This window comes from Affinundibacterium seohonense (assembly GCF_014284305.1).
In the GTDB taxonomy this organism is placed as follows: Bacteria; Pseudomonadota; Gammaproteobacteria; order Burkholderiales; family Burkholderiaceae_D; genus Undibacterium; species Undibacterium seohonense.
This window is the reverse complement of the sequence record NZ_JACOFW010000029.1, coordinates 1-50,046: the sequence shown is the minus strand read 5'-3', so window position 1 is coordinate 50,046 and position 50,046 is coordinate 1. Positions and strand designations below refer to the sequence as shown.

Annotated in this window: 38 protein-coding genes and 1 tRNA gene; 19 read left to right on the top strand and 20 right to left on the bottom strand. The window is 44.9% G+C overall.

The genetic code is table 11. The features are described 5' to 3' along the window. Positions 1–203: 203 nt before the first annotated feature. From amaB to ubiU, 8 genes are all read right to left on the bottom strand, one after another. Positions 204–1,721 (bottom strand): L-piperidine-6-carboxylate dehydrogenase, encoded by a 1,518-nt coding sequence (gene amaB, locus H8K52_RS18275; protein ID WP_186924349.1) that lies wholly within the window; start codon positions 1,719–1,721, stop codon positions 204–206. A gap of 140 nt (positions 1,722–1,861) precedes the next feature. Continuing rightward, positions 1,862–2,770: a 5'-nucleotidase gene (locus tag H8K52_RS18270; RefSeq protein ID WP_186924348.1), complete on the bottom strand. Its 909-nt coding sequence runs from the start codon at positions 2,768–2,770 to the stop codon at positions 1,862–1,864. Positions 2,771–2,782: 12 nt separating this feature from the next. Then, positions 2,783–4,039, bottom strand: coding sequence for a cysteine desulfurase-like protein (locus H8K52_RS18265; RefSeq protein ID WP_186924347.1), 1,257 nt, complete (start codon positions 4,037–4,039; stop codon positions 2,783–2,785). A 168-nt stretch (positions 4,040–4,207) separates the two neighbouring features. Beyond that, entirely contained in the window at positions 4,208–5,353 is a 1,146-nt protein-coding gene (locus tag H8K52_RS18260; RefSeq protein ID WP_186924346.1) for an NnrS family protein, read from the bottom strand. Between the two features lie 267 nt (positions 5,354–5,620). Next, positions 5,621–6,376, bottom strand: coding sequence for a substrate-binding periplasmic protein (locus H8K52_RS18255; RefSeq protein ID WP_186924345.1), 756 nt, complete (start codon positions 6,374–6,376; stop codon positions 5,621–5,623). 195 nt (positions 6,377–6,571) lie between these two features. After that, positions 6,572–7,018, bottom strand: coding sequence for a ubiquinone anaerobic biosynthesis accessory factor UbiT (gene ubiT, locus H8K52_RS18250; protein WP_246464670.1), 447 nt, complete (start codon positions 7,016–7,018; stop codon positions 6,572–6,574). An 8-nt stretch (positions 7,019–7,026) separates the two neighbouring features. Beyond that, positions 7,027–7,932: a ubiquinone anaerobic biosynthesis protein UbiV gene (ubiV, locus tag H8K52_RS18245; RefSeq protein ID WP_186924343.1), complete on the bottom strand. Its 906-nt coding sequence runs from the start codon at positions 7,930–7,932 to the stop codon at positions 7,027–7,029. Between the two features lie 557 nt (positions 7,933–8,489). After that, a complete protein-coding gene (gene ubiU / locus H8K52_RS18240; RefSeq protein WP_186924342.1) occupies positions 8,490–9,494 on the bottom strand; it encodes a ubiquinone anaerobic biosynthesis protein UbiU in 1,005 nt (334 codons plus the stop codon). Positions 9,495–9,714: 220 nt separating this feature from the next. On the opposite strand from ubiU, the gene H8K52_RS18235 reads away from it, so the two are divergent. The 3 genes from H8K52_RS18235 to H8K52_RS18225 all read left to right on the top strand — a co-directional run bounded on the left by H8K52_RS18235 (position 9,715) and on the right by H8K52_RS18225 (position 12,944). After that, the gene (locus H8K52_RS18235) at positions 9,715–11,163 is read left to right on the top strand and encodes a hypothetical protein (RefSeq protein WP_186924341.1); all 1,449 of its coding nucleotides are present in this window, start codon (positions 9,715–9,717) and stop codon (positions 11,161–11,163) included. A 154-nt stretch (positions 11,164–11,317) separates the two neighbouring features. Beyond that, positions 11,318–12,292 carry an MBL fold metallo-hydrolase gene (locus H8K52_RS18230; protein ID WP_186924340.1) on the top strand — a complete coding sequence of 325 codons (975 nt, stop codon included), beginning with the start codon at positions 11,318–11,320 and terminating at the stop codon, positions 12,290–12,292. Positions 12,293–12,440: 148 nt separating this feature from the next. Continuing rightward, positions 12,441–12,944, top strand: coding sequence for a GNAT family N-acetyltransferase (locus tag H8K52_RS18225; protein WP_186924339.1), 504 nt, complete (start codon positions 12,441–12,443; stop codon positions 12,942–12,944). A 19-nt stretch (positions 12,945–12,963) separates the two neighbouring features. Here H8K52_RS18225 and H8K52_RS18220 read toward each other — a convergent pair whose 3' ends face one another. Both H8K52_RS18220 and H8K52_RS18215 read right to left on the bottom strand, forming a co-directional pair. Further along, positions 12,964–13,596, bottom strand: coding sequence for a sensor histidine kinase (locus H8K52_RS18220; protein ID WP_186924338.1), 633 nt, complete (start codon positions 13,594–13,596; stop codon positions 12,964–12,966). Then, positions 13,593–15,239 carry a tetratricopeptide repeat protein gene (locus H8K52_RS18215; RefSeq protein WP_186924337.1) on the bottom strand — a complete coding sequence of 549 codons (1,647 nt, stop codon included), beginning with the start codon at positions 15,237–15,239 and terminating at the stop codon, positions 13,593–13,595. Before H8K52_RS18215 ends, H8K52_RS18220 begins: the two co-directional genes overlap by 4 nt. Before the next feature lie 698 nt (positions 15,240–15,937). Here H8K52_RS18215 and H8K52_RS18210 point away from each other — a divergent pair. From H8K52_RS18210 to H8K52_RS18200, 3 genes are all read left to right on the top strand, one after another. Further along, a complete protein-coding gene (locus H8K52_RS18210) occupies positions 15,938–16,636 on the top strand; it encodes a hypothetical protein (RefSeq protein ID WP_186924336.1) in 699 nt (232 codons plus the stop codon). A gap of 186 nt (positions 16,637–16,822) precedes the next feature. Continuing rightward, positions 16,823–17,068: a helix-turn-helix transcriptional regulator gene (locus tag H8K52_RS18205; RefSeq protein ID WP_186924335.1), complete on the top strand. Its 246-nt coding sequence runs from the start codon at positions 16,823–16,825 to the stop codon at positions 17,066–17,068. Positions 17,069–17,459: 391 nt separating this feature from the next. Next, positions 17,460–18,524, top strand: a complete 1,065-nt coding sequence (locus tag H8K52_RS18200; protein ID WP_186924334.1) for a YagK/YfjJ domain-containing protein — start codon at positions 17,460–17,462, stop codon at positions 18,522–18,524. A gap of 85 nt (positions 18,525–18,609) precedes the next feature. Here the strand turns inward: H8K52_RS18200 and H8K52_RS18195 are convergent, their stop codons facing one another. From H8K52_RS18195 to H8K52_RS18180, 4 genes are all read right to left on the bottom strand, one after another. Next, a complete protein-coding gene (locus tag H8K52_RS18195) occupies positions 18,610–19,542 on the bottom strand; it encodes a recombination directionality factor (RefSeq protein WP_186924333.1) in 933 nt (310 codons plus the stop codon). 87 nt (positions 19,543–19,629) lie between these two features. Then, complete coding sequence (locus tag H8K52_RS18190) at positions 19,630–20,628, bottom strand: YqaJ viral recombinase family nuclease (protein WP_186924332.1); 999 nt, start codon at positions 20,626–20,628, stop codon at positions 19,630–19,632. 77 nt (positions 20,629–20,705) lie between these two features. Next, a complete protein-coding gene (locus tag H8K52_RS18185) occupies positions 20,706–21,674 on the bottom strand; it encodes a DUF932 domain-containing protein (RefSeq protein WP_186924331.1) in 969 nt (322 codons plus the stop codon). A gap of 39 nt (positions 21,675–21,713) precedes the next feature. Next, a complete protein-coding gene (locus H8K52_RS18180) occupies positions 21,714–22,055 on the bottom strand; it encodes a hypothetical protein (protein ID WP_186924330.1) in 342 nt (113 codons plus the stop codon). Positions 22,056–22,618: 563 nt separating this feature from the next. On the opposite strand from H8K52_RS18180, the gene H8K52_RS18175 reads away from it, so the two are divergent. From H8K52_RS18175 to H8K52_RS18145, 7 genes are all read left to right on the top strand, one after another. Beyond that, positions 22,619–24,964, top strand: a complete 2,346-nt coding sequence (locus H8K52_RS18175) for a type I restriction-modification system subunit M (RefSeq protein ID WP_186924329.1) — start codon at positions 22,619–22,621, stop codon at positions 24,962–24,964. An 82-nt stretch (positions 24,965–25,046) separates the two neighbouring features. After that, positions 25,047–26,351: a restriction endonuclease subunit S gene (locus H8K52_RS18170; RefSeq protein ID WP_186924328.1), complete on the top strand. Its 1,305-nt coding sequence runs from the start codon at positions 25,047–25,049 to the stop codon at positions 26,349–26,351. Further along, complete coding sequence (locus tag H8K52_RS18165) at positions 26,348–27,196, top strand: FRG domain-containing protein (RefSeq protein WP_222613837.1); 849 nt, start codon at positions 26,348–26,350, stop codon at positions 27,194–27,196. The genes H8K52_RS18170 and H8K52_RS18165 overlap by 4 nt, the downstream gene beginning before the upstream one ends. 19 nt (positions 27,197–27,215) lie before the next feature. Continuing rightward, complete coding sequence (locus H8K52_RS18160; RefSeq protein WP_186924327.1) at positions 27,216–30,470, top strand: type I restriction endonuclease subunit R; 3,255 nt, start codon at positions 27,216–27,218, stop codon at positions 30,468–30,470. A gap of 38 nt (positions 30,471–30,508) precedes the next feature. Next, positions 30,509–30,673, top strand: a complete 165-nt coding sequence (locus H8K52_RS18155; RefSeq protein WP_186924326.1) for a M48 metallopeptidase family protein — start codon at positions 30,509–30,511, stop codon at positions 30,671–30,673. Between the two features lie 88 nt (positions 30,674–30,761). Beyond that, a complete protein-coding gene (locus H8K52_RS18150) occupies positions 30,762–31,742 on the top strand; it encodes a HamA C-terminal domain-containing protein (protein WP_186924325.1) in 981 nt (326 codons plus the stop codon). After that, positions 31,739–34,348: a DEAD/DEAH box helicase gene (locus H8K52_RS18145; protein WP_186924324.1), complete on the top strand. Its 2,610-nt coding sequence runs from the start codon at positions 31,739–31,741 to the stop codon at positions 34,346–34,348. Before H8K52_RS18150 ends, H8K52_RS18145 begins: the two co-directional genes overlap by 4 nt. 42 nt (positions 34,349–34,390) lie before the next feature. On the opposite strand, the gene H8K52_RS18140 is transcribed toward H8K52_RS18145, so the two are convergent. Continuing rightward, positions 34,391–34,729, bottom strand: a complete 339-nt coding sequence (locus H8K52_RS18140; protein WP_186924323.1) for a DCL family protein — start codon at positions 34,727–34,729, stop codon at positions 34,391–34,393. A gap of 175 nt (positions 34,730–34,904) precedes the next feature. Here H8K52_RS18140 and H8K52_RS18135 point away from each other — a divergent pair, with 175 nt between their 5' ends. Both H8K52_RS18135 and drt2 read left to right on the top strand, forming a co-directional pair. Further along, positions 34,905–35,933, top strand: coding sequence for a hypothetical protein (locus H8K52_RS18135; RefSeq protein ID WP_186924322.1), 1,029 nt, complete (start codon positions 34,905–34,907; stop codon positions 35,931–35,933). A gap of 424 nt (positions 35,934–36,357) precedes the next feature. Further along, on the top strand, positions 36,358–37,638 hold the full coding sequence (drt2, locus tag H8K52_RS18130) for an antiviral reverse transcriptase Drt2 (protein WP_186924321.1): 1,281 nt from the start codon (positions 36,358–36,360) through the stop codon (positions 37,636–37,638). Between the two features lie 495 nt (positions 37,639–38,133). Here drt2 and H8K52_RS18125 read toward each other — a convergent pair whose 3' ends face one another. From H8K52_RS18125 to H8K52_RS18110, 4 genes are all read right to left on the bottom strand, one after another. Further along, complete coding sequence (locus tag H8K52_RS18125) at positions 38,134–39,363, bottom strand: tyrosine-type recombinase/integrase (protein ID WP_186924320.1); 1,230 nt, start codon at positions 39,361–39,363, stop codon at positions 38,134–38,136. Positions 39,364–39,528: 165 nt separating this feature from the next. Then, positions 39,529–39,613: transfer RNA gene (locus H8K52_RS18120), tRNA-Leu, on the bottom strand. 135 nt (positions 39,614–39,748) lie between these two features. Then, on the bottom strand, positions 39,749–41,500 hold the full coding sequence (locus H8K52_RS18115; RefSeq protein WP_186924319.1) for an ArnT family glycosyltransferase: 1,752 nt from the start codon (positions 41,498–41,500) through the stop codon (positions 39,749–39,751). A gap of 93 nt (positions 41,501–41,593) precedes the next feature. Continuing rightward, entirely contained in the window at positions 41,594–41,863 is a 270-nt protein-coding gene (locus H8K52_RS18110; protein WP_186889917.1) for a type B 50S ribosomal protein L31, read from the bottom strand. Between the two features lie 194 nt (positions 41,864–42,057). Between H8K52_RS18110 and H8K52_RS18105 the strand changes: the two genes are divergently transcribed. Continuing rightward, a complete protein-coding gene (locus H8K52_RS18105; protein ID WP_246464668.1) occupies positions 42,058–42,690 on the top strand; it encodes a trimeric intracellular cation channel family protein in 633 nt (210 codons plus the stop codon). A gap of 33 nt (positions 42,691–42,723) precedes the next feature. Here the strand turns inward: H8K52_RS18105 and H8K52_RS18100 are convergent, their stop codons facing one another. Next, positions 42,724–43,359 carry a TetR family transcriptional regulator gene (locus H8K52_RS18100; protein ID WP_186924318.1) on the bottom strand — a complete coding sequence of 212 codons (636 nt, stop codon included), beginning with the start codon at positions 43,357–43,359 and terminating at the stop codon, positions 42,724–42,726. A gap of 158 nt (positions 43,360–43,517) precedes the next feature. Between H8K52_RS18100 and H8K52_RS18095 the strand changes: the two genes are divergently transcribed. From H8K52_RS18095 to H8K52_RS18085, 3 genes are read left to right on the top strand one after another with little or no spacing between them, the layout of a single operon-like run. Beyond that, a complete protein-coding gene (locus H8K52_RS18095; protein WP_222613836.1) occupies positions 43,518–44,825 on the top strand; it encodes an efflux RND transporter periplasmic adaptor subunit in 1,308 nt (435 codons plus the stop codon). Positions 44,826–44,872: 47 nt separating this feature from the next. Then, entirely contained in the window at positions 44,873–48,088 is a 3,216-nt protein-coding gene (locus H8K52_RS18090; protein WP_186924317.1) for an efflux RND transporter permease subunit, read from the top strand. Beyond that, a complete protein-coding gene (locus H8K52_RS18085; RefSeq protein ID WP_186924316.1) occupies positions 48,085–49,515 on the top strand; it encodes an efflux transporter outer membrane subunit in 1,431 nt (476 codons plus the stop codon). The genes H8K52_RS18090 and H8K52_RS18085 overlap by 4 nt, the downstream gene beginning before the upstream one ends. Positions 49,516–50,046: the final 531 nt, after the last annotated feature.

The window sequence follows — 50,046 nt, the reverse complement described above, 5'->3', positions numbered from 1 at the left end:
CTTCATTATTTCTTGAAAATTGGTTATTCTAAACATGTTGCAGGTTTGGTTTTTTAGTCGGCAAACCGAGGTTAACACTCGTAAACCAATCCCTGCAACACCCTACAGCTTAGTCAAGCAAATTATTCCGGACACTAGTGTGCCTGCGCAGGAATGACAACTTGCAGCGCCTCGGTAGTTTAATTTCTTAAATCGACTTAGTACTAAATATCAAAACTAATTCCCTGTGCTAAAGGCAAAGAATGGCTGTAATTGACCGTATTGGTAGAACGGCGCATATACGCTTTCCACGCATCCGAGCCTGATTCACGACCACCGCCTGTATCTTTTTCACCGCCAAATGCACCGCCGATTTCTGCGCCGGATGGGCCGATGTTGACGTTGGCAATGCCGCAATCGCTGCCGACGTCAGACATAAACAATTCGGCTTCGCGCATGTCGGTGGTGAAAATGCTGGAGGACAAGCCTTGTGGTACTTCATTGTTCCAGTTAATTGCTTGTTGTAAATCGGTATAGCGCACGATGTACATAATCGGTGCAAAGACTTCGTGGTGCATGTGTGCAGTCTGCGTTGGCATTTCTACGATCGATGGACGCACGTAGTAACCAGCCTCAGAGCCAGCGACCATCACACGTTCACCACCAAATACTTCGCCTTGATCCGCTTTTGCTGCGTTCAGCGCAGTTTGCATAGCTTCGTATGCGGCTTGATCAACTAGTGGACCAATCAAGGTGGATTTCTCTAGTGGATTGCCAATCGGCAGACCAGCGTAAATCTTTTTTAAACGTGGCACGATGGTGTCGTAAATACTGTCATGAACAAATAAGCGGCGCAAAGTGGTGCAACGCTGACCAGCAGTGCCGACGGCGGAGAAGGTAATCGCGCGTACCGCCATTTCCAAATCAGCACTTGGTGCGACGATCATAGCGTTATTGCCGCCTAGTTCTAAGATGGTGCGTGTCAAACGTTTGGCACATACTTCAGCCACTTGGCGTCCCATACGCGTACTTCCAGTGGCAGATACTAAGGCGACGCGTTTGTCTTCCACCATTTGCGCTCCGGTGTCGCGGGCGCCGATAATCAATTCGGCTAAACCTTCTGGTGCATCATTGCCAGTGGCATTAAAACGTGCGACCGCTTTCATAAACAAAGCGTGGGTTGCGACTGCGGTTAATGGTGTTTTTTCTGATGGTTTCCAGGTCACGCTATTACCGCACACGAAGGCGAGTGCGGCATTCCAAGCCCATACCGCGACAGGGAAGTTAAAAGCGGAAATGACGCCCACTACACCGATAGGATGCCAGACTTCCATCATGCGATGTCCCGGACGCTCAGAGGCGATCGTCAAGCCGTACAACTGGCGGGATAAGCCAACCGCGAAGTCGCAGATATCAATCATTTCTTGGACTTCGCCCAAACCTTCTTGCAAAATTTTGCCAGCTTCTAAAGTCACGATTTGACCCAAAGCCGCTTTGTGTGTGCGCAGCTCTTCACCGAATAAACGAATAACTTCACCACGGCGTGGTGCCGGTACTTTGCGCCAATCCAAAAAAGCGGCGTGGGCGCGATCAATTTTTTTGGTAACTTGTTCTGTATTGTCTGCACGTAGGTTTGCAAGGGGCAAGCCATTGATTGGTGAAATACTAGGAATGTCATTTCCTTGATAGTCAGCCAAATTAATCCCGAGTTCGGTTAGTAAATGGTGGATGTTGGATGTCATAGCGGTCAATTATTATTGGTAGTGAGATGAATGCAAAGTGTAGCTTGATTGTAGTGTAGCCAATTCAGATAGAGTGAACAAAGGACATAAAGTTATGACTTGGTGAAGAAAAGGAATAAAACTTCACGCTTCGCGATTTGTCACAAGACTTCTTGTTTGTAAGGCACTCGACCAGTCGGCACAACGCTAGACGCATGCATACAATGTCCATGTTGATCATCAAAGAACATATGCGGTTTAAATGCCGCCAGCACAGCAGATTTATTCACTCCACCCATAAAGAAGGTTTCATCAATCGCGATATTCCAAGCGCGTAAAGTACGTATCACACGTTCGTGCGCGGGCGAAGAGCGTGCCGTGACTAAGGCGGTACGTAATGGCAGAGCGCGACCGTCTGGCGCTTTGAAATTATTTTGAATATACGATAGCGCCACTAGCAAGCGGGCGAATGGGCCTTCAGGTAAAGGCTTTTTCGCATTCTCACGCTCGTGCTGCTCAAAGGCTTCTATGCCTTGTGATTGGTAGATTTTTTCCGCTTCATCGGAAAAAATCACGGCATCACCGTCAAATGCAATGCGGATTTGCTCTAAGTCCGCGACATTTTCAGCCAATTGATACAGCAGTGCCGATGCGATGCCTGCATTGATCGCAGCTTGCACGTCGTCCTCATGCAAAGACAAAAACAGGCTGACATTAAATGCTTGTAAGTACGAAGACAACGATGCACCGCCCGCCAAAACCGCACGGCTAATATCTAAGCCGTAATGGGCAATTGAGTTGAATATACGCAAAGACGTTTCAGACGAATTGCGCGACATGATGACGACTTCGACTAGTCTTTGCCCGGGCGTTAGCTGATTGAGTTTTAATAAAGCTTTGACTAAGGCGAAACCAGAGCCGGGTTTGAGAATTTCATTTTCATGTGCTAATTGATGCTGGCGATAAGCGTCCAATCCTTGTTGCTGGAAAATCGCTTCCTCTGCTTCTAAGTTAAACAAGGCACGCGATGAAATCCCAATAACCAATAATTTGTCGAGTGAGTAAGGCATGTTTGTAGGGTCTTAAGCTGAGGGGAGAATGGTGTTTAGGCGCGAAATCAGTAGGTCAATTTCTTCTACCGTATTGTAGTGGGCAATCGAGACTCGCACGACACCTCCGTATTGTTGCAGATCCAAAGCCTCGATCAAATGACGCGCATAAAAATCACCAAAACGTATGCCGATGTTGAATTGATCGATGTGTTTGACGATCGTTTCCGATTGCGTATTCTCTACGACAAAACTAATCGTTGGTACACGGGTGGCGTCGCCTTCATGAACTTCGCGCATTCCTATGATGCGCACACCGGATTTCGAATTCAAGAAATCCAGCAGTCTTTGCGCGAGATAGTTCTCGTGCGCTTCAAATTTATCAAACGCGTATTGCATTAATTGACGACGGCTACCGCTGCCACCGAAGCGTTCACCCATATCAACTAAATAATCGGCAATTCCCTGACAACCATACGATAATTCAAAATTCACATTTCCCGGTTGCAGCTTGTAGGGTAGATTATCTTCGGCGATAAAAAAATGATTCAAATTCGCGAGCCCAAGCAAGAGTTCGAATTTGCCCCACAACACAGCATAGTGCGGACCGAATACTTTATAAAAACTGAAGACCACAATATCAGCACCACTGGCTTGCACGTCAACCAAACGATGCGGCGCATAGGCCACTGCATCGACGCAGACCCGACCGCCAACAGCATGCACACGACGCGCGACTTCGGCAACCGGGTTGATGGTGCCGAGCACATTTGAGGCAAAGGTCATCGCCAACCATTTGGTGTTGATGCTTAATAATTTTTCTAAATCGTCCAAGTCGAGTTGCAATGTTTGTGGATTGACTTGCCAGATTTTGATGATGGCTCCAGCTTGTTGCAGGCGTTTCCACGCACCGATATTCGCTTCGTGATCGGTGTTGGTAAGGATGATTTCATCGCCTGCTTGTATTCCAGGAAGGATAGCTTGTATCAATTGAAACATCAGGCCTGTCGTCGAGCCGCCCATCACGACTTCGCGATCATCCGTTGCATTGATGAGTTCAGCGACAGCTTTTCTAGCCTCCAAGACTCTTGTGCTGGCAAGGCTAGAAGTCGAATAAGTAGCGCCCAGTTGCACGCTGCTTGTTAACAAATAGTCGTGAATTCGATCTGCGACCAATTTCAAGACTTGAGAACCACCAGCGTTATCAAGAAAAATACATTGATTTGGAATTTGAAGTGCGGGAAATGCAGCGCGTACGGCGCTGATTTCGTTTGAGGATAGAGCTTGCATGTGCGTGTCGATGCCAGAGTGGGAACGGGCATAAACATACCATGATTCCGATACCTAATGGAACCAAAGTCGGTATCGGTTGAGGGATAGAGCCAGAGGTGCGGTCATACGTAATCACCTGCGAATAGACATTCAGTTGATGCCGAAATCAATGGCGAAATCGATTGATTATCCAGCCTGTCCATCGGCTCTCGCGTTGATATAGATCGGCAACATCAATCCAACCCAAGTCAATAATAGTAGCAGCCAGATGGCGGCCGAAATGCTCATCATGTGCGGAATCGTCGTCACACTGGCAGCAACGCGCAGCAAGGCTGCAACATGCAATGCTAGATAAATCGTCCATAATAGATTATTCACTTGCAGAGGGCGGCCGCTATGCCCAAAACTCACGCGGCTAACAAAACCGACTAACATCGTTCCCATGAAACCTAGGGCTAAGGCATGCACCATCGTCGAGCCTATTTGTGCGCCAAAAGCACTAGCCGCTTGCAATGCAAAAACAATCGCAAGCCAGGCAAATGATAAGTGCAACATCGCCAATAAGCGATTTTGCAAACTGCGGAATAGACCCCAGCGCCATGAGGTATTGGCGAAACTAAAACTGAGCAAAGTGGCAATCAATGCTTCGATCAGATGCGCGCCAAAGATACCTGCAATCGCCAAGCCCCAACAAGCAGCGATCCAAGACCCCAGCAACCAGTAAGGGCGCCACATGGCATAGGGTTTGATCACATTGCTGCTAAAGAAGGGCAACATGCGATGACATACGGTCAAAAACACCGGCAACAAAAAGGCAAAAAAGGCAAGTTGACGTGCTGCAATCCAAGCAAGGTTGAGACCCGCGCTCCATAAAAACGCGGAGAATATAGCCAACACGCCACCCGTCATGGCCAGCAATAAAGCCTGCGGATGTCGTTTGTCTTTGACCTGGCTATGGATGATTAAGCGCGCCCAACGCAAAGTCACCGCACACCAAGCCGCTAACATCAAGGCAAAGCCCGACATACGCAAAGGTGGCAATTCCAAAGTGGAAGCGATCAACACCAACACCAAGCCCCCGAAATAAGTGCCGCCATGTAGTAAGAAATTATGCGGCGGTTCATCCACCGTCAACCACTTTGGTCCAGCGGTGAAAGTGAAACCTAAAATGAACAAAGGAAATACACCCAAAGGCATCAATAAAGCATGTAAAGGCACCGCCAAGCTACGACCGCTTTGTACATGCAACCACCACCATGAAAATAGAATCAAGACGGCAATGGCACCTAGAAAAAAATACAGGCGGTGAGGGGCGAGGGCTAGGCGTTTCATGACAGTCTCTTGAGGCTAGGATGATACAAATAGAATGGCGATCAGCATAATCTTAAATGCGCCGTCGAATTTTGATAGAGAACAAGATGGATGTTGAAAGTCTAGTCCTGAAGCGATGATGTGTTAGCGAATGCGTGATCTGGATGTAGAAAAACTAGATACTTATCAAGTTTTGATTGGGATTTGAATATTTTTATCAATTTAAACTGATAAGACAGTTCGATTGAGGTGCGGGCGATGGAAATTTCTGCAAAAATAGACTACCTATTACTTAAAATCGCGATCAGCTAATTGCTTTAATTTACCGTTTTTCTCAAGCGTAGCGATACCTTTATTGAGCATTTCTAAAATTTTCTTTGCATTAGGATGTCGTTTGCTGATGGCGAAATGTAAGGGGAGTTGCTGTGTTTCGGGGAGCACCAAGATCTTATAGTGTGCGGCGTCGAAAGGCGCCACGCCAATTTTCGATAAACCAAGGAATACTTCCTTCATGTCAACAACAATTTCACAATGTCCACGATCGATTTTTCGAATCAAGCTCAAATAGTTGGTAGCTCCACTTTCGATTTGAGAAGCGGCACTTCCAACGTAGGATGTGGCAGCACCATGCAGGCTGCAGACTTTATATTGGCTGAGATCCCTGAGTGTTGTGATCGGTGCTTGAGCGAAGCGCTGACGCGCAAAAAAGTATGCCGGGGTTAGGTTAAAGTAAGGCCGAGAAAAATAAAATTTTTGTTCGCGCTCTGGTGTTCTAAAACTGGACATAATTAAGTCGCTTCCCTGCAAGGATTCTACTTCCGACATGCAACGAGCCCAAGGACGTAGTTTGAACTCAGGAGTAGGCTTTAAGAAAATTTCTTTTAATACCTGTACGGAAAGACCCTGTATGGATTTTGTTTCTTCAGAAATATACGACATCGGCGGCCAATTACTATCGCCACCGCATGCTCGGATAGGCTCTAAAGCGTGACAACTGCCTGTGAACAAAAGTAGAAATAAGCTTTTTAAGAGGGACTGCCGCATGGGGAATTGCCTTGATTTATTTCGTGTCAAATGCAATTTATCACAGTTTTGGCAAGCTTGGATAGAACAAGTGAACTGCAAAATACGCGGAAAATATCGAGAAAAGGACCTAAAAACAGGGGAGGAGTGATCATGATTTTTCCCCGATATTCCCCTTATCAGAGTCTGGTCTGATTCGCCGTTGATTAGATGATGCTATGTTGCACCCGCACTCAATTTTTCTGCAAGCTGATGAAGCCAAGCCGGACGTTCACTCGCATCGATCCAGTATTTCACCGCAATGCCCAATTCTGTATCGCCTTCGATTTTTAAGCGACGACGGAAGAATAAGGTATCGGCGTCTTCTAAGGCGGTTGCCAACTTTAAGAAGTCCATCGCGCAGGCTGTGAGACTGACGTCGGTGGCTTGAAGTGGGATAGCTTTGAAGCGGCCATGGTTGCAACGAAAGCATAGACGTAAGCCGAGATCTTCGACGTGAATTTGAAATGTTCTGCCGTAGAGATTCTCAGGCGCGATGAGCCAGCTGCGTTGTCGTGCTAGCTCTAACATCAACATCAGAGGTGCGCTGGCGACAGGTGAGGGGAGGCGTTGGCCGATTTTGCCGAAGACTTGGGGGAAACGAAAATCAGTGAAGTTCATCATAAGTAAGTTTAGATTGCTTGAATTGGAATGGTTTGCCATTGCATGCCGGAGCTTCCGTTCCAATAGCCATTGCAGCGCGCTGATTGAGGCGGTAGGAATGCAGGCCCAATTGCTGCCACTTGCTCAAGCCGGCGCGCACTATCGAAGGCGTGGACTATTTGTTCCATATGCTCGGATTGCACTTGCAGACGCAAGATGTCGACATGTAGATTCTTCAGGGTAGGAATTTGCGGGCTTAAATCCAGACAATTCGCGCTTTGGGTTTGTACGCCATTGATGGTCAGAAAATCGCTGTGCTCACGGGTTTGCAATGCCAAGCCATCGGGATAATGTTCGCAGCGAAATTCGCAATTGTCTTTGCGTAGACGATGATGACGCGCAGTGAAACAGCGTGAAGAAAAGGCCAGCGCCATGCGCCCCCATACTTGCACTTCGGTTTCTAATCCAACTGGTCGTTGCCCTTGCAATGCCGCTAGGTCCGCACCACTTAATTCTATCGGTGGGGTAAAGCGAATTGCCCCTAATTCACGTAGCCAATTCAAGGTGCCAGTGTGATACACATTTAAATGCGGACCAGCGACAAAAGGGCGTCCTTGCATAGCACGCACGGCGCTAAAATCATTCGCTTCGATGAGCAAGTCTTCAGCATGCGCCGCATCAATTAATTTATGCATCGCGCGTCGATCCGCTTCGTTATCGATCAAGGTTAAAGTTGATAGCACTACCTGCTTACCCGCATCACGACATGCTTTCGCTAAACTAATCCAATCCGGCAAACGCATCACATGGCGGCGCGAACAAACCACTTCGCCCAGATAAATAATGTCAACAGGCCAGTGCATCGCCTTGACATAAAACTGCATCGTGGCTTCTTTAGACCAGTAATAAGACAGTGGTGCGAGAGAGAGTTTCATAAGTTCTATAGGTTACTATTTTCAAACAAAGGGACAAAATTCAGTATCAGTATTGATGAATGTTCATGATTAACGGCGATCTCTAATCAGAGTCACTCCTGCGTAGGCAGGAGTCCAGCGGCGTTAGTTGATTAACCGAAGTCACTGGATTCCTGCTAAAAGCACGCAGAAATGACGATGAGTATCCTTGCTTTGATTCTTCTCTAATGCGACATATAAAGGGACAAAATTCAGTATCAGTTTTGATGAATGTTCATGATTAACGGCGATCTCTAATCAGTGTCACTCCTGCGTAGGCAGGAGTCCAGTGGCGTTGGTTGATTAACCGAAGACACTGGATTCCTGCTAAAAGCACGCAGGAATGACGATGAGTATCCTTGCTTTGATTCTTCTCTAGTTAAGTTTCATTTTTTAGAACCAGCTATTTGCTACATCAAGAGTAGTTTAGAAATTCAATGTCAGGGATGCAGGGCTAGGCGCCAAGCACAGCAATACGTCGGTATTGCGAGCATAGTCAACGCCGTAATGCGCCCTGAAATTGGATTTACAAATTGCGCTTACTTCCAGGGACGCTCAAATGCCCCTTGCGTCACCTGCGCACCCTCGGCATGTTTCGCCAAAGTCGCATTCCAATCCGGCCTTGCCGTATATCGCTCAGGATCACGCTCAGCGGAATCTAATGCCGCACGCAAAGTGCCAACCACTTGCGATACATAATTCGGACTACGTTGGCGACCTTCAATCTTGATCGCTTTCACGCCCATTTTGAGTAGCTGCGGTAGCAGGCCTATGGCATTCAAACTGGTCGGTTCTTCTAGGGCGTAATCGACTTGGCCTTCGACTTCAAAGCGGCCTTTGCACAAGGTGGGATAACCGGCGGCTTCGTTGGGCGCATAGCGGTCAATCAAAGTTCCGCTTAGGCGGGCAGATAAGACCTTATCTTTTTCTTCCCAACTAACGGCATGACCGGGCGAACAGACGCCTTTATTGTTTGGTGAATCGCCTGTCACATAACTCGATAGCAGACAACGCCCTTCGGCCATGACGCACAAGCTGCCGAAGCCAAATACTTCAATTTCAACGTCCGTCTGACGAATGATTTTTTCAATTTCGGTCAGCGTTAACACGCGCGGTAAAACGGCGCGGCGTATGCCAAATTGTTCGCGCATTAACTCAATCGCATCCACGGTGGTGGATGAGCTTTGCACGGATAAATGCAAACGCACATCCGGATAACGGCGACGTGCATAGGCCATCAATCCGGGGTCTGCCAAAATGATGGCGTCCGCACCAAGCTGTACGGCAGTATCGACTGCGGCGCGCCATTCGTGCGCGATACGAGATTGCGGATAGGTATTGATGGCGAACAGCACTTGTTTGCCACGTTGATGAGCGTATTCCACCCCAAGCCGGATATCGGCATCAGTGAAATTCAATCCACCAAAATTACGGGCATTGGTGGCATTACGTAAGCCTAGATAGACGGCATCCGCCCCTTTGTCGACTGCCGCTTTGAGGGCGAATAAGCTGCCTGCGGGCGCTACGAGATCGAGTGTTTTCATGGGCGAGATGGTAGCTATCCTCGACAGATCCGTCTTTGTCTTAGGTCAATGAAATGAAGGAAGTCACTTAGTTTTTTATGGACGTTCAAGTTACGCGACAGTGCTGGTGATGAATTTGGGGTGCTGCCTATTTTTTGCGCTATGATGAAATGTCTTTTTCCTTGTACTTTGTTGTACTTCCTCGTGCTTTCTTGATTGCTTATCTCATTAGGAGTCAAACATGAAAAACTGTCGTACGAATAATCTCCACTCTATTTTTCTCATGCATAAATCGATGCAATCCTTTGCCGCTTTTAAAACCGATGCGACGGGCTCGTCTGCCATGCGTGTTATTACCGCATCGCTTCTGGCTGTGGGCTTGGTTAGTTTGCCATCCAGCGTTTTTGCCCAGACGAAAAATAAAGCCACACCGGCTAAAGCAGCTGCGTCAGTAAAAGAGCTTGTCCAAGTTGTTAAGCCACCTATCGCTTTAGCTTACATCGATGTTGCAACCAGTGCGAGCGATATGCCAGGTGGAAATTTAATGGCCGGTGCAGCACAAGGCGCCCAATCTGGTGGTGGATTTTTTGGTGCATTAAGCGGCTTGGCGAAAGGGGCGATTGGTGGTGCGAGTGATCGTGGCAATGTTTTTGGAAATACACATAGCTTAGGATTCGCCAGCGGTAGATTTGTTGATGTCTCTGTCTACACCAGCAAAAATCCCGGCTTAAGTGAGGCAAAACAATTCATTCCGACCGTGATGAATTTAGGTGAGAGCTTGCAATTGAATGCCCCCGTTCCTGAAAAAGTGGTGCAACAGCACGTGCCGGTTGATGAAAATCCGGTGGAACCAACTTACGAAAAACCCAAAGGAAAAATTTCTGTGTATTGGGGCTGTGGAGAAACCATACGTCCCGGGCAACCGCGCACCCTGGATGTGGCGACAGCTTCGATGGAGGATTACGCGAAGTTTTTTGTGATGCGTGGCAAAACTACCAAAGGCGCACGTTCGCAACCTGGACACCCAGCTTGGCCAAACAAGGTTGACGATAGAAAAGTGCCCGATACCGCGTCCTTGATCGGTCAACATAATTTTGTTGGTAGTGGTATTCCAGAGAGCTTCAAAGTGAGTCTGGGTGCGCCACAAGATTTGATGCCCTCGATCGAACTCAAACAAACTAAGAAAGACGGTGCGGTCTTATTGGATTGGAAAACTATTCCGCATGCGCGTGGCTATTTTGTGTCTGTGATGGGAGGCAAAACAGATGGCAACTCAGGTGACAATGCGAGTGGCGAAATGATCGTTTGGACATCGAGTGAATTGGCGGATTTTGGATTTGGTTTGATCGATTATCAGTCGAATCAAGATACTGATAAATGGGTGAAAGACAAAGTGATCATGCCAGCCAGCGCCACACAATGTGCTATACCCAAGGGTATTTTTCCCGACAGTGGTGCAGGTATGCTACGTATGATTGCCTACGGTTCGGATGCTTATTTTGCCTATCCACCACGGCCCGAGGATCCGAAGATCGCGTGGGAGCCAGATTGGCAGACCAAGGTCAGGGTGAAGTCAGTTTTCAGTTCGATCTTGGGTGGTATGGGAGATATGGGTGAGAAGTCAGCACCGAAAAAAGAAGAGAAGAAAAATAAGGCAACAGATTTATTGAAGAATCTATTTGGTAATTAGTGTGCGTAAGTCGTGAACCGTGTCGTGTTCAGCAAGGTTTTGTATTTGGCGTCATAATCGTGCGCCTTGGTTTGATAGCTAACGCTAATCAACATGTAATTGACATGACCTAGTGACTACACAGTTTTCATCAACCCCATTTGGAGAGCAATTTATGAAATTTCGTTTAACTGGTATGGCTTTCGCCGTAGCGACGGCCTCTTTGACAGCGATCGCGAGTTTGGTAAGCGTTCCTGCATTTGCCGAGGCACCGATGACAAAGTCCGCTGCACCTGGTTACTATCGTGTGATGTTAGGTGATTTTGAAGTGACGGCGTTGTCAGATGGTGTGGTCGCATTACCGGTCGATAAACTGTTGACCAATACCAAGCCAGAAAAGACACTTAAAGCCTTACAGAAACATCATTTGAGTACGCCAACGGCAACTTCGGTTAATGGCTACCTGATTAATACAGGAAGTAAATTAGTGCTGATTGATACTGGTGCCGCGACATTGTTTGGCCCAACTCTCGGGCGCTTGGCAAACAGTTTAAAAGCTGCTGGTTATTCACCTGAGCAAGTGGATGAGGTCTATATCACACACATGCATGGCGATCATGTCGGTGGCTTAATGAATGGCGATCAACTCGCTTTTCCAAATGCCATCGTGCGCGCTGATCAACATGATGCCGATTTTTGGTTAAGTCAGGCCAACTTGGACAAAGCACCAGCAGACGCAAAGGGCGGGTTTCAGGGAGCAATGGCATCGGTCAATCCCTACCTTAAAGTTGGAAAATTCAAAACCTTCAACGGTGATACAGAATTAGTTCCTGGCGTAAAAGCAGTCGCAGCACGCGGTCATACACCAGGCCATAGTGTGTATTTGGTTGAGAGCAAAGGTCAAAAGCTCATGCTATGGGGCGATTTAATGCATGTTGCCGCGGTGCAGTTTGAAAACCCGACGGTGACAATCTCGTTTGATAGTGACAGCAAAGCAGCAATGGCTCAACGACTGAAGGCCTATGCGGATGCAGCTAAGCAAGGCTATATGGTAGGTGCCACGCATCTATCATTTCCGGGATTAGGCTATGTGCGCAGTGAAGGTAAGGGCTATGCTTGGGTTCCGGTTAACTATGTGCCTGTAAAGTAAATTGTAAATCGGCATTGATGCTATAAAAAGCGGAAAAAGGGCAGGCGATATCGGTGATATGGCATGCTCTTTTTTGTATTCGGATTTTCAATCGATCTGACAATACTGTTTCTCACTTAGCCTTGAAGTTTTTAAGTTTATGAATCAAATGTTGACCGTAGCGGACACAAATCGTCCCATCATTCGAGAAATTCAGGAACAAGATAACGCAGCAGTCGCCCGCGTGATTCGTGCTGTATTGATAGAGATGGAGGTTCCTAAAGTTGGTTCCGCTTTTGCCGATCCTTCATTGGACTATATGTATCAACACTACCAGCAAGAAAAAGGCGCTTACTACGTGATAGAAATCGATGGTGAGATTGTCGCTGGTGGTGGTTTTGCTGGTCTAGCTGGCGCTCCGGCAGAGGTCTGTGAATTACAAAAAATGTATATGCTGCCGCAAACTCGTGGCTTGGGTTTGGGCAAATTACTGATTCAACGATGCATCGACAATGCAAAGGCCATGGGATATACCCAGTGTTATCTAGAGACTTTGCCCAATATGCAAGCGGCACAAGGACTATATAGAAAAATGGGTTTTGAACATATTTCCCAGCCGATGGGAAGTACTGGACACAATGCTTGTCCAGTGTGGATGTTGCTGAAATTGTAGTGCGCTGACTGCTGAAACTTTATGGAAGGCGCATTTGAAATTTGGCGCCATCCTGATTCGATAAAATGATTTCGCCTTGGCGGTCATTATTGGTATGTAAGGCCAGCACCCGTTGTGCCAAACCCAGCCCCAAACCGGTTCCATGTGCAGTCACAGGATTGCATGTATTGAGACTCTCCAACACACTTGATGGATAACCGATGCCATCATCTTGCACACAAATTTCCAGATAGTCTTGATGGGCAATCACACTGATGCTGATTTCTTTGCGTGCATATCGCAGCGCATTTTGTAGGGCATTGGCCAAGATCATTTGTATCAAGGTCTTATCGTAGAACCATAGAGTAGGTGCTTGGGAGAGGTCTTTGACGATCTGTAAATGGGTTTGTGTCTGTATTCTGCTAGTGTGGTGACTGAGTAAATCTTCGATCAGCTCATGTGGATCCTGAGCGTCGATTTGTAAGTGCAGTTGATGCGTTTCGGACTTATAAAAACACAGCAGCCGAGTCAATGTCTCTGACGCAGATAAGGCGATGTCCAGACTTTTAGTGTCGCCACGTGCCTCTGCTTCGGCGGCGAGTTGTGCTAAATTATTTTTGACGTCATGAATGCTTAGCGCTGCAATCTCGGAAAAACTGTCGCGCGCATTCATGCCTTGATTTCCTGCTTGTACTTGGCCTGTATCTTAATTCGAAAGGCGTTGATTTCTGCCAACTTAGGATACTGATCGTTTTGTTTGAATACCGCATCTTGAAATTGTTTGGCGCGTATCGATTTTTCCAGATTGAATCCATTCGTGAACATATCCATTAAAATGGAGAGCGCCGCGTTGGAGACAACTTGTAAATTGTTCGGCAAGCGCAAGGCCGCTTCTGTAAGCATTTGAGAGGCTTCTGCATATTGACCTGCACGTGCTTTTTGTACTGCATCGTTGTTGAGATTAATGACTTCTTTGACCGAGGTTTCGATCAAATGTTGGGCAGCATCCAAGCCACCGTGATCTTTAAAAATCAATGCAATCTCGTCTTGCAATTTGTTTGAGTCTGGATTGTTCTGTACCACCGATTTGAGAATGTTTCGCGCATCTTCCGTTCTATTTTGCGCCAGGCAAGCCTTTGCTAGTGCTAAGCTAGTGGCTTCTGAAGGTAGGTTACCATCATCCGTTAACGCGATCTCTAAGGCCTTTTTCGCCAAGTCCTTGTTTCCCAACTTGCTTTGTGCGACTGCTTCATAAGCAGCCAACATTTTGACGTCAACAGAGTCGGTAAAATGTTCTTTTGCTTCTTTGATGATATTGACAGCCCGTTCCAACTCGCCAGTTTCAGTTAAAGCATTCGTTAATTTGGCGTAATCCTTCGGGTCACGCAATGGCGAATTTTTGGTTTGTTTCACGACCACGCTAAGTGCTTTATCAACCCGATCGTAATCGCCCGTAGTCTCTGCTAGATTGGCAATCGAGCGTTGGCGAGCAAGTGAGTGCGGAGCAATGCTGCAGGCATTGTCCAACACGTTCAAGGCCTTTTCTGAATTGCCGGCTTCCGTATGAATTTTGCCCAAGAGATCGTATGCCGCTAACAAACGCGGATTATCGACAATAATAGATTCCAATAATTGCCCAGCTTGCTCACCTTCACCCTTAAATTTTAACGCCCTTGCTAAGCCTAATTTCGCCCATGGCATATCGCGCATTTTAAGGGCGTTTTGATAGAAAGAAATCGCCTGATCGGTTTGGTGTAGCATCAACAGAGCATTGCCTTTAATGCGCATGCCATCCATGATGTATTTGTCTTTGCTAGCGATAATCTCATCACAGGCCTTGATGATCTGTGGCCAAGCACCTTGATCTTGCAATTTATCGATGGCAGCGAGGCGTGATTTACGTTCTAATAAGCGCTCCAACCGTAACTTTAAAGTCTCACCTGTGAATGGCTTGAGTAAATAATCGTCTGGCATACACTCAGCCGCCGTGATCACGCTATTAAAACCAGTCTCGGCCGTGATCATGATAAAAAGCGTAGCGCGGCTAATGGCATTGGTCGTGCGCAAATATTCTAAAAATTGCTGCCCGTCAGTTGTCTCGCCCAAATAGTAGTCACACAAAATGACGTCATAAGTTCGTTGGCTAATATAGTTAAGCGCCTCACGCACAGTCCCCGCCAGATTGATATTGGTAATACCCAAAGCTTGCATCTGATTACGCATCGTGGTGCGCATATCAGGCATGTCGTCTAGCACCAGAACTTTTTTGTCCGCAAATGACACCATCGCTGCAGCTTGAATATTTGATATAGCCATAGTGCTTCATCGATCCTTAAAAATTCAACGGCACAGTGAAGATGACAAGGTCTAAAACAGAGAGCTGAGCAATAGTATCCATGATTGCTTTTAGATTGACAAATGAAAATCCAAGTTTGGATGAATTGAGATTAGTTATTGCTTCATTGCACCTTAGTTTCTTTTCGGAATATTCACCGAGCTAAATTTTTGCTGTGATTTTTATTGGTAGTGATGACGCTTCCATTTCGAGGGCTGCATTTCACCATTGATGTCGTGTTGGGAGGGGCTGTGGCGGGTGGGGATCTACCGAAGAGTTATCTGATAGATTCTATGATGACAAGTGTCGATGTCTGATAATTGTCTAAAGTGTATATTTTTATGGGGTATTTTTTCTAAGGAGCTTACAGATACGAAGACTATAGTGAGGGGCGATAGGGAGTACAAATAAAGCACACAAAGCAAAAAGCCTCTTGATTTCTCAAGAGGCTTGAATACTTTTGGTGCGAGAGCCGGAATCGAAAAGTCAATCAAAAGATAAGCTGGTAAAGGAATTTCTTGAATTGTCCCGTTGTCATGGCTGCAAACTTGGATGCAAAAAAATTGCTAGTCGTTCGGCCTTTCTTTGCCAAGTTTTGTTTAGCGTTGTATTGTCTGATAAATTGAGAAAATTTAACTGATCAAATGTTGCATGAATCTAATGAAAGAAGGGTGGTGTAATGGAAGGCACTCGAAGTCAAAAGATAGAGGCAGAGTCGATTGACTTTGACGAGCTTGGTGAGACTCTAATAAGTAGATTGCAAAAATACTATCTAGATGTAAATCCAGACGCAAATGAAGAGATTTTTTGGATGGAAATACCAGATCGAATCAATTCAGATCCGCAAATCACCGGAAATTATTTTTGTAATCATTTTTTTGCAAAATTGGAGGCAGGTGAAGACTTAAATATGGCGAATGTATCGATGATGACTTCTTGTGCATACTTGTTTGATGCCGAACGAGCCAAAGGAGCTGGAGATATGGATAAAGCCTGGAAATTTATGGCCGAAGCACGTTACTGGAATGGCGTAATGATTGGTGCCGATAAATACAATAATGCCTTCTCTATTGCTGAATTTACGATCAAAGAAACAAATGCTAAGTCAGGGGCAGAAGCAAGAGCAAAAAAGTATCTACCGTTAAAGCATGAAGCTTATCGATTAATAGAGGCGTGCCGACCAAACAATAGTGCATGGAAAAGTGTATCGCATGCAAGAACTGTTATTAAAAAGAAGTTGTTTGAATTTGCTAAGTTGAACAAATATCCAGAGTTGAGTGATCAACAGTTTGTGAGAACATTCGCCACCTGGGTAAGGCAAATGCCAAATTCTCAGAATTTTTTTGAGAGCTCAAAAAAAGTGAATGATCTTGAATAATTTAATTTTATGTGGTGTTATTTTGAATAATTTGGGCATACATGCGTATGTCCATTTTTTTTGACCAATTAAAATCACCGTTAAAATTTTTATGGCTGTTTGCAGGCAAATCGCCTAGTTTTGAAATTTGATCGTATCTAAACTAGCCTCCGTTGAAGCCAATTTACTTTAAAGGAGGGCCTTTCAATGAATCATCAACATCCTGTTTCCACCAAAATCTTACGCCGCTCATGTCTTCGTGAGAAATTAAATATTTCTAACGGTACTTTGCATAATAAGTTAAATCCTAACAGCAAATACTTCGATGAATCCTTTCCAAGACCAATCAGCTTGGGTGCGTCTGCTGTTGGATGGATTGAGTCTGACGTGGAGGAATGGATTTCTTCACGTACCAAAAAGTTGAGCTCGATTCAGAAGAAGAATCATGAATAGAGTTTTAATTTAAGGTACTTTTGGATGCCACAAGTTACGCAAAACTTATACAAGTTAAGCGTAGCTAGGGGAAACAGCGCAAATCCTTATAATCCGCTGTTTCCCCATGGCGATTTCGAACTAAGCAGATACGACGCAACTTCGCATAGGAATCAATAAATTTTCTTTCATATTTTGCCGAAGATATTCGATTTTAAGATCAGGCAATTAAGTTAAAAAAAACTTTCTGGAGTTTAGGTTATTAATGTTATTAATATTATTAATAACGAATGAAGGGTGTCATATTGGGTGATAAGTTTATTTTATCCATCCATGTTTGGAAATTTAGTTTTAGTTATTGGAATGCGATCTCTCTGCTTACTCAATTAATTTAGGATAAGTGAGAATTATTTTGAACGAAGAATTTAAACTGGATAACCCAGTTGACCGTGAAATATTTGAGGCACATGACTGGTTTGATAACACAACTGAAATTGTTAAAGACGGTCGACATGAAACGCATTTGAATAAGAACTTTGGTAACCCCCAGTACTTTATTCACATGCTAGCCAAATCAATTTCGCAAGACGATGCTTTAGCTTTCTCGTGGCGTTCAAATCGTTTTGGTAAGCGGTATTTACATAACGAGAAATACGCGCCACATTTTCGTTTTATGCCAGCGTTTATTGAGCAGTGCCATTTGTTATCAGGCAAATCGTTTGATCAATATGTTGGCCAGGTATTCGATGCCATTAATGAGATGAATCTGGAGTGTCATTTATTTACGAATCCAACGCACTGTTTTTCAGGAACACTTTGTAACGGAGAAGTGTTTAATGAGTTTATTGAGCTGGTTAGAAAAAAGGTGACATCGAAAGAGTTTAAAAAAAAGATAAATGCACAGGCTTATAAGTCGATAAGGAACTATCAGAGTGCATGCAAGTATTTTGACTCGTTGACAGACAAATTTGCAGATTTGCTCGTCCTTCGAGTTGATCTGTCATATCGTGAAGATGATGCTGGGGCAAGGGACTTGGATGTGGTTCGCCAGGATCTTAAAAAATTCCTGAATAATCGACGATCAAATCAGATTTTTGCGGATGTTGTTGGTTATATGATTTCGTTAGAATATAAGCCTAAAAAGGGCTTGCATTTTCATACTGTAATTTTCATAAATGGAGCGAAACACCAAAAAGATGCTTGGATTGCTCAAAAAATTGGTGATTATTGGCGAGATAAGGTGACTGATGGCCGTGGTCTTTGCTTTAATTGCAACCGTAAGTATTATCTATACTCTGGGATTGGTAGGCTTCACTATTCCGATCAAGTGAAAAAAGAATCATTTAGGCAGCATGTTGTGACGTATCTAACGAAAGAAAACGATCATTTTAGGCAGGAGTTTGGTAGTAACATTCGTACCTTTTTCAAAGGTGAGGTCGGTGAGATATCAAATACTGGTCGCCCACGAAAATTGTGATCATTGGTAGTTCGTACCCAGTTTGACCATCACGACTTCAAGTCAACAACGTCAAATTGGGTACGAATCTGTCTTCTTTACCTGCTTAAGTTGAAGAATTAACGAATTGATTTTCAGTAGATAACTGCAGTTTTTTGTCCAACTTTTCACATAGACTCGATTTTATGTTCTGAGTTGGATGTTGATTGTTGCTGATCCCATCTATCGTGATTTCCGACGTTTGGAAAAACTCTTCAAGTAATCCGGTGAGATCTTCACTTGATTCCTCAAAAGCACCATTGATAAAGCCATTACGCGCCGCTGCATCAAGTTCAGGTTGTAAGTACCCTAATTGCTTTCGCTGGATATCCAATACTTTGGCACTTTCAATTGCATCCATTAACTTCATGCCCTCCCTAATGGTGATATCGACGTAGTAAATTGGTGCACGATAGCTTTGCGCCGTGCTCTTCCCCCTGAGCTTCAATTCTAAAGGCAGGCACGATAACAAGTTTCCAGACAACGCTTGATAGTAATGCAGTCGTGCTGTGAGACTGCGAATACTATTGAACCCAGTCGTTCTAAAGATGAACGTGCCCAATTCGTCATCGTCACCCAATACGACATTCAATCGGCCATATGGCTTACAAGCGCCGCCCTTAGCCAGTTCGCATAAATCAGGGGAAGGGCAGGGTAAGGATTGGATGCCTTCACCCGTAAAGCGCCTGCAAGTTTCACCATTGCCGACGCATAGCGGACGACCAGATTTTCGGTCAAATAAGCTGTATTCAGCGCGTAGATTTAAATCAGGTTCGTTAAACAGCAGCCGGATCGGAATAGATCGAATTTTTCCGTTACTGGATTCTTTACGCAATGCTTCGTCGATTGGATGATTGACCCAACCATCTGCGTTTTGCACCTGTGAAGTGATCGTGAATTGATCATCTTTCTCTGGCAGTCTTTTGCCATTTTTTTCGACCACGCGGCCTATGCTGATACGGCCTAAAATTGGTGGCGTGATTGCAAGTCCTTTAATCATGTTCATCTCCAAAAAAGAATGCCCATGCAGTTGCATAGGCAGATTGATGTAATAAAAATCACGGTTGAAATTCAAAGCTAAGTGCATCTAGGTAGCTATAAGGAATCGCCGATTGCCAGGACGAACTAATGGATATTTGCTGATAAGGTCAGGGATCTCTCTTAATGCAGTGCTCATATCAAGTACCACCGAGTCTTTGCTTCGCTTCCAAGAGACGGTTCCAGTTTCAAATGTCGCTCGGCTAGCAGTGCCCATCTTTTGCTGTATCGTTTGTTTAAGTTCTGCTTCAATCTTTTCTCGGCTGTCAATTTCATTTCGGATCGTGACTAAGTCAGCGAAAGTAGATGACATGGTGCGATCTGCCGTGAAATCGAGCGTATCGCCGGAATCAAGTGGAAAGAGACACTGCAAGGCAAATGCAGACGACTCTGATCCATCGACGGGTGGCGGTGTATCACTTTCGACAAATGACCAGAAACGTCGCTCTAATTCGATCAGGCGTTCAATCAAGATATCGTCGCGTTCGATACGGTATATCCGAATCTCTTGACCACAGACCAGAACACAAACATCTGCTGCAGATTTACCTGTGACCGCTAGTTGATGCTGTACCTGACACTGTACATATTCTGGAACGCCCTCACGCCAAAGCCGAGCACCAAATTCCCCAGCCGTTTTGCATTCAAGCACTTGTACTTCGTCGCTTCCAACGACCAAGTAGTCAAGATTGGCAAGCATCCATGCTTTGTCTGGATCAGGATGCTGAAGAACGGAGTTGATCTTCCGAACTCGATTACCTGATTTCTTTGTATAGTGTGCAGCGACAATCGGCTCTAAGAGTGATCCCCAGTACATCGGAGATGATTCATCGTTGACCTCTTGTTTGGGCAAGGCTTGCTCACGCCCAGTCTTGATCATCCAAAGTTCCAGCGCCGACTGATAAGGATTCAGCCCAACAGCGGTTGCAGCATCGCTACTTCCTATACCGCGCTTTCTAACATTTAACCATTCGTCTCTGCTTAAATCTTTCGTTGATACCAAGCGCAAAGCAGGGCGGTTGGTGCGTACTTCTGCTAATTGGTTCATGCTATCGATTCCTTTAAGAATAAAAAAACGACTGAGTGTTTAGCTCAGCCGTTTCTTGTTGTGTGTTGACATGTAGATTAACTAATCATCTGTATTGCTTGATCGAGCGCACGTTGTTTTAATGTCGCTCCTTGCCCAAACCATGCCGAGTCAATCCGGTATTCTGGACTTCTGGCACGTTTTTCATGATCAACGTATTCAGTAATCGCACAAAGTAAGCCCCATGCTGTGCCTGATGCTGCACCGAGTTCCGCACCTCTGCCATGGCCTTCATACATCGCCTGTACCTTCTTCAATGCGCGCTCGTTGACAAGACCTTGTGAGACATCGCTTTGACTATCAGACTGGCACAAAACCTTCAGAAAATAATTCATCGACTCATGGCTTTTGACTTTGCGTTCAGACAAGGTCTTCATGCGGTACATAAAACTATCCCACTGCGAAACGGCGACACCCAATTGCTTTTTGACGCTGTGTGCGTCAAACGAGGTGCTGTGTGGTACTTTGATAGCACTGGTGGCGCCATTGATCGCTAAAGCCAGCGTGTTATTGCAGACAACACGAATCGTGGTTGGTGTTGCTGTGGTTGCTAAGGTACCGTCACACGACGTGGCGAGTAGGATGTATCCCTTAACAACGTCATTACCTTTTAATACGCTTTCTTTACCAGTTTTTGCTAGTGCCCAGAATTTCTTGCCTGCCTTTAATACACCCGCTGTTTCTAGTTCAAATCCAGAGATTTCTGTGAGGTCTCGATAGAATTCAAGAACCTCTTTCGGCTGAACGACTTGGTAGCGTCCGCCAACGACGGAGAGCGGTGCTTTTGTATCGCTGCGGTACAAAACCTTCTGGTCGTCAAATGACATGATGGAGCCGAGTGATCCTGCCTGCTCTGCCATGTAGCGTACGGGTGTTTCGCAGATTTCCCAGTCCATGCCAGCATTTTTTGCCCATACATCGATCGATTGTTTTCGTGGTAAAAGATTCCCTAATTCGTGCCAAGGTTTTTGTCCTGTGTAAGCCATAGTTTGTACAAGGTGTGTCATGGTAAATTTCCTTTAAATGAGGTTTGATTCAATATTGAATTATTCGAGTAATTGAAGTGGTTGATTAAAGTGCGCATCACAGTCAAGGCAGTGATAATTGTCGAGATAACGGTCGTCAATTACCTCGCCAATTTTTGCACCGGCAACCCCGCCCGCAGCGCCGCCAACAAGTGCACCAATAATTGCCCCTGCTACTGTTCCTAGTGCCATGCCAGGCGGTCCCGCGACGGCACCTAATACGCCACCAACGCGAGCACCGCTGATTGCCGCACTAACGCCATTGACTGAGCCGCCGACTGCGCCAATGATTCCGGCGGAATTGCGGGCAATGTTTTTTGTGGTGATGCGACTAGATTGACAATGTGGACATTGAATAGTCATTGATAGACTCCTTTTCATAAAAAGTGAATGAATTGCCTTGGCACCGATTTGATGTAAGGACATTGCAGAAGACAACAAAAAGCCAACTGACCAATCCTCGTTTGGATGGTCAGTTGGCTTTTATGTGTGGTGGTAATTAAGTTGCGGCTTTACTTTCCGCTAAAGGTCAATGGAAGTATATGTGACCAAAAATTATTCAAAAGGGTGGTAGTTCCATTTTTGGGAAATGGAGAAGTCGACTTAGTACATCATTATTGGCACGTATATTGCTCAAGTTTTTTTGTATGAGACTCGATAGGTAAGAAACACGTAAGCACCAGGCTGAGAGAAGAAAATACATGTAAATACTTTTCATTTACATGTATTTTTTGTCGTCTCGATTTTTCGGTTGATTAAATTTAAGAGAATGATTTGCTCAACGTAGCTAGCTTCTATAGGTTTTTATGGGGTGATCGGGTAATATTTGCTTTTAAGCATTTGTTGTAAAATTAACAGAAATCAATTTGCAAATCCAAGTGCAATTCCTTAATTCCTCAAGACAATAACAAAACAAAAAACATCCAATGACACAAACCTCCAACAACCTAGCCACCGAATCTTGGGCCATCGCAGATCTTCTGCGTGGCGACTTCAAACAAAGTCAGTATGGCCGCATCATTTTGCCGTTTTGCTTATTGCGCCGTTTAGAGTGCGTCTTGGAAGCAAGCAAAGAAGCAGTGCTCGCCGAGAACGAGAAGGTTCAAAAAATGAACCTGCCAGAAGAAGCGCAAGAAAAGTTACTGTTGCGCGCTACGGGTGGCTTGAGCTTCTATAACACCTCGAAGATGGATCTCTCCAAATTGGGCGAGAGCGGTATCAAGGCCAACTTAGAAAGCTATATTCAAAGCTTCTCCAAAGATGCGCGTGAGATTTTTGAATACTTCAATTTCGCTGAATTTATCGGTCAGTTGAACGATGCCAATTTGCTCTACAAAGTCGTGCAAAAGATTCGCACTGTGGATTTAACGCCCAAAGCCGTTTCCAACCACGACATGGGCTTAGTGTTTGAAGAATTAATCCGTCGCTTCGCTGAAGGCTCGAACGAAACCGCGGGTGAACACTTTACCCCGCGTGACATCGTACGCTTGACGACGTCGCTGGTGTTTATGGAAGACGATGAGGCGCTCACCAAGTCTGGCATTATCCGCACCATCTATGACCCCACCGCAGGTACGGGCGGCTTCTTGTCGGCGGGGATGGAATATGTGCATGAGCTCAATCCCAACGCCGTGATGCGCGCCTACGGTCAGGAATTGAACCCCGAGAGTTACGCCATCTGTAAAGCCGATATGCTGATCAAAGGCCAAGAAGTAGGCAATATTAAACTCGGCAATACGCTCTCCAACGATCAGCTACACGCCACCAAGTTTGACTATATGCTCTCTAATCCGCCGTTTGGTGTGGATTGGAAAAAGATCGAACAAGAGATCAGCGACGAACACAATCACAAAGGCTTTGATGGACGCTTCGGGGCGGGTTTGCCAAGGGTGTCCGATGGCTCTTTATTGTTCCTTCTGCACCTCATCAGTAAATTGCGCGATGCCAAAGATGGCGGCGGTCGCATAGGCATTATTCTCAATGGCTCGCCTTTGTTTACGGGCGGCGCAGGTTCGGGTGAATCAGAAATTCGCCGCTACATTCTCGAAGCCGATTTGCTCGAAGCCATTGTCGCTTTGCCGACTGATATGTTCTACAACACCGGCATCGCAACCTATGTTTGGGTGTTGTCGAACAAAAAAGCACCAACACGCAAAGGCCAGGTGCAGTTGATCAATGGAGTAAACCTCTGCGGCAAAATGCGCAAGTCTTTAGGCAGTAAGCGTAATGAAATGAGTAGCGACGACATCGCCACTATCACTAAATGTTTCGGTGAATTTGAAGTAGTCGATGCGCGCGAGTTAAATAAGCCAGCAGAAGCCAAAAGCAATCGCGGCCGTCAATCAGCAAATCCTAAAACAGAAGCGGCTAAAACCTTCGCGGCAAAAATCTTCAAAACCCACGAATTCGGCTATCGCCGCATCACCATAGAACGCCCACTGCGCCAGTCTTATCAATTTTCAGACGTACGCATCGCCTCACTGCGTTTTGAATCGGGGGCATTAAACAGCATCATGCAATGGGCATATAGCGAGTTCGCCAATCTGCCAAATGCGGCATGGAGCGATGCGCCCGATTGCGTTCATTATGGCGATCTCAGTAGCCACGAAGGCAGCATCCGCCGCTACATCAAAATCCACTTCGCTGACCTCAAAGAAAAGCAAATCAAAGACTTGCTAGACCGCAGCATATGGACTAATGCCAAAGCCACCATGCTTAAAGCCAAAGCATTGCAAGCACAAATCGACAGCGCACAATTTGATGACATGAATGGCTATGAAGATGCGGTCGCCAAAGCGGCGAAAGCAGCCAACATCAGCTTAGATGTCAAAGACAAAAAAGCCATCGAGTCCGCAGTTAGTTGGAAAAACCCAGAAGCCAAAGCCGTCATCAAAAAAATCCACAAAGCCAAACCAGACCCACTCTACGGTTTGTTTGACGGGGTGGGAGAATATTCGGGCAAAACCATAGAATATAAAGTGGACGGTGATTTACGCGACTTCGAAAACGTCGCTCTCGAACCTAGCTGCAGTGTGAACGAACTCAACGAAGCCTACTTCAAAAAAGAAGTGAAGCCGCACGTGCCAGATGCGTGGATCGATGGCAGCAAGAAGGATGATAAAGACCAACAAGTTGGCATCGTCGGCTATGAAATCCCGTTTAACCGCCATTTCTACCAATATCAACCACCGCGCGATTTAGCGGAGATTGATGCCGATCTCGATGCCGTCAGCGCTGAAATCATGAACCTGTTGCAAGAGGTGCATTCATGATTTACATGATTGCAGATAAGAAACTACTGCAAGCGAAACTTCATGAGTTTTATATGTTGAATTTGGCGCAGGAGGGCGAAGAATGAGTGGATATAAGGCTTATCCTGTGTACAAGGAGTCTGGAGTAATCGGGCTAGATCGCTTGCCGTTTGATTGGAGTGTTAAGAAGGTTAAACACATTTTTAACATTGGTCGTGGTCGCGTAATTTCGCAAGAGGAACTCATTGATGATGGTGAGTTTCCTGTTTATTCTTCTCAAACTGCCAATGATGGTTGCCTTGGGTTTATTTCGACATTTGATTTTGATTGTGATCAGTTGACATGGACCACTGATGGCGCAAATGCTGGCACGATATTCCTGCGTGGCGGCAAGCATAATTGTACAAACGTATGCGGAACATTGCAGCCGATACGGTCAACTGTACTTCTTAAATTCTTTTTGTACAGCCTTCAATATGTCGCTCAGTTTTATAAACGTCCAGATACTAACGGCGCGAAGATAATGAACGGCGAAATGGCAGAGATACTTGTTTCACTCCCGTCCGATACTGAACAACAAAAAATCGCCAACTTCCTCGACCACGAAACCGTCAAGATTGATACCCTGATCGCGAAGCAGCAAGAGTTGATCAAGCTGCTGAAAGAAAAACGGCAGGCTGTGATTAGTCATGCCGTCACCAAAGGCCTCAACACCAACGCCCCCATGCGCGACTCTGGCGTCGAGTGGTTGGGTGAAGTTCCGGCGCATTGGGATGTAGTTGCGGTATCAAAAATCGCACAGAAAATAACAAACGGATATGTTGGCCCGACCAGGGATATTTTGGTTGAGGACGGTGTGCCCTACGTCCAGGCTACTCACATCAAGAAAGGCATTGTAAATTTTGATGGCGCGTATTTCGTTCGTGAAAATTGGAGCCAGCAACACGCGAAGTCAATTCTCATTGAAGGGGACGTGTTGATCGTTCAGACAGGGGCTGGTACTGGAGACGTCGGCTTAGTCTCAAAAAATGAGGAGGGATTCAACTGTCATGCGTTGATTATTGTCCAACCAAAGAAGGAAATCATGTATGGCAATTTTCTGTCTCTTACTCTCCAAAGTCAGTATGGTACATCAGTGCTTTTTTCGCTTCGTACTGGGGGAATGCACCCGCATTTGAATTGTGGTGAAGTTCAATTTATGAAAGTGCCAGTACCACCAGTTAATGAGCAAGTGACAATCGTTGACTTTGTCTACCGGGAATCATTACGTTTTGATAGCTTAATTGAACGTGCAGAATGTGCGATCCAGTTGATGCAAGAACGCCGCACAGCCTTAATCTCAGCCGCTGTTACCGGAAAAATTGATGTAAGAGATGTGAAAGTTTCGGAAAAGGAATTAATTGCATGAGCGCGTCTAAAAGCCGAGTCGCATCGATTTCCGCTTTTATCGAAAGGATTAAGGAAATAGAACCTCGGAGAGACTTTAGTTTGTTTTATCGAGGACATTCTGACTCATCTTATAAAGCTATACCCTCAGTGTTTCGAGCAATAACCAAAGGCACAGTAAAGGGAACATTCGCTGATCAAGAAGATAAATTATTCAAAAATTTGGTAATGCAATGTCCGCAAGAATTTATTGGTTGTTCGAGTACGCTCGAACATTTGGTCAAGATGCAACATTACGGATTGCCGACTCGTCTGCTGGACCTTACCACTAATCCGCTAGTCGCACTTTACTTTGCTTGTTCATCGAATAGTGGCAAAGGTGGCAAAGATGGAGAAGTAATTATTTACGAAGTGCCTAATGACGAAATCAAGTTTTTTAGTAGTGATACTGCCGCGGTGATTGGGAATTTGGCCAAGATGCCAAGAAGCTTCACATATCCAGATGAAAAAGAACGGTTTTTGCATGAAATAAGAGCTGAGAAACCGTATTTCGCAGATCGCATCAAGTTAGATGATTTGTCTAAAGTTCAGTGCGTAAAAGCAAAGCTTGATAACAGGCGCATCACACAGCAAAGCGGCGCTTTCTTTATTTTTGGAATGAATAAGTCGATTACTCAACCCGCCGAAATTCCATATTCGTATATCTACAAAGAAAACAACAAGCCGGTAACAATAGAAATTGCAAACACTGGAAAAAGCACTTTACTTGCGCAGCTAGAGAATCTTTCAATTTCAGAAGCCTCACTGTTCCCCGAAATAGATTATGTTGCGCGACATTTAAAGAATCAAGTTGTTGAAGCACTCTGAAAAACTTACATTAAAACATATGAGCAAAGCCAACGAACTCACCTTTCAAAATGACATGATTCGCCAGCTACAAGCTAATGGCTGGTTGCTCGGCAAAGCAGAACACTACAATCGCGAACTGGCTTTGTATCCTGAAGACGTGATTGCCTTTGTCAAAGACACGCAAGATGAGCAATGGCAAAAGTTTTGTGCTTTGTATCCGGTGCAACCGGAACAAAAGTTTTTGGAGCGCTTGGCGCAACAATTAAATAAGGCTGACCCGAATGCGGCAAACAAAGAGATACGCACCTTTGGTACCTTGGGTGTCTTGCGTCATGATTTGAAAGATCGTGGCACGCGTTTTTCTATGTGTCAGTTTGCACCTGAACATGATCTGAATCCTGATACCTTGGCGCGTTACAAAAAGAATCGTTTGCGCGTGGTGCCAGAAGTGACGTATAGCCCGTGGGCGACGGCCGAGCATCTCGCGGAAACAGGCGTCAAAGCCAAAGAGTGGCGTATTGATTTGGTTTTATTCGTCAATGGTATTCCTGTTGCGACGCTAGAGCTGAAATCGGAATTCAAACAAGCGGTACACAATGCGATGCGTCAGTATCGTACTACACGTTTGCCTGTCGACCCTGTCACCAAGAAGCCTGAACCTTTGTTGACCTTTAAGCGCGGTGCGCTGGTGCATTTTGCGGTGAGTCAGTACGAAGTGTATATGGCCACGCGTTTAGAGGGCGAAAGCACCTTTTTCCTGCCGTTTAACAAAGGCACGCATGATGGTGGTGCGGGGAATGATGCGCCTGAAGATGTGAATCAATACGCGACCGATTATTTGTGGAATGAAGTTTTAGTGCCAGACAATCTGCTGAAGATTTTAGGGCGCTTCGTGCATTTGCAGATTGAAGATAAAGAAGACTGGGAAGGGCGCAAGTTCAAGAAAGAAAGCCTGATCTTTCCACGGTACCACCAATGGGATGTGGTCAGTAAATTGCTGGCTGCGGCTATAAGCGAAGGGCCAGGGCAAAAATATTTGATACAACACAGCGCGGGTTCGGGTAAATCAAATTCGATTGCATGGTCTGCGCATCAGCTTTCGTCTTTGTACGATGCCAGTGGTAATAAGTTGTTTCATTCCGTGATTGTGGTCACCGACCGAACCGTGCTCGACGCGCAGTTGCAAGACACGATTGCGCAGTTTGAACAAACCGATGGCGTGGTCGGGCGTATCAATAATCAAGAAGGCGATGGCTCAAAATCAGAAAAACTCGCCAAAGCCTTGGAAAACTCGCAGCCGATTATTATCGTCACCATACAAACCTTCCCGTTTGTACTGCGTGCGATTGAAAACAGCGTGAGCCTGAAAGAGCGCAACTACGTGATTATTGCCGATGAAGCGCATTCTTCACAAACGGGCTCAACCGCTCGCCAACTCAAAGAAGTCTTGATGGTCGATGGCACAGCCAGCGATGAAGACGAACTCACGACAGATGATATTCTCGATGCCGCAGTCGCTTCACGTCGCGCCTCAAAAAATCTGACTTATCTTGCTTTCACCGCTACGCCTAAGACCAAGACGCTGGAATTGTTTGGTCGCTTACCTAAGCCAGATGAGCCAGCTTCCAAAACCAATAAGCCAGAAGCCTTCCACGTCTATAGCATGCGCCAAGCGATAGAAGAAGGCTTTATTTTGGATGTGTTGAAGAACTACACCAATTACAAAGTCGCCTATAACTTGGCGATGAAGATGAAAGACGCCGACCAAGAGGTGGAAAGTAAGAAAGCCAAGGTCAAACTCAATCAATGGGTGCGCTTGCATGATCACAATATCAGCCAAAAAGTGATGGTGATCGTCGAGCATTTCAAAACGCATGTGATGGGTTTGCTCGGTGGGCAGGCCAAAGCGATGGTGGTGACCAGCTCGCGCAAAGAAGCGGTGCGCTACAAGCAGGCATTCGACAAATACATCACCCAGCAAGGCTACCAAAAGATCCACGCGATGGTGGCGTTCTCGGGCGAGGTGGAATTCAGCGACAAAGATCCGAATTCTGATTTCTTGATCGGTGCGAAATTCACCGAAACCAATATGAACCCCAACCTCAAAGGCCGCGACATGCGCAAAGCCTTTGATACCGACGATTACCAAGTGATGATCGTAGCTAATAAGTTTCAAACAGGTTTTGACCAACCCAAGCTATGCGCCATGTATGTGGACAAAAAGCTGGGTGGTGTTGAATGCGTACAAACATTGTCACGCTTAAACCGTACTTACCCCGGTAAGGCAGAAACCGGCACTTTTGTACTCGACTTCTTCAACGAGCCACAAGAGATTTTAGACGCCTTCCAGCCTTACTTCCAAACCGCAGAGCTGGCCGATGTATCCAACCCGAATTTGATTTTTGATCTATACGACAAACTGCGCACCGCCGATATTTTTACGTGGACGGAAGTAGAGCAATTCTGCGAAGCTTTCTTCGTAAAGAGCAAAAGCAATGCGGCGATTGCGAATATCTGCAAACCCGCTGTAGAGCGCTGGCAGAAGCGCTATAAGCACGCGGTCGATGCGTATAAACAAGCGAAAGAGATGTTTGAGCGCACTAAGAAATTTAATGACGCGGTCTTACTCGCTAACGCGGAAAATAGCTTCAAAGACTGCAAGAAGGCAAAAGACGCATTGGAGATTTTCAAGAAAGACCTCGGTACCTTTGTACGCTTCTACGAATTCATGTCGCAAATTGTCGATTACAACGACAAAGACCTAGAAAAGCTCAGCCTCTACGCACGCAACCTACGCCCCATGCTGCGCGAAACCATTGTGGACGAAGACGACATCGATTTATCCAGCATTGTGCTCAGCCATTACCGCGTATCGAAAATTCGCCAGCAACATTTGGCGCTACAAGAGAACGCTGAAGAATACAAATTAGTGCCTGGTGACGAAGCAGGAACAGCAAAAGCCAAAGACAAACAAACCGAGTTCCTATCCCAAATCGTACATCGCTTAAACGAGCTTTTCATCACCGATCAACTCACTGAAAAAGATATGGTCAATTACGCCTATACGATCAGCGACAAGGTCCGAGAAAACAACATCGTGATGCAGCAGATTGAAAACAACAGCGCAGAACAAGCGATGTTGGGTGATTTCTCTCGCGCAGTTGACGATGCCATCTTAGACAGCGGCGACGCCCATCAGAATCAGATGATGCAGTTGCTATCCGATCCTAAACGGGCTGCTGGGTTTGCTAAGGTGGTGTTTGATATTTTGACTGGTGTTTCGAATCGATAGCTTCTACTTTGAAATAAATCACTTTTTGGAAAGTCATCATGGCACCTCGTCGTATTGTCGAATACGTGGTCGTGCATGAATTATGCCACCTCAAACACCATGATCATTCACCTGCGTTTTGGAAGTCTGTTGAGCGTATTGTCCCGGATTATTTGGAATGTAAGGCTTGGTTGAAGGAGTTTTGGGTTGGGTTTGATGTTTAGTTCGCTTCAAAAAGTATTTTGATAAAAATTCGAAGTGACGTTGTTACGAAAATTGCTAAAAATTATTTTCGATTGGAAGGTTTGCTTAATGCAAGAAGACAAAATTCAACTCCTCAAAGACGCAATTGATGAATTATTGGTTGAGTCAGATCTTGATTCGGTGATTTCGTTTGCATGTGATAACGTTCTTGAAAATGGAGTTACACATCCGAGGGTATATTTGCTTCATGTTAGGTTCGCCGAGGAAAAGCCTAATGTTGATGCGTTGGCACAGTTTTTATGGAAACAGTCGGTTAATTACGCGTTATCTCGCAAACGACGAAAGCAATTTAAAGAACAATTATTAAAATCTGATTCCGCTGATCTATCTGTGACAGTAGACATAATGCAAATTGTTCGTAATGTATTTTTGGAGTTCAATAAGTTACATCCACATCGAGCAAGTGAGGTTGGAGAAGTTCTCGCATACTGTATCGCGATACGCTACCTTAATGCAGCTCAATTGGCTGCAAAGATGTCGTTAAAAACTTCATCCAATATGCCAGTGCATGGATTGGATGGTATCCATGCAGTAGTTGATAATGACGCCTTAACTGTATATTTTTTGGAGTCAAAATTATCATCCAGTGCGAACGATGGCGTTGCTGATTATGCAGACTCTGCGGGTAAATTTCTAACCGATCAAAAACAATATCTCCATGAATATTCATTGGTGGGAGATCTTGGAAATCTGGATACATTGACCGGTGAGGCTCGATCATTAGCACTACAACACTTCGATGCAATTGCCAAGCCTGAGATATCGCGGAGAGAGCGCTCAATTGGAGTTGTTTGCTACTCAGAAACTAAGCATTTCTCAAATACAATTCCTGTAAGCGATGGGGCAGTTACAGCACATCAAGTTCACTTTTCTAATAATTTTTCAGGTGAGTTGTCGCATCATTTTGGCTCTGCACTTAAACATCTTGAAAAGCAAAATGTAGATCCAAATAAATGTCGTGTTTTTTTTGTTGCGGTTCCAGACGTAAATGTGTTGCGAAAGAAATTTTATGAGGTAATGGGAAAATGAGTCAATTTGCTCTTGAATTGTCCCAGAAATTGGTTGGACATCAACGTTATTGGGATACTTATTCAGCACTTCAAAATGCTGGAACTACTTCTACATTCACTTTGCCATTAGTCGCATCTGAATTACCTATTGAAAGACAAAGTGTCGCCTTACTTCTTTATTGTGCTTCTGTATTTGCGCAGACACACGATGACTATTTTAAAGGTATGGCTCAAACTATCGCTATCAATAGCTTACTTCTGAATAACAGTGAAAACCGAATCGAAGAGCGTGACAAGAGTATTCGAATTTTGACCGAACTCGGTAATTTTCCGGGGGTTAATTATATTGAAAAAACGTATGGAAAGAGTGATCTTCCTCTACTCGGAATGTTGCAACGAGAGGTATCTGAAGGCTTGAACTCTGTTGAAGTTGACGGCAATAAAATTTCTCTAACTGACTACCAGAGGGAAGTCTGGGCCGAGCTACCCACGTCTCATTCATTGGCAATATCAGCGCCAACTTCAGCCGGGAAGTCCTTTCTTGTAATTGAATATCTATGTCGGTTAGCGATTAAAAGTGAGCGTTTTTGTGCGGTGTATATCGCACCGACCCGTGCACTTTTGTCTGAAGTTTTTCAAAAAATAAAATTGAGATTATCTGATTTTGATGGTATCCGCATTTCCGCAATTCCTTCTTTGGATTTTGAAAATAATCCTCGGCAAATTTACATACTTACACAAGAGAGATTACAAGTTCTACTTTCCATTTCTGATTTGAAATTTGATCTTTTAGTGGTTGACGAAGCACAGAATCTTTCTGATGGATCTAGAGGGATGATTTTGCAGGAGTGTCTTGAACAGGTGTCTGAAAGAAGCCAAGTAACGAGAGTGATCATGCTGGCTCCTGGTGCTGAGGGCTTTGTTGAAGCTGCCAGGATTATTGGCTTGCCGGATTTAAAAATAGCATCGACAGCCGTATCCCCAGTTCTACAGAACCGAATTTTGGTAAATAAAGTTTCTGGAAAAGATGAACTTCGATTAGATCTATTAACGCAAAAAAATAAAGTTCTACTTGGAATCTTGCAGACTACGAGAGGTTTTGATGTGCCTGCTACTCGGCTTGCCGCGGTTTCGCTGGAACTTGGCGCGGCTGGTGGTTCGTTAGTTTATGCTACGGGGCCAGCACATGCAGAACTTATTGCGTCACAGCTATCTCAGGCAAGGGAAGTTATAAAAGATGAGCGTTTAGAGGAACTTGCATCGTTTATTGAGAAACACATTCATCCAGAGTATAAATTGGCAGCTATGGTTCGTCGAGGCGTTGCATTTCACTATGGGAAAATGCCGACTCTTTTGAGAGAGTCCTTAGAGGAAGCATTTAAATCTGGTGCGCTTCAATTTTTGGCATGCACGACAACCCTATTTCAAGGAATAAATCTACCTGCTAGAAATGTCTTTATCGGTACGCCCACACGTGGAAGAGGAACATTACTTGATCCCGCATTGTTGTGGAATTTTGCGGGACGGGCAGGTCGTATGAGACAGGATATCGTGGGAAATGTATTTTTAGTTGGATATGATGATTGGCAAGATAAATCAATGAATGAATTTGTCAGGTTTAAGATAAAACCAGCCTTTAAAACTACGATCGTTGAATCGTACAGTAAGGTAATTGAGGGACTAAAAAACGATCTTCCAAAACCGAACCGAAGCAATGAGCACTTATCTGCGGTTAGGGCTTCGGCTGGTCTGCTCATTTCGAGAGCAACAAAGGGAAATGTTGAGGCGTTTATTTCGCGAAGCATTCCAGATTTGTCTAAGGAAAGCATTAATGAGTTAACGCAAGCGGCCCAGGCAGCGGCAATAGAAGTAGCTCTCCCTTCATCGTTATTGGCTTCGAATTGGATGATAAATCCATATGGATTGCGTAAATTATACGAAAAAATTCTAAGTCGTCTTAAAAATGAAGAGTATGCAAACACAATCCCTGTGAATCCTCACGAGAGGAATGCATCAACAAATTATGGAGCGATATTTAATACTATTTTGCTAGAAATTAATGGACAAAAAGATAATTTTGGTGGTTATATTGCGACTCTTGCTGTGTCTTGGATGCGAGGGTTTCCCTATCCTGTAATTTTGAGTGGTGCGATAAAGAATGCGAAGAAGCGCCTAGACGAAGCAAACGAAAAAAAACGAATTAAGAAACTCGAAGACCCCAAAAGCCGCGTTCGCCAGTCTAAACCCGTTGACGCTAGTAATGTAATTAGAGACGTTTTTGAAAACATTGAAGATGTTGTTCGATTTCAGTTCGTCCAATTTGGGAAGGCGTATATTGATCTATTGACCCTTGCATTGGTTGAAGTTGGACGTGGCGACTTAATTCCTACAATATTCGATTTTTCATTAGCCTTAGAACTTGGCGTGGCCACTACATCCGGAAAGTCGTTTGTTGAGTTAGGTCTGTCCAGGATAGCTGCATCTGCCTTAGAATCGATTTATCCAAATTCAAACTTGAGTGTAAGTGAGGCGCGTAGGTGGCTATCTCAACTTGACCTAAAAACAGTGCAGTTGAGTTCGGTAATTGTTGATGAAATGACGCGGCTAAAACTTATTGCAGCTTGATATCACCGTATCTATTTCGAGAATGGTCTTGGATTAACCTCGCTAAGTTGATGATTTGGGAATGCTCTTGACGGCTTTTATATAACTAAAGTCGATGGAGCTTCCATCGGTTCGGTACACCCAAAAACCACTAGTTGACCATCCAAGTTCGGCGTTGTTTTGCCGCTTAAAATGGTCAATTCCAGAGCCACATTTTGTTTGCTCATTTTCTTCAAGGGCAGAATCGTAATACATTAATAGCGAGACTAAATCGTCGTGATCATTCTTGTTTGAAATGACATCTTCATTCGAGTATTTGTTTAGTATTAATTTAAAATGTTCGAGCGCTTGTGTTTGGGTTTTCCAAAAGCGTCCGTTTGGTAGTGAAATTGTCTTTGTCATGTTATTTTACGTTTAAAATATTAAATTTTACATTGTGCCAGAAAAACACTTCAAGGCTACCTTGTGTTGGAGCCGGGTTGAAATTCTTATCCTTGTGTAAGTGTAATTTGATTTCCACATACTGAATTTTCCAATTGGAAATATTGGTATATTTCGACCAGTATAAGGAGTTGCGTTGACTTCTATAGCAATCTATAAATTTTCTCATCCTGTTAGCGATCGAGATCAGATTTGGGCAATTGGCGATACGCGAATCAGCGCTACCGCGACTGATAAGTCATTTTCCCATGAGGCTATTACTTCTGGAGCGAAAATATTTTCGATCCCAATCAGGGTCTCAAAAGAATTCTCGACGTATGACGGTGGTGAACTTTTGCTTGAAAGTTCGATTGGTATGGCTTATGCGGGAAGTACGACTTTGGGACTCAACCTTCATGCGCAATTGTCACAAATTCTTCCATATTTAATTGTCGATAGCTTTGTTGATTCTTCTGTCCTTTCGTTAGAGGATATAGCGAAGCTGGCTTCGAAAATGCTCACCAAAATGATGAAAGAGATTAACGAGCGCACTGGCAACCTTAATGATTTTCAATTCGCTGAAGTTGCTATTTTTGGCAAATGTCCTGAAAAAAATGAATTGTTCGTTTATAAGATTCTCCCAAGTTTCGAAATGAATGAGCTTATTTGTAAGTGTGAAGACGGCACTCCTGACTTCGCGATTTCAGCATATCTCGATTCCAAAGCTAGTTGTGTCCTTTTGGGAGACAAGAAAAAAGAAATAGCCGAACTTATTCGAGCTCGAATAGAAGATTTATTGGCACCTGGTAGTCGCTTTGTTGATGTAGCAAATGACGTTGAAATGGCTCCCAAATATGTTTTAGAGGCTCTTATTCATCATGAAGTATTTCCAACTATTGGACGAGGCCTGCAAATTATGATTTCCGATGATCGTGGTGTTCATCCGATGACTTGGGCTCGTCCACAGTCTTTTTCTATCACCGCAGAGAACTATGAAATGTATTCACTCTTTAACTTTAATGTTCTTGAGTTTGTGCCATATATTGGTAAGGCAAATATCAGCGATTGGCCGTGTATTGGCCCGCATTACGATGTAGATTTAGTTGGATTGGCGCTTATGAGTGAATTTCAGCAGGAGCTTAGACGTTTAATGGGAAAGGGGTCAATGATTCTGGCATTAAGGTAGACAATTATGTATCTTGTTGCCAGATTCTGCAAAACTAGCTACGAGGTATTTGAGCAGAATGCACCAACCTTAGCTTCTGAAGAAAAACGTTGCCGCACTGACCACTATAGGTATTGCTTTAAAATCAAATAAAATGTATTCTAAGGTTGCTTTATGCATTGGCATAAAGGGTTATTACAAGTTGTCAAGTCTATTTGGTAGGTAAGCCAATAAACAGATTGACAGCATAGTTATCGCAGGGTTGCACATTTGTAGCTTCATGGTGATTTCTAAGTTAATAGTATATATCATTGCTAACATACGCGGTTTGGCTCAGCTTGCTGGGTGAAATGGTTCGAGAAAGTCAACTTGGTCTATCCGAGAGTGCGGTTATTAGATTACCGCCATCTTCGCACTCTCGGTTTGCTAGAACTTAAGGTTGTAAATGTTTAAAAAAAAGCATCCTTGGTTTCGTCGTCGCGGTTATCCTCATTTTGATCAACAAATTCACTTTGATAAAGCAAAGAGAATCGTTTGTAGTCCTTCACAAGTTGCGCGTCACAGTTTTTATCCTTTTATAACTTTTGACGTTGAAACTGTTAAAGTTAAACAAAATCGTAAGACGGGTAAAATAGAAAAACAACCACCTAAAAAGAGGTCGATTTCATACGCATCGCATGTTGATAGCCATATTTATGCATATTACTCACTTCAATTGTCGAAGCAGTACGAAGCTGCAATTGATAAGTATGGATTAAATGAATGCGTCATTGCATTTAGATCACTTGGGAAAAGCAATATCCAATTCGCTGCAGAAGCTTTTGATGAAGTAAAGAAGCGAAAAAATTGTCATGTTTTGTGTCTAGATATAACTGGCTTCTTTGATAACTTAGATCATCAATTGTTGAAGTCTGCATGGGCTCGATTGCTGCAATTAGCCCAGTTGCCAGACGACCATTATGCTATTTTTAAGTCGCTTACTCGCTATGCAAAAGTTGACCGGCTTGACCTCTATCGAGTTTTTGGTAAATCGACTAACAATTTGTCAGCCAAGGCTGAGCGACTTTGCTCACCTGATCAGTTTCGATGCCAAGTGCGAGGTGCCAATCTCGTGACAAGGCATGCTTCTAACAAAGGGATACCGCAAGGGTCTCCCATAAGTGCACTCTTGTCGAATATTTACATGTTTGATTTTGATCGGGAAGTTAACAGCTTTGTTAAAGAGTTCAATGGCTGCTATTTTCGGTATTGCGACGATATGTTTTTAGTTGTGCCCGATGCATTTAAGGATGTTACATACAGCTTTGTTGAAAATGCAATTGGAAAAATTAAGCTTGATTTGCAGTCAAAGAAGACAGAGCGGGTTGATTTTAGTGACAGCAGTGGCCAACTTAAGTCAAATAAACCTTTGCAATATTTAGGATTTATTTTTGATGGGAATCAAATTCTATTGAGGTCTGCCTCGCTTGCAAGATATTCAGATAGAATGAGGCGAGGAATTCGTCTTGCTAAATCAACTATGTTGAAACGTAATGAAGCACGTAAAGCGAGAGGTGACGATGAAAAGCCGCTTTTTAAAAAGAAGATTTTTAATAGATATACTCATTTAGGACGACGAAATTTCTTAAGTTATGGGTACACCGCCTCTAAAATAATGCAATCAAAAGCGATCAAGAGACAGCTTGGTCGATTGTGGTCGAGAGTCCAAGATGAAATTAAGAGTTAGCGATACTGTCAATTATTGAGTAATTACTCAGCTTGGGTATTGGAATTTTATTTCTTTAAAGTAATATTTGGCTGTCGTAATTGTTTCAAGGTTTTTGTGTTCGTTCGCACACTTGTGCGGGGTATTTAGAGGGATAAATTTACTTTTGGTGAGGTTGTCGATTAGTTATTTTGATTGAAAAATATCATCGCTTTGTGTATGGCAAAATGGCAGCGCGCATCGGATCTTCGTGGATAGATTCGATGCTAGGCTAAGAGTGGGGTAATTAATTTTACCCAATAGTTGAAACCTAATGTGTTTAAGGGGCTTAGGTATTTTTATGATCCCTGCCACGACTATGTAGTATTTGGCGCGGGCGCGAAACACGATTTAGTCTTAGAGATTAACTTTGACTAGACTAATAGCCGCGGGAAGAATGAGTCGTCAGTGCTTCTCGATCGCAGCGCATGGCGCGGCGAATATGGGCTCAGATGTCAATGTGTAATGTTAAATAAATTAAGCTCTAATTGGCAGCACAATTGCCCCTTTCCGTAATTCATCAAGATAATCTGACCAGCGCTGCATCATTTGCCGTCTAGCTGGCAAATGAGCAGTGCGGTTATATGCCCGCCCATTCGGATCTTTGACCGCATGAGCCAATTGATGCTCAATCAAGTCAACGCGCTCTTCTAATACTTCATCTAAAATCGTGCGAGCCATAGCTCTAAAGCCGTGAGCGGTCATTCTCTCTTTCGCATATCCCATTGAGCGTAATGCAGCATTGACGGTGTTTTCACTCATGCAGCGATCATAAGTTCTGATACTTGGAAAAACATATTTTCGATGACCGGTCATCGCATGGACACTCTTAAGAATTTCAATGGACTGTGTGGAAAGTGGAACAATGTGATCCATTTTCATTTTCATCTTCTCGCCTGGAATTCTCCATTCAGCGGTGTCAAGATCGATTTCAGTCCATTCGGCAGAACGTAATTCACCAGGTCTTACGAAAAGGAGAGGGGATAACTTCAAGGCTGCGACTGCGTAAGGATGTCCAGAATAATTGAAGATGGCTCGCATGAGTTCGCCAACTTCTTTCGGATCAGTTATTGCGGCATAGTTGGTTTTTACCGCAACGGTTAGGGCACCTTTGAGGTCACTCGTTACATCACGTTCTGCTAATCCAATCGCAACTGCGTAACGTAAAACTTGACCACATATTTGTTTAACTCGATGTGATGAGTCAATGGCGCCACGAGCTTCCATGAATCTAATTGCAGCCAATACATCTGTCGGTTTGATTGTTGATACAGGTAGTTTGCCAATATAGGGGAAAACATCTTTGTTTAGCCAGTTGGTGACTTTCTCTTGTGTTGTAGACGCTCTGGTACTGGCGGTCTTTTCTAGCCAGGTTGTCGCCACAGCTTCGAAGGTGTGAGTTGCCGCTATTGACTTGGCTACTTTGGCTTCACGTTTGAATTGCGCTGGGTCAATTCCTTCAGAGAGCAATTTGCGTGCGTCGGCTCTTTTAGCTCGCGCTTGGATTAATGACACTTCTGGATATGCGCCAAAGGTCAGGCGGTTTTGTTTGCCATTTTCTTGTCGATATGACATTCGCCATATTTTTGATCCGACTGGACTAATCTCTAAATACATTCCTCCGCCATCTGGAAGGGTATAAGATTTTTCTTTGGGCTTGGTGGTTCTGACTTGCGTGTCAGTGAGTGGTTTGGCGAGTTTTGGCATTTTGCATCCATGCGGAATTAAGGTTTGCATCCATGGATGAAAGTATGGATGCAAAATCATTGGATTGCAATGTACCAGTTTGGAGCGTATTAATGAAAAAAGCCTGTAACTCACTATGGAGATACAGGCTTTTTATACTTCTTTGTACTGCTTTGTACTATTGGGTGGTGCCGAGAGCCGGAATCGAACCGGCACGCCTTGCGGCGCTGGATTTTGAGTCCAGTGCGTCTACCAGTTCCGCCATCTCGGCAACGCATGAACAGAATTATGACAGGGTGATCCGATTTTTGCAAGCACCTAGGCTAATTTGCTGTTATATTTTATGGTTTCGTTCTTCAAAAACGCTTGTTTTCTTAATTCTTCAGCATATTTTGTTTTTGATATTTTAGTCTTCTGATTCTTTCGTGATCTGTGGTTTGTCGACTTTTCTATATAACGTGAAGAACTCGTCTTTGTCTGCAGCTCGCTGGCCTTCCCAAATCATTTCCCAATTGCCTGGAAAATCTTTATCGACTGGTTCTTTAGATTTTCCCTGAAACCGGCGATTACCTTGCGTGAGTAAAAGATCACAATTTTGTTCGTCAAAGCCAGCAAAATGAACTTTGCTGAAATAGGCGAAGGATGCGCGCTGTGATGCCGCCAGTTTGCTGTCTATGCAGCGATAAGGCATGGTAATTTTTTCAGTCATTTCTTTGGCGACCGTGGCATAGCTGACGCGATGATTGACCAAGGGCAGCCACAACGACATCAACAAGAACCAGCACAAAATGACACCACCGCTCGAGAGGACGACGGCTCGCCATAATACAGAAGGCTGACGTGATATGCGCCAATACACGATGCGGAACCAGATCACTGTGATGCCTAATCCGATGATGAAAGTGAATGCATTAAATTCAGGAATGTAGCCTGGTGCCCAACTTAATACTTTTTTGCTAGTACGTGCAGGCCAACCAGTTTGCAATGCGATCCAGCCGAGCCAAAATAAGCCTGCTGCGCCTGTCATCACCATCACGGCGAACCAGTCAACAGCATTGATGGCGCTGCGCTTCATCGTTGGTAAGCCAAATGCGGCGAGGATGGCTAATGGTGGGAGTAGTGGCAATAAGTAGCCTTCTTCGTGACTGCGATTCAGTAACGCGAGCAGGGTGAAGCAAGTTAAAAAGCACAAAGGCAATGAAATGTGCAGTGTGCGTTCTTGTTTGCGCCACGCATAAATTGCCCAAGCGGCAAAAGGCCATGCTGGCCATGCGAACCAGATTCCATAGCGGAAGAAGTAGAAAATATTCTCTAAAACAGGGAAGCCGATTTGACGGTAGTTCCACTCCATCCAGCCTTGATAAGGTGAGCTAGAGTAAGGTTGAATGGTTTGTATGGTAAAAATCCATAAGCCGACGACCAGAATTGTTGCTGGTAAACTAAAGGATAGTAACTGTGCACTGAGTTTTTGCTGGCGATAGACGCACAGGGCGATTAATGACAATAAAATCCCGATCGGAATTACCCATCCGCGTGTTAATACTAATAGACCAAGGACAAGTCCAATTTTTAGTGCGCCAATTTTACTTGGCGTGTCGAAAAATCTTACGCAAACATATAAACAGTAAGCGATGAGAGCGATGTGTAATGGCCCGCTGCTGGAAGTGTGGCTTGGTAGAAGTAAGCCTAGACAACCAAGATAGATGAGCAGGGCGCCATCTGCTAAAGTGCGACCGAAATCGCGAGGTTCTGGTTGTCCGCCGAAAGCGAGTTTTAATGGCTGCGCTTCTGCACGGCGACCTAATAAGTAAGTGGTGTACCAAACAGAGATCGAGCCGAGAAGAAAAGCTAAGCCTGTAGAAATACGGGCAGCCATGGGGTCGCCAATGATACCGCCAAATAATTTGATGCACAGTGCACCTAGCCAAAATGCTAGAGGGCCTTCTTCGGGAACGGGCAGGCCTACGACGTGCGGCCATAGCCAGTCATTGAGTGTGCCATGCGCCATTGTCCACATGACGCCAAATCCAGCGGCATCAGCACCTTTCCAAGGATCTCGTCCAATCAGACCTGGCAGTATGTAAAGTAGGCAGAGCGCAATAATGCTCCAGCGTGGAAGGGCAATTGTTGCAGCGGCAGGCAGGCGGACTGGCTTCATAGTTTTTTATTTGATAAAACTTGATAAAACTTGATGATACAAAAAAGGCAGCCGTAGCTGCCTTTTTTCTTACTGCGAATGCGAATAAATTGATTATTGATTCGAGATAGCTGTCTTGGAACCAACAGTACCGAATTTCTTACGGAATTTATCAACGCGACCTGCAGTATCAACAATTTTGTGCTTACCAGTGTAGAAAGGATGAGATTCAGCAGAAACCTCGATCTTTACTAATGGGTAAGTTGTGCCTTCGAATTCGATCGTGTCACGTGTGTTGATTGTAGAACGTGTGATGAATTTGAAATCGTTAGATACATCGTGGAACAAAACTTCACGATAATTTGGGTGGATACCGTCTCTCATGCTTGCCTCAAAAAATAGTTTGGTAGCCAATACGCACTTCGGCGGTCGTCTTGCTTCTTGACCCGATTGCTTATCACTTGCCAGGGTTTAAATCATGTAAAAAGTTTCTTAGCATCAAGCTAAGCCGGCAATTATACAATAAAATCATGGGATTGCACGATTTTGACCGCACTCGCGAGTCGCTAAGGATAAGTATGTCAACAAATATTCCCGCTGGAATGAGCACTGTGCTTCACGTGGTTGAAGTTATTGGTGTTTTTGTGTTTGCCAGCTCTGGCTTGGTCGAGGCTCGACGTAAGAAGATGGATTTGGTTGGCGTGTTTACGGTTGCGTTTATTACGGCTTTTGGTGGCGGCACTGTGCGTGATATTTTATTGGATAGACGCCCATTGTTTTGGATAGAAAACTATGAATACCCGACCTTGGTGTTTATTTTTTGTATTTTGGTTTCGCCATTTTTCCGACAGTTGCGTTTGGTTGTGACTGAGCGCGTGATTTTATATGCGGATGCTCTAGGGCTGGGATTGTTTAGCGTCGGTGGGGCTTCCTTGGCATATGGCATGAAGATGCCTTTATTTGTTTGCGTGATGATGGGCGTGATCACCGGAATTTTTGGTGGCGTCTTGCGCGATATTATTTGTAATGAAATTCCCATGGTGTTTCGTCGTGGTCAGCTCTATGCGACTTGTGCTTTTCTGGGATGTTGGGCTTACTTAGGACTAACTTTGCTTGGAACAACAGAGTTATTTGCGGTCATTAGTGGTATTGCCGTTACCTTATTTCTACGATTAATGGCAGTGCGTTTTGATTGGAAGTTACCGGGTTAATTTCCCAAACGCGTTACTTGAATTGATGGGCTTCTAAGAAACTTTCTTAAGTGGTGGCTTATTCAATAGACCAAACAATACGGCATCAATCATCATTTCTGCATGTGCAGCCAAATCGTAAGCACTAGGCTCAATTAACCATTCGTGTATTAGCCCAATTAAGAACGCATGGTTAATTTGAACTGCGATTTGTATATCGGTGTCTGGTGGGAGTATGCCTTTTTTGACGCCCTCACGAAAAATATCACCAATTTTATCTAGGCATTCATTTCGACTCTCGCGCTCTTGTATAAAGGATTGCATTTCTGCTGTTTTTTCACAGCGATGAAAAATGATGTCCATCATCTTCGTTTGTCTTGTATTTGCCGTCACTTGCGCTATAAAGTGTAAGTTCAGTTGGCGTATTGCTGCCATGGGATCATCAATCGAATTGCTGGTAATTTCATTGAGCATCATCTCAATCGGCATAAATGCGCGATCACATAGCGCATGAAATAACTCTTTTTTGTCTTTGAAATGCCAATAAATCGCACCGCGCGTCATACCGGCCGCGCAGGCAACATCGTTTAAAGTCGATTTGGATACACCTTTTTCACAGAACACTTGTTCAGCTGCATTAAGTAGCGCCTCATAAGTTTGCTGGGTATCTTCTTTGGTTTTTCGGACCATGGTGGAGCTCCTCGGTGTCGCGGTCAATGCGCCATAAATAGGCGATCTACCTGATATTTTATTTTTATATATTTGACGGATTTTACAATTTTGAACTATACAAACATTCGTGTATGTATATAATAGCACACGGCAATCATCATTTAAAGAGGGAATTCATGAGCAAGACTTTCATTCGTCATCAGAAAAATAGCCAAAATGCGATGGCTTTTTCATTTAAATTCAATAAGTTAGCGATTGTGCTTGCTTTAGCTTTACCAGTTTTGGGTTTGACTGCATGTAATAAAGGGGCTTCAAATGCACCGGCAGGAGCTGGAATGCCACCACCAGAAGTCAATGTAGTGACTTTGCAAGGCCGTGATTTGCCAGTAGATTTTGAATTTGTCGGGCAAACAGCAGGTATACGCGAAACCGAGGTGCGTGCGCGTATCAGCGGCATCTTGGAGCAGCGCGTCTATGAAGAAGGCGCGAAAGTCAAAGCAGGCCAAGTGTTATTTCAAATTGATCCGGGTTCTTATCAAACCCAATTGGCATCTGCCGAAGCGGCACTTGGCGTCAGTGAGGCAAAGTTAAATCAAGCGAAACGTGAATATGCACGCTTGACACCTTTGGCGTCCGAGAAAGCCATTAGTCAGCGTGAATATGATGACGCTAAATCTGCGTTAGAAATGGCCGAAGCGAGCTTTAAGCAAGTTCGAGCGCAAGTCAATGAGGCGAAATTAAATCTTAGTTATACCAAAGTAGTCGCACCAATTTCGGGTGTTACAGGTGTTGCTGTGAAGCCGAATGGTAGTTTAGTCACGCCCGCCGATAGCTTGTTGACGACTATCGTGCAGACTGACCCTATCTATGTCAATTTTAGTGTGAGTGAAGCAGATTATCTGAAACTCAATGCGGATTTGAGTAACGGTAAATTACATTTGCCAGGTAAGCGCGCCAGTAACGGTGGCTTAGATTTCAATGTGAAATTGAAAATGGCCAACGGCGAAATTTTCCCGACGGCGGGCAAGATGAATTTCTTGAGCGAGAAAGTGAACACGACAACGGGTGGTTTTGATGCGCGTGCGCAGATTGCGAATCCAGACGGTGCTTTGCGTCCAGGCCAATTTGTACGTGTGATGTTGCAAGGTGCGACGCGCCAAGCGGCAATTGCGGTTCCGCAACGTGCAGTGATTGATAGTCCTATGGGCAAGATGGTATTTGGCGTATCGCCAGATAATAAATTGGTACCGCGTCCAGTTCAGTTGGATGGCTGGTCGCGTGGCGAATGGATCGTAACGAAAGGTTTGCAAGCGGGTGAGCGCGTTTTGGTAGATGGATTTATCAAAGCCCATGATCCTGGCATGACAGTGAAACCTGTCGCCATTGATGCAAAAACAGCCGCAAACACAGCCGCAAGCACAGCACCTGCTGCGCCAGCAGCCCCTGCAGCTTCTGCTTCCGCAAGCGCGAAAGGTGCGCACTAAGTCCGTAAAGGATGCGTGTGTATCGTTATCGATTTTAAGGACTCCTTATGTTTTCTAAATTTTTTATTAATCGACCGATTTTCGCGACTGTCGTGTCGTTGATCATCGTGATCGCAGGATTGGCCGCCTTGCGCGTCTTGCCAATCGAACGTTATCCCGAAATTTCACCACCGGTGGTGAATGTTGTTGCTTTCTATCCTGGCGCTTCTGCTGAAGTGTTGGAACGTACTGTTGCGGCTCCGATTGAAGAGCAAATTAACGGTGTTGAGAATATGTTGTACATGGATTCTGTGTCGGCAGCAGATGGTCGCGTTTCGATTAACGTGACTTTCGATGTTGGTACGGATTTGGATATCGCCGCAGTTAACGTGAATAACCGCGTGCGTCAGGCTGAAGCGAAATTGCCGCAAGAGGTGCGCCGTCAAGGCGTGACCGTATCTAAGAGTTCATCGAATTTCTTGGTGGTTGCTGCTTTCTATTCTAAAGACAATCGCTACGACGATTTGTATTTGTCGAATTATGTGACGCAAAACGTGCTTGATGCAATTAAGCGTATTCCTGGTACGACCAATGTCCAAGTGTTTGGTGCAAAAGATTATGCGATGCGTATTTGGATGCGTCCAGATCGTATGGCACAACTCGGCGTTACGGTTGCTGATATCGCGAGTGCAGTGGGTGAACAGAATGCGCAATATGCCGCTGGTAAGATTGGTGCGCCACCGAATAACACTGAAGAATTGACGATGACCGTCACGGCAAAAGGACGATTATTGGAACCGTCCGAGTTTGCCAATATCATCATTAAAGCAGGTAAAGGCGGTAGCACTGTCCGCTTAAGTGATGTCGCACGTGTTGAGTTGGGATCAAAAGATTACAACTTGTATGGACGTATCAATGGTCATCCATCCGCGAACGTCGGTATTTTCTTGCAGACTGGCGCGAACGCATTAGATACACGCGAAGCGGTAGAAAAAACCTTACAAGAATTGAAGGCGAAATTCCCAGAAGGAATGACCTACGACACGCCTTACGACACAACACCATTCGTGACGGAATCAATTTATGAAGTGTTAAAAACCTTAGCCGAAGCAATGGTGTTGGTCTTTGTCGTGGTGTACTTGTTCCTGCAAAGCTGGCGCGCGACCATCATTCCTACATTGGCAGTTCCGGTTTCCTTGATCGGTACGATGGCAGGTTTGCATATGCTTGGCTACAGCATCAATACCTTGACCTTGTTCGGTATGGTTCTGGCAATTGGTATCGTGGTCGATGATGCGATCGTGGTGTTGGAAAACGTTGAACGTTTGATGAATGAAGAAGGCATGTCTCCGAAAGAAGCGGCGATCGAAGCAATGCAAGAAGTGACAGGTCCAGTGATTGCGATTGTCTTGGTCTTGGTTGCTGCGTTTGGTCCGATTGCATTTTTGGGCGGTTTGGCTGGTGAGTTATATCGTCAGTTCTCCGTCACGATTTCGATTGCGGTGATTTTGTCCGGTATCGTTGCTTTGACTTTGACACCTGCCTTGTGCGCGATTTTGTTGAAGCCAGGTGCGGAAAATCACAATCGTTTCTTTGATTGGTTTAACCACGCATTTGCGCATTTGACCCGACGTTATACCGCCGGTGTGACTTTCTTCTTGAAGCGTGCAGTGTTAGGTGTGAGCTTGTTCGTCGGCATGATCGCTTTGGCTGGCTTGCTGTGGAAAACGGTGCCAGGTGGTTTGGTGCCAGATGAAGATCAGGGTTATTTCATCGGTGCCGCAATCTTGCCAGAAGGTGCCTCTTTAGAGCGCACGAATATGATGGTTAAGCAAATGGAAACGGCGCTTGAATCGAGCAAAGATATCGACACGCGTTTTTCTTTGATTGGATTGGATTTCTTGGGCGGTGGCGGTTTGAAGTCTTCTTCAGCGACCATGTTCTTCCCATTGCGTTCGTGGGATGAGCGCGACAAATCGGCCAAAGAATTGGTGGGCGAAGCATTTATGAAAACGGGTGGTATTAAAGAAGGTTTGCCTTTGTTTTTCAGCCCACCTGCAATTCAAGGTTTAGGACAAACTGGTGGTTTTGAGTTCTATTTGCAAAACAAAGGTGAGGGCGGTGTAAAACGCTTGGCCGAATTGTTACCAGCCTTGATCGCGGAAGCGAATAAGCAACCAGAATTAGCAGGCGTCAAAACTTTGTGGCAAGCGAATTCTCCGCAGTTGTTCGTCGATGTCGATAATGAAAAAGCACGCGCAATGGGCGTGGTCCTATCGGATGTCTACAATACATTAGCCGCAACTTTGGGTAGTTACTATGTGAACGACTTTAATAAAAATGGTCGTGTCTACACAGTGCAGTTGCAAGCCGAAGGTCAATATCGCGCTAAGCCTGAAGATATCGGTAATTTGTATGTGCGCTCGACGACTGGCCAGATGATTCCTATCCGTGCCTTCACAACGACGAAGTTCATTACCGGCCCCGATTCTGTACAGCGCTTCAATGCGCTGCCTGCGATCAAGTTGCTCGGTGATGCGAAACCTGGTTTCAGTTCTGGTCAGGCGATTGCTGCGATGGAACGTGCGGCGAAAAATGTCTTACCAGCGGATGTGACGTATGACTGGGGTGGTGCATCGTTTCAAGAAAAACGTAGCAGCAGCGCTGGCGGCATGGCCTTGGGTGCGGGTGTCTTGATGATTTTCTTGATCCTTGCAGCGCAATATGAAAAATGGTCTTTGCCGTTCTCCGTTTTGTTGGCGATGCCATTTGGTATCTTCGGTGCATTGTTAGCCGTGTATCTGCGTCAATTTAATAATGACGTGTATTTCCAAATTGGTTTGGTTACCTTGCTAGGTTTGTCTGCGAAAAATGCGATTTTGATTGTGGAGTTTGCGGTAATGAAAGTGCATGAAGGTTATGCGCCAGTTGCGGCGGCAGTCGAAGCGGCACGTTTACGTTTCCGTCCAATTTTGATGACTTCCTTGGCATTTATTTTGGGTGTGGTTCCCTTGGCGTTCTCCAGTGGTGCTGGTGCGGCAGCGCGTCAATCTTTGGGTACTGGTGTGTTGGGTGGCATGATTGCCGCGACCTTCCTCGCGATTTTCTTGGTGCCATTGTTCTTTAAATTGATCTATGACCGTCGCTTTAAAACTTTAGATACGGACTTTGATTATCCAGAGCACAAGTATGCCAACGATCCATTTGAGAATCCATTTAGAAAAGTGGAAAATGATGTGAAAAGTACAGATGCAGCTAAAGAAAATAATGAGGTGAAATCATGAGATTAGGGAAGATTTTTCCTCAAAGCGCCAGCTTGAAAATGTTGCCGCTGGTGTTGAGTTTAACTTTGGCCGGATGTATTTCCGTCGGACCTGACTATCAACGTCCGCAATTGGATTTGCCGCAATCAACATCATCCTCTAATGTGCAAAATACGGCATTAAAGAATTGGTGGAAGGGCCTACAAGATCCAGTGTTGAATCAACTGATCGACGACGCACTGAAACAAAATCAAGATTTGTTGATAGCGACGGCCCGTATGGATGAAGCGAAAGCGACTGCCGGAATTGCGCTGGCAAATCGTTTTCCGACCGTTGATGCGAATTTGGCAGTGAGCCGTTCTCGCACCAGTGAAAACTCTGGCAAGTTACCTGCCAATGCCAAACTGGTTGCCGAGAATTACCAATTTGGATTGAGCGCAGCATATGAGCTAGACCTGTTTGGTAAATTGAGTCGTGCCGATGAGGCCGCGAAAGCACGTTTGTTGTCGCAGCAATCCACACGCGATGCAGTGCAAATTAGTTTAGTCGCGAATGTGGCACAAACTTACTTCTCTCTGCGCGCTTTCGACGCCCAGTTAGCATTTGCTGAAACGACGTTAAAGAGCCGTCAAGAGAATTTAAGCTTACAGCGCAAACGTCATGCAGCAGGTGTGATTGGTGATATCGATTTGCATTACGCCGAATCTGAACTCGCTGCTGGTGAAATCGCTTTCGCGCAAGCGAAGCAGGCATTACGCAATGTTGAATCTGCATTGGCAGTGTTGGTCGGACGCACACCAAAGCAAGTAATGAATCCTGAGATTCCACGTGGTTTGACGATACAACAATTGGTACAAAATCTGCCGGCCGCAGCAGAGTTACCATCTGATTTGTTGGCGCGTCGCCCCGATCTTGTCGCTGCCGAGCAAGCTTTGGTTGCCGCTAACGCCGATGTTGGTCAAGCCAAGTCAGCTTACTTTCCTAGTTTGCGTTTAACCACTGCGCTCGGGCGGGAATCGCGCATGTTGGAAGATTTATTCAGCCCAGCATCATTGTTGTGGAATGTCGCAACAAGCTTGGCACAACCCGTGTTTCGCGCTGGTGCTGTCGGTGCAGTAGTGGAAGGCGCCGAAGCGCGCAAACGTCAGGCTGTGGGGCAGTATGTTCAGATCGTGCAAAATGCTTTCCGCGATGTGCACGATAGTTTGAATAATGCAGCGAGCAATGCGGAAATCGATGCTTCAACACAATCTCGTTTAACGGCGGTGCGTGAAACTTATCGTTTGTCGAATTTGCGTTATCAAAGCGGGTATAGCGCCTATGTCGAAGTATTGAATGCACAAAGAGATTTGATGCAGGCTGAGATTGCTGCGATTGATAGTCAACGTGCGAAGCTGAGTTCTGGTGTGGCTTTGTATAAGGCTGTTGGGGGTGGTTGGGGGCAGTAGTTTTTGTTTGACGGTATTTTGCGAAAGCCGGACTGTAATAGGTTCGGCTTTTTTGTTTTTGATTTGCTTTTCTTGTCCGCTCATCGTTCGCAGGTCGGGAGTGGCCCGACAGCCACTCACTTTCTTTGCTTCGCCAAAGAAAGTAAGCAAAGAAAGGCGACCACGCTGCCACTGCCCTTCGGGTTCCCAATTGTGCAAGACAAAAATGGGGAGAGTCAGAAACTCGCTGCGCTCAAACATCTGACTCTCTTCTTCCCATTTCTGCCTTGCACAATTGGCAGTGTCAGAAGTGGAAGAGCGTCAAAAGCAAAGTCAAAGTCAAAAGCAAATGCCTAAGAAAGCCAATAGAAAAACGAATGGCCGTCGAAATTGGTTGTTTTGATGTTGCAGTTGTTTTTGACTTGCCCCCGTTTGAGACGATGTAATTTGTGCTTCACAGAAAATGGATAAGAAAGTGTTGTTGTCTGAGCGTAGCGAGTTTCAACACTTTCCCATTTTTTGTGATGCACAAATTATGCTGAAGCGAAGCGT

Coding starts and splice junctions, on each gene's coding strand:
- H8K52_RS18190 (WP_186924332.1), bottom strand. CDS start 20,628: ATGAACCAATTAGCAGAAGTACGCACCAACCGCCCTGCTTTGCGCTTG.
- H8K52_RS18165 (WP_222613837.1), top strand. CDS start 26,348: ATGAGCGCGTCTAAAAGCCGAGTCGCATCGATTTCCGCTTTTATCGAA.
- H8K52_RS18180 (WP_186924330.1), bottom strand. CDS start 22,055: ATGACTATTCAATGTCCACATTGTCAATCTAGTCGCATCACCACAAAA.
- H8K52_RS18195 (WP_186924333.1), bottom strand. CDS start 19,542: ATGATTAAAGGACTTGCAATCACGCCACCAATTTTAGGCCGTATCAGC.
- H8K52_RS18270 (WP_186924348.1), bottom strand. CDS start 2,770: ATGCCTTACTCACTCGACAAATTATTGGTTATTGGGATTTCATCGCGT.
- H8K52_RS18105 (WP_246464668.1), top strand. CDS start 42,058: ATGTCAACAAATATTCCCGCTGGAATGAGCACTGTGCTTCACGTGGTT.
- H8K52_RS18100 (WP_186924318.1), bottom strand. CDS start 43,359: ATGGTCCGAAAAACCAAAGAAGATACCCAGCAAACTTATGAGGCGCTA.
- H8K52_RS18255 (WP_186924345.1), bottom strand. CDS start 6,376: ATGCGGCAGTCCCTCTTAAAAAGCTTATTTCTACTTTTGTTCACAGGC.
- drt2 (WP_186924321.1), top strand. CDS start 36,358: ATGTTTAAAAAAAAGCATCCTTGGTTTCGTCGTCGCGGTTATCCTCAT.
- H8K52_RS18230 (WP_186924340.1), top strand. CDS start 11,318: ATGAAATTTCGTTTAACTGGTATGGCTTTCGCCGTAGCGACGGCCTCT.
- H8K52_RS18225 (WP_186924339.1), top strand. CDS start 12,441: ATGTTGACCGTAGCGGACACAAATCGTCCCATCATTCGAGAAATTCAG.
- H8K52_RS18095 (WP_222613836.1), top strand. CDS start 43,518: ATGAGCAAGACTTTCATTCGTCATCAGAAAAATAGCCAAAATGCGATG.
- H8K52_RS18210 (WP_186924336.1), top strand. CDS start 15,938: ATGGAAGGCACTCGAAGTCAAAAGATAGAGGCAGAGTCGATTGACTTT.
- H8K52_RS18170 (WP_186924328.1), top strand. CDS start 25,047: ATGAGTGGATATAAGGCTTATCCTGTGTACAAGGAGTCTGGAGTAATC.
- amaB (WP_186924349.1), bottom strand. CDS start 1,721: ATGACATCCAACATCCACCATTTACTAACCGAACTCGGGATTAATTTG.
- H8K52_RS18155 (WP_186924326.1), top strand. CDS start 30,509: ATGGCACCTCGTCGTATTGTCGAATACGTGGTCGTGCATGAATTATGC.
- H8K52_RS18140 (WP_186924323.1), bottom strand. CDS start 34,729: ATGACAAAGACAATTTCACTACCAAACGGACGCTTTTGGAAAACCCAA.
- H8K52_RS18145 (WP_186924324.1), top strand. CDS start 31,739: ATGAGTCAATTTGCTCTTGAATTGTCCCAGAAATTGGTTGGACATCAA.
- H8K52_RS18160 (WP_186924327.1), top strand. CDS start 27,216: ATGAGCAAAGCCAACGAACTCACCTTTCAAAATGACATGATTCGCCAG.
- ubiV (WP_186924343.1), bottom strand. CDS start 7,932: ATGAAACTCTCTCTCGCACCACTGTCTTATTACTGGTCTAAAGAAGCC.
- H8K52_RS18235 (WP_186924341.1), top strand. CDS start 9,715: ATGAAAAACTGTCGTACGAATAATCTCCACTCTATTTTTCTCATGCAT.
- H8K52_RS18185 (WP_186924331.1), bottom strand. CDS start 21,674: ATGACACACCTTGTACAAACTATGGCTTACACAGGACAAAAACCTTGG.
- H8K52_RS18175 (WP_186924329.1), top strand. CDS start 22,619: ATGACACAAACCTCCAACAACCTAGCCACCGAATCTTGGGCCATCGCA.
- ubiU (WP_186924342.1), bottom strand. CDS start 9,494: ATGAAAACACTCGATCTCGTAGCGCCCGCAGGCAGCTTATTCGCCCTC.
- H8K52_RS18115 (WP_186924319.1), bottom strand. CDS start 41,500: ATGAAGCCAGTCCGCCTGCCTGCCGCTGCAACAATTGCCCTTCCACGC.
- H8K52_RS18260 (WP_186924346.1), bottom strand. CDS start 5,353: ATGAAACGCCTAGCCCTCGCCCCTCACCGCCTGTATTTTTTTCTAGGT.
- ubiT (WP_246464670.1), bottom strand. CDS start 7,018: ATGATGAACTTCACTGATTTTCGTTTCCCCCAAGTCTTCGGCAAAATC.
- H8K52_RS18265 (WP_186924347.1), bottom strand. CDS start 4,039: ATGCAAGCTCTATCCTCAAACGAAATCAGCGCCGTACGCGCTGCATTT.
- H8K52_RS18090 (WP_186924317.1), top strand. CDS start 44,873: ATGTTTTCTAAATTTTTTATTAATCGACCGATTTTCGCGACTGTCGTG.
- H8K52_RS18125 (WP_186924320.1), bottom strand. CDS start 39,363: ATGCCAAAACTCGCCAAACCACTCACTGACACGCAAGTCAGAACCACC.
- H8K52_RS18220 (WP_186924338.1), bottom strand. CDS start 13,596: ATGAATGCGCGCGACAGTTTTTCCGAGATTGCAGCGCTAAGCATTCAT.
- H8K52_RS18150 (WP_186924325.1), top strand. CDS start 30,762: ATGCAAGAAGACAAAATTCAACTCCTCAAAGACGCAATTGATGAATTA.
- H8K52_RS18205 (WP_186924335.1), top strand. CDS start 16,823: ATGAATCATCAACATCCTGTTTCCACCAAAATCTTACGCCGCTCATGT.
- H8K52_RS18110 (WP_186889917.1), bottom strand. CDS start 41,863: ATGAGAGACGGTATCCACCCAAATTATCGTGAAGTTTTGTTCCACGAT.
- H8K52_RS18215 (WP_186924337.1), bottom strand. CDS start 15,239: ATGGCTATATCAAATATTCAAGCTGCAGCGATGGTGTCATTTGCGGAC.
- H8K52_RS18085 (WP_186924316.1), top strand. CDS start 48,085: ATGAGATTAGGGAAGATTTTTCCTCAAAGCGCCAGCTTGAAAATGTTG.